Annotated in this window: 39 protein-coding genes, 1 tRNA gene and 1 pseudogene (1 of these 41 running past the window's edge); 27 read left to right on the top strand and 14 right to left on the bottom strand. The window is 37.8% G+C overall.

From position 1 onward, the window contains the following. The 13 genes and pseudogenes from EJF25_RS02300 to EJF25_RS02240 all read left to right on the top strand — a co-directional run. Positions 1 to 1,364 carry the 3' portion of a SusC/RagA family TonB-linked outer membrane protein gene (locus EJF25_RS02300; RefSeq protein ID WP_125039851.1) on the top strand. It extends 1,813 nt beyond the left edge of the window, so only the last 1,364 of its 3,177 coding nucleotides appear in the window; its start codon lies beyond the left edge, outside the window; the stop codon is at positions 1,362 to 1,364. Between the two features lie 12 nt (positions 1,365 to 1,376). Then, positions 1,377 to 3,140 (top strand): RagB/SusD family nutrient uptake outer membrane protein, encoded by a 1,764-nt coding sequence (locus EJF25_RS02295; RefSeq protein ID WP_125039850.1) that lies wholly within the window; start codon positions 1,377 to 1,379, stop codon positions 3,138 to 3,140. Between the two features lie 26 nt (positions 3,141 to 3,166). Further along, the gene (locus tag EJF25_RS02290) at positions 3,167 to 5,944 is read left to right on the top strand and encodes a SusC/RagA family TonB-linked outer membrane protein (protein WP_125039849.1); all 2,778 of its coding nucleotides are present in this window, start codon (positions 3,167 to 3,169) and stop codon (positions 5,942 to 5,944) included. Between the two features lie 22 nt (positions 5,945 to 5,966). Beyond that, on the top strand, positions 5,967 to 7,691 hold the full coding sequence (locus EJF25_RS02285; protein ID WP_125039848.1) for a RagB/SusD family nutrient uptake outer membrane protein: 1,725 nt from the start codon (positions 5,967 to 5,969) through the stop codon (positions 7,689 to 7,691). 31 nt (positions 7,692 to 7,722) lie between these two features. Then, entirely contained in the window at positions 7,723 to 9,207 is a 1,485-nt protein-coding gene (locus EJF25_RS02280; protein WP_125039847.1) for a BACON domain-containing protein, read from the top strand. Positions 9,208 to 9,234: 27 nt separating this feature from the next. Beyond that, positions 9,235 to 10,725, top strand: coding sequence for a BACON domain-containing protein (locus EJF25_RS02275; RefSeq protein WP_125039846.1), 1,491 nt, complete (start codon positions 9,235 to 9,237; stop codon positions 10,723 to 10,725). Between the two features lie 84 nt (positions 10,726 to 10,809). Further along, entirely contained in the window at positions 10,810 to 11,925 is a 1,116-nt protein-coding gene (locus tag EJF25_RS02270) for a DUF4971 domain-containing protein (protein WP_200832850.1), read from the top strand. 162 nt (positions 11,926 to 12,087) lie between these two features. After that, positions 12,088 to 13,827, top strand: coding sequence for an O-antigen ligase family protein (locus EJF25_RS02265; protein ID WP_125039845.1), 1,740 nt, complete (start codon positions 12,088 to 12,090; stop codon positions 13,825 to 13,827). 6 nt (positions 13,828 to 13,833) lie between these two features. After that, complete coding sequence (locus EJF25_RS02260; RefSeq protein WP_125039844.1) at positions 13,834 to 15,372, top strand: hypothetical protein; 1,539 nt, start codon at positions 13,834 to 13,836, stop codon at positions 15,370 to 15,372. Between the two features lie 22 nt (positions 15,373 to 15,394). Further along, complete coding sequence (locus EJF25_RS02255) at positions 15,395 to 15,946, top strand: DUF5043 domain-containing protein (protein ID WP_125039843.1); 552 nt, start codon at positions 15,395 to 15,397, stop codon at positions 15,944 to 15,946. 240 nt (positions 15,947 to 16,186) lie between these two features. Continuing rightward, positions 16,187 to 16,624 (top strand): annotated as a pseudogene (locus tag EJF25_RS02250) (DUF5043 domain-containing protein); the annotation flags it as partial. A gap of 24 nt (positions 16,625 to 16,648) precedes the next feature. Then, positions 16,649 to 18,646 carry a hypothetical protein gene (locus tag EJF25_RS02245; RefSeq protein WP_125039842.1) on the top strand — a complete coding sequence of 666 codons (1,998 nt, stop codon included), beginning with the start codon at positions 16,649 to 16,651 and terminating at the stop codon, positions 18,644 to 18,646. 41 nt (positions 18,647 to 18,687) lie between these two features. After that, positions 18,688 to 19,728: a glycosyl hydrolase family 18 protein gene (locus EJF25_RS02240; RefSeq protein ID WP_125039841.1), complete on the top strand. Its 1,041-nt coding sequence runs from the start codon at positions 18,688 to 18,690 to the stop codon at positions 19,726 to 19,728. A gap of 196 nt (positions 19,729 to 19,924) precedes the next feature. On the opposite strand, the gene EJF25_RS02235 is transcribed toward EJF25_RS02240, so the two are convergent. Next, a complete protein-coding gene (locus EJF25_RS02235) occupies positions 19,925 to 23,845 on the bottom strand; it encodes a hybrid sensor histidine kinase/response regulator transcription factor (protein WP_125039840.1) in 3,921 nt (1,306 codons plus the stop codon). A 250-nt stretch (positions 23,846 to 24,095) separates the two neighbouring features. Between EJF25_RS02235 and topA the strand changes: the two genes are divergently transcribed. From topA to EJF25_RS02225, 3 genes are all read left to right on the top strand, one after another. Then, on the top strand, positions 24,096 to 26,525 hold the full coding sequence (gene topA, locus EJF25_RS02230; RefSeq protein ID WP_125039839.1) for a type I DNA topoisomerase: 2,430 nt from the start codon (positions 24,096 to 24,098) through the stop codon (positions 26,523 to 26,525). Positions 26,526 to 26,729: 204 nt separating this feature from the next. Beyond that, the gene (locus EJF25_RS25350) at positions 26,730 to 27,377 is read left to right on the top strand and encodes a DUF8469 domain-containing protein (RefSeq protein WP_235016677.1); all 648 of its coding nucleotides are present in this window, start codon (positions 26,730 to 26,732) and stop codon (positions 27,375 to 27,377) included. Continuing rightward, the gene (locus EJF25_RS02225; RefSeq protein ID WP_235016676.1) at positions 27,350 to 28,768 is read left to right on the top strand and encodes an LruC domain-containing protein; all 1,419 of its coding nucleotides are present in this window, start codon (positions 27,350 to 27,352) and stop codon (positions 28,766 to 28,768) included. Before EJF25_RS25350 ends, EJF25_RS02225 begins: the two co-directional genes overlap by 28 nt. Before the next feature lie 80 nt (positions 28,769 to 28,848). On the opposite strand, the gene EJF25_RS02220 is transcribed toward EJF25_RS02225, so the two are convergent. From EJF25_RS02220 to EJF25_RS02210, 3 genes are all read right to left on the bottom strand, one after another. Continuing rightward, positions 28,849 to 30,039 carry a low temperature requirement protein A gene (locus EJF25_RS02220; RefSeq protein ID WP_125039838.1) on the bottom strand — a complete coding sequence of 397 codons (1,191 nt, stop codon included), beginning with the start codon at positions 30,037 to 30,039 and terminating at the stop codon, positions 28,849 to 28,851. Positions 30,040 to 30,106: 67 nt separating this feature from the next. After that, on the bottom strand, positions 30,107 to 31,900 hold the full coding sequence (gene argS, locus EJF25_RS02215) for an arginine--tRNA ligase (protein WP_125039837.1): 1,794 nt from the start codon (positions 31,898 to 31,900) through the stop codon (positions 30,107 to 30,109). 85 nt (positions 31,901 to 31,985) lie between these two features. Next, positions 31,986 to 32,258 (bottom strand): HU family DNA-binding protein, encoded by a 273-nt coding sequence (locus EJF25_RS02210; protein WP_125039836.1) that lies wholly within the window; start codon positions 32,256 to 32,258, stop codon positions 31,986 to 31,988. A 215-nt stretch (positions 32,259 to 32,473) separates the two neighbouring features. On the opposite strand from EJF25_RS02210, the gene EJF25_RS02205 reads away from it, so the two are divergent. The 5 genes from EJF25_RS02205 to secDF all read left to right on the top strand — a co-directional run bounded on the left by EJF25_RS02205 (position 32,474) and on the right by secDF (position 40,451). Beyond that, a complete protein-coding gene (locus EJF25_RS02205) occupies positions 32,474 to 33,175 on the top strand; it encodes a rhomboid family intramembrane serine protease (protein ID WP_125039918.1) in 702 nt (233 codons plus the stop codon). Next, positions 33,156 to 34,058: a rhomboid family protein gene (locus tag EJF25_RS02200; protein WP_125039835.1), complete on the top strand. Its 903-nt coding sequence runs from the start codon at positions 33,156 to 33,158 to the stop codon at positions 34,056 to 34,058. Before EJF25_RS02205 ends, EJF25_RS02200 begins: the two co-directional genes overlap by 20 nt. 4 nt (positions 34,059 to 34,062) lie before the next feature. Next, on the top strand, positions 34,063 to 35,145 hold the full coding sequence (locus EJF25_RS02195) for an endonuclease/exonuclease/phosphatase family protein (RefSeq protein ID WP_125039834.1): 1,083 nt from the start codon (positions 34,063 to 34,065) through the stop codon (positions 35,143 to 35,145). A gap of 30 nt (positions 35,146 to 35,175) precedes the next feature. Beyond that, a complete protein-coding gene (locus EJF25_RS02190; protein WP_125039833.1) occupies positions 35,176 to 37,260 on the top strand; it encodes a M3 family metallopeptidase in 2,085 nt (694 codons plus the stop codon). Between the two features lie 164 nt (positions 37,261 to 37,424). Next, the gene (gene secDF / locus EJF25_RS02185) at positions 37,425 to 40,451 is read left to right on the top strand and encodes a protein translocase subunit SecDF (protein ID WP_125039832.1); all 3,027 of its coding nucleotides are present in this window, start codon (positions 37,425 to 37,427) and stop codon (positions 40,449 to 40,451) included. Positions 40,452 to 40,578: 127 nt separating this feature from the next. Here the strand turns inward: secDF and EJF25_RS02180 are convergent, their stop codons facing one another. The 3 genes from EJF25_RS02180 to EJF25_RS02170 all read right to left on the bottom strand — a co-directional run bounded on the left by EJF25_RS02180 (position 40,579) and on the right by EJF25_RS02170 (position 41,947). Further along, positions 40,579 to 41,034 (bottom strand): hypothetical protein, encoded by a 456-nt coding sequence (locus EJF25_RS02180; protein WP_125039831.1) that lies wholly within the window; start codon positions 41,032 to 41,034, stop codon positions 40,579 to 40,581. 23 nt (positions 41,035 to 41,057) lie between these two features. Then, on the bottom strand, positions 41,058 to 41,468 hold the full coding sequence (locus tag EJF25_RS02175) for a hypothetical protein (RefSeq protein ID WP_125039830.1): 411 nt from the start codon (positions 41,466 to 41,468) through the stop codon (positions 41,058 to 41,060). Positions 41,469 to 41,875: 407 nt separating this feature from the next. Continuing rightward, positions 41,876 to 41,947: transfer RNA gene (locus EJF25_RS02170), tRNA-Arg, on the bottom strand. A gap of 203 nt (positions 41,948 to 42,150) precedes the next feature. Here EJF25_RS02170 and EJF25_RS02165 point away from each other — a divergent pair. Together EJF25_RS02165 and EJF25_RS02160 are read left to right on the top strand one after the other, a co-directional pair. Beyond that, positions 42,151 to 44,001, top strand: coding sequence for a 2-oxoacid:acceptor oxidoreductase subunit alpha (locus EJF25_RS02165; RefSeq protein ID WP_125039829.1), 1,851 nt, complete (start codon positions 42,151 to 42,153; stop codon positions 43,999 to 44,001). A gap of 3 nt (positions 44,002 to 44,004) precedes the next feature. After that, the gene (locus EJF25_RS02160; protein ID WP_125039828.1) at positions 44,005 to 45,015 is read left to right on the top strand and encodes a 2-oxoacid:ferredoxin oxidoreductase subunit beta; all 1,011 of its coding nucleotides are present in this window, start codon (positions 44,005 to 44,007) and stop codon (positions 45,013 to 45,015) included. A gap of 131 nt (positions 45,016 to 45,146) precedes the next feature. Here the strand turns inward: EJF25_RS02160 and EJF25_RS02155 are convergent, their stop codons facing one another. The 6 genes from EJF25_RS02155 to aroQ form a co-directional block, all read right to left on the bottom strand. Beyond that, positions 45,147 to 46,043, bottom strand: coding sequence for a CE1 family esterase (locus tag EJF25_RS02155; RefSeq protein WP_125039827.1), 897 nt, complete (start codon positions 46,041 to 46,043; stop codon positions 45,147 to 45,149). Between the two features lie 248 nt (positions 46,044 to 46,291). After that, a complete protein-coding gene (locus tag EJF25_RS02150; protein ID WP_125039826.1) occupies positions 46,292 to 47,518 on the bottom strand; it encodes an FtsX-like permease family protein in 1,227 nt (408 codons plus the stop codon). Beyond that, positions 47,515 to 47,847, bottom strand: coding sequence for a 30S ribosome-binding factor RbfA (gene rbfA / locus EJF25_RS02145; RefSeq protein WP_125039825.1), 333 nt, complete (start codon positions 47,845 to 47,847; stop codon positions 47,515 to 47,517). Before rbfA ends, EJF25_RS02150 begins: the two co-directional genes overlap by 4 nt. A 17-nt stretch (positions 47,848 to 47,864) precedes the next feature. Beyond that, on the bottom strand, positions 47,865 to 48,503 hold the full coding sequence (locus EJF25_RS02140) for an O-methyltransferase (protein WP_125039824.1): 639 nt from the start codon (positions 48,501 to 48,503) through the stop codon (positions 47,865 to 47,867). A gap of 11 nt (positions 48,504 to 48,514) precedes the next feature. Beyond that, positions 48,515 to 49,972, bottom strand: coding sequence for a pyruvate kinase (pyk, locus tag EJF25_RS02135; RefSeq protein WP_125039823.1), 1,458 nt, complete (start codon positions 49,970 to 49,972; stop codon positions 48,515 to 48,517). A 28-nt stretch (positions 49,973 to 50,000) separates the two neighbouring features. Next, positions 50,001 to 50,423, bottom strand: a complete 423-nt coding sequence (gene aroQ / locus EJF25_RS02130) for a type II 3-dehydroquinate dehydratase (RefSeq protein ID WP_125039917.1) — start codon at positions 50,421 to 50,423, stop codon at positions 50,001 to 50,003. A gap of 146 nt (positions 50,424 to 50,569) precedes the next feature. On the opposite strand from aroQ, the gene xerD reads away from it, so the two are divergent. From xerD to EJF25_RS02110, 4 genes are all read left to right on the top strand, one after another. Further along, positions 50,570 to 51,529, top strand: coding sequence for a site-specific tyrosine recombinase XerD (xerD, locus tag EJF25_RS02125; protein WP_125039822.1), 960 nt, complete (start codon positions 50,570 to 50,572; stop codon positions 51,527 to 51,529). A gap of 136 nt (positions 51,530 to 51,665) precedes the next feature. Next, complete coding sequence (locus EJF25_RS02120) at positions 51,666 to 53,360, top strand: tetratricopeptide repeat protein (protein ID WP_200832849.1); 1,695 nt, start codon at positions 51,666 to 51,668, stop codon at positions 53,358 to 53,360. Positions 53,361 to 53,471: 111 nt separating this feature from the next. Then, on the top strand, positions 53,472 to 54,539 hold the full coding sequence (locus EJF25_RS02115) for a TlpA disulfide reductase family protein (protein ID WP_125039821.1): 1,068 nt from the start codon (positions 53,472 to 53,474) through the stop codon (positions 54,537 to 54,539). A 12-nt stretch (positions 54,540 to 54,551) separates the two neighbouring features. After that, entirely contained in the window at positions 54,552 to 56,090 is a 1,539-nt protein-coding gene (locus tag EJF25_RS02110) for a YifB family Mg chelatase-like AAA ATPase (RefSeq protein ID WP_125039820.1), read from the top strand. A gap of 332 nt (positions 56,091 to 56,422) precedes the next feature. Here the strand turns inward: EJF25_RS02110 and EJF25_RS02105 are convergent, their stop codons facing one another. Beyond that, positions 56,423 to 57,394, bottom strand: coding sequence for a glycoside hydrolase family 43 protein (locus EJF25_RS02105; RefSeq protein WP_125039819.1), 972 nt, complete (start codon positions 57,392 to 57,394; stop codon positions 56,423 to 56,425). Between the last annotated feature and the right edge of the window lie 277 nt (positions 57,395 to 57,671).

The following is a 57,671-nucleotide window of genomic DNA, read 5'->3' as shown; positions in this document are numbered from 1 at the left end:
GTGCTACTTATGCTTATCAAAGTAAATACTTGCTTGACGTAAATGTTGGCTACAACGGTTCGGAAAACTTCGCTCCGGGCAGTACCCGTTTCGGTGTTTTCCCATCATTCTCCGCAGGCTGGATAGCAACTGCCGAGAAATTTATGGAGAACCAAAAGGTGATTGATTACTTAAAGCTCAGAGCTTCTTGGGGACGTGTCGGTAATGATAAAGGGGTAGATTCCCGCTTTATGTATATGCCTGCCGTATGGGGAGGATCAGGTAGCTACAGTTTCGGTGTAGATAATGCCTATTCACAATCAGCTTCCGGCATTTCCTCCATAGGTAATCCGGCAGTTACGTGGGAAACAGCCGAAAAGCAGAATTACGGTATCGACATCAAACTCTTAGACAGCCGTTTATCTGCTACATTCGATTACTTTATAGAGCACCGTACAGGTATTCTGATTTCTCCATTGTCCACTCCGGGTATTATTGCAACTTCTTTACCTAATCTGAATATTGGTCAGGTAAACAATCATGGTTATGAAATCTCTATTGGTTGGAATGATAGAATCGGAAAAGACTTCAGTTATTTCGCTAATGCAAACATGTCATTCGCACGTAACAAAATCATTAACATGGATGAAGTTCCCAAGCAATTCAGTTACATGAATCAAACGGGTGGTTCAACCGGACGACAGACTGACGTGTATAAATACTTGAGACTCTACCAGTATAGCGATTTCATCGAAGGTGCAAACGGAGAACTGACATTGAATCCCAATCTCCCCCAACCTTACCAAAAAGTGTATCCGGGTGATGCAATGTATGCCGACCTTAATGGAGACGGAATTGTAGATGGTAATGACAAATGTGTGTCGGGCTATGCTACCCGTCCGGAATATACATTTGGTATGAATATGGGATTCGACTGGAAAGGCTTCAGTTTATCCATGCAATGGGTTGGCTCAACAAATGTTAGCCGTATGTATGATATCGAATACCGGATTCCATTCACCAATGCCGGAAAACGTGGTTTGCTGACTTATTTCTATGATGGTTGCTGGACTCCGGAAAATCAACTGGGAGCTGTTTATCCGCGTCCGTCGGAAGAATCGGAAAGCTGGAACTCTGAACCTTCAACCTTATGGCTAGTAGATGCTTCTTACCTCCGTTTAAAGAGTTTGAACTTCGGATATACCATAACCGGAAAGAAATTCCTGAAAAAATTAGGAATTAGTTCACTTGGTCTGAATTTCAGTGGTTACAATTTACTAACCTTCTCACCACTTAAGTATCTTGATCCGGAAAGTAATCCTGACCGATTCGGAGATTATCCACTTATCAAGACTTATAGTTTCGGTTTAAATCTTAACTTCTAAAAAAGACAACTTATGAATAGCATAATAAAAGGACTTGGAATTGCGTTTAGTTATATACTGATAGCATCCTCTTGTTCTGAAATCAGCTTTGGGGATAATTTCCTAGGCAACCAACCTGAAAGCTCCGGAGCCACCACCGAAGAAATGTTTTCTTCGAAAATAAACGCTGAAAAAGTACTGACGAAAGCTTATGCCGGTGTACCATACGGATTGCCTACTGGTGGGGACTTCAAACTGGGAGGTAATATCCTCGAATCAATCACTGATTTGTGTCAGAGTTTTCGTGATAACATCAGCGATGGTCCCATGAAACTATATTATAACGGAGCACTGAGTGCAAATAATGTTCCTAAAAGTGCAGCCTATCTATATGCAGGAAAATCCGACTGGACCACCATCCGTTACGCATGGCTGTTTATTGAAAATGTAGCCAAAGTACCCGACATGACCGACGATGAAAAGAACGAACGCATCGCTGAGGCCAAAACATTGATCGCTCTTTCTTATTTCGAAATGATGAGATATATAGGTGGTGTACCCTGGTTGGACCATGCAATAGATGTAAATGAGAAAATGGAGTTTCCACGAATCACCTTCGAGCAAACGGTAAAAAATATCGTAGACTTACTCGATGAAGCTATTAATTCAAACCTAAAATGGAAACAAGATGACCAGAATGACGGTCGAATGACGAAAGCAGGAGCCATGGCATTAAAATTCAAGGTATTGCAATGGGCAGCAAGTCCGACATTCAATTCCAACACAAAATGGAATTCGAAAGCGGATGAATACACTTGTTACGGTAATTACAGCGACCAACGTTGGAAAGATGCAGCAGCGGCAGGCGAGGCCTTCTTCAATGAAATCAAAAAGCAGCATGGATACGAACTGATCCAGCCTACTGAAGATACTCATCGGGCAAGACGTTTGGCATACCGTAAGGCATATTACAACCGGGGCGGAACAGAAATTCTGATTTCTACACGCAAAGGTTATGATGTAAGTACCCATTCCGATTATATTAATCAACGTTACTATACCGGTCCTACTCTGAACTATGTAGATATGTTCCCGTGGGAAGACGGTTCTGATTTTCCAGAAGACTTCGACTGGACAAATCCGTCTAAACAGCCATTCTTTACTTATACAAATGAGGAGATGGTACCAACCCGTGACCCGCGTTTGTATGAAAACGTAGCCTGCCCGGGAGATAAATATTGTACCGGTACCACTGCTCCTGTTTATATCAACCATGAAGATTACAAAGACGGTAGCGGATTCCTGATCATGAAATATATCCTGCAGGAAAACAATGATCGCAATAGTCCGGTACAGTGGGCACATACCCGCCTGTCGGAAATCATGTTGGGATATGCGGAAGTACTGAATGAAGTGAATGGTCGTCCAAACGATGAAGCTTACAAAATGGTCAATGATGTACGGGCCAGAGTAGGACTTTCTGCACTCCCCAAAACAATGAACCATGACCAGTTCCTGGAAGCTGTCTTAAAAGAAAGAGCACTGGAATTAGGATTCGAAGAAGTGCGTTGGTTCGACCTTGTACGCAGAGACCGTCAAAGTGATTTCAAGAAAACATTGTATGGACTGAGAAGTAGAGGCAATGACCTGCATAATCCTACTGCATTCACTTTTGAAAAAGTAGTATTGGGAGATCGTTATTGGAAGACCAATTGGGATACCAAATGGTATCTGGCTCCAATTCCTCAGAATGAAATCAACAAGAAATATGGAATGACCCAAAATCCGGGTTGGTAAATATCTTAACTAATATCAATCGAACAATGAATAAATTAAATTATATATTAATTACCCTGCTTTTGGGAGGTTCGGTTTCCCTGAATGCACAGAAATCAAAAGCTGTTTCGGAAACGCAGCTTACTGATACACTGAGCGTCGGATATCAAATGAACGTATCTTCCCAGAATAGCAGTTATTCTATCAACGGAGTCAATGCTTCTGCATTTGAAAAGTCTCCGTATGTAGACATAAGCAAAGCATTGTATGGTAAAGTGGCAGGTCTGAATGTGTATCAAGGTATAGGTGCATCTCCTGACAACGTATCTACTCTCTCTCTGCACGGCAATGCTCCTCTGATACTGATTGACGGTTTTCCTCGTGATATTACCGATATCACTTCTATGGAAATTGAATCGTGCTATGTTCTGAAAGATGCCGCTGCAGCAGCGCTTTATGGAACACGCGGTGCAAACGGTGTCGTGCTTATCACTACTAAACGTGGTGCTAAAAGTGGACTGAAAGTGAATGTAGACTATAATTTCGGCGTTAATACCCAATTCCGTTCACCAGAATTTGCAGACGCATACACGTATGCTAACAGCCTCAATACGGCATTGAAGAGTGACGGGCTGGACACACGCTACAATTCACAAGAGTTGGATGCCTTCCGCACAGGAATCTACCCGTATGATTTTCCAAACGTAGACTGGTGGGATCAGACGATGAACAAAGCAGGTTTTACACACAATCTGAAAATGTCTTTCAATGGAGGTGGTGAAAAATTCCGTTACTTCACCGTGGTTGATTATTACCGTGACCGTTCCATGTTGAAGAAGAACACGGAAGATACACGTTATGATACGACTCCGACAGACACACGTCTTACTCTACGCACTAACATTGATGCGGATATTACTGAAAGCACTCATATGAAGGTAGGCTTAGTAGGAAAGTTACAGGAATATAGAGGTACCCGTTATGGACGCACTAATATCTTCCGCAATATCTATAATACACCATCGGCTGCATTCCCTATTCGCTACGAAAACGGCATTTATGGAGGTAGCTCTGTCTATGGAGCCAATAATCCGGTAGCCTTATTGAAAAACTATGGTCATACCAGAAATATGTACGGCACATTGCTGGCAGATTTGAGTTTACGTCAGGATTTAGATGTACTGACCAAAGGACTTGGTGCTGAAGTAGCAGTATCTTTTGACAATATAGGAGGAATGTACGAAACTTCCAGCAAAAGCTATCGCTATATGAATAACTCGGCAAGTATTGCTAGTGATGGTACGCTAGTGACCACTCCTATTATGTGGGGAACAGACTCTGAAACACTGGGACACAGCCAGCCTTTCGAAAGTTTGATCATGCGTAGCGATTTTCAGGCAAAGATAGATTATAACCGTAATTTTGGAAAGCACCAAGTGAGTGGAGCATTGATCTACGATATGCAATCTATCGTGGAGGATGGCAGAAACAACTCTCGGAAGAACCAATCCATATTATTGAACGCAACTTATACCTATGATAACCGTTACAGTATTAATGCCGTAATCAATCATTCTGGTTCCGCTTACTTACCGGATGGAGATAAATTTACAACTTATCCGGCAGTATCTGCTGCATGGATCGCATCCAACGAGGCATTCATGGAAAATATAACTCCGATCAATCTCTTCAAGATTCGTGCATCATACGGTTTGTCCGGATGGGACGGTAACCTAAGCCATGAGTTGTGGCGCCAATCTTACATTAGTAATACTGGTTATAACTTCGGAGTAAATGCCGGTGCTTTAGGAGGGGGAAGCGAAGGTGACCTTCCGGTCATAGGATTAGTAGCAGAGAAATCGACGAAAGCTACTTTCGGTTTTGATGTTGAAGCTTTTGACAATCGCTTGAGTGCAACCGTAGAAGGGTTCTACGAAAAGCGCTCGGATATGCTTGTTTCAGGAGCCAATTCTACTTCTGGCATCATCGGTATCACAGTGGGACAGGTGAATGAAGGAGTCTATAAATACAAAGGGCTGGATGCTTCCCTGAATTGGAATGATAAAATAGGTGACCTTCATTACGGTATAGGAGCCAGTATGTCTTACCTGAATTCAGAGGTAGTCAATGTAAATCAGGAATATCAGGAATACAATTATTTGTATACAAAAGGTAATCGTGTCGGACAGATGTATGGTCTGGAAGCTATCGGTTTCTTCAATAGTCAACAAGAAATTAACAATAGCCCTCAGCAAACCTTCTCTACCGTAGCTCCGGGTGATGTGAAATATAAAGACCAGAATGGAGACAATATTATTGACGAAAAAGACGTTGTCAAGATGTTCGGTTCATCCGTACCACGCTTCTACTTCGGATTTAACCTGAACCTCGCTTACAAGAAATTTGAGTTTTCTGCTGACTTCCAAGGTATGACCGGTGTTACAGTTTCTTTGCTCAACAGCCCGTTGTATCAGCCGCTTGTGAACAATGGAAATATCTCAAATACATTCTTGAACGAGGAAGTATATTGGTCTCCGGAAAACAAAGCGAACGCAACCATGCCAAGACTGACTACTCAGGAAAACCTGAACAACTATCGTGCCAGTTCATTGTGGTACCGCGACGGTTCATTCTTGAAATTGCGTAACCTGCTCGTATCTTATACTTTCTCAAAATCACAGACTCGCTTTGCTGATCTGAAAGTATTTGTACAGGGAACTAATCTGTTCTCATTAGACAACCTTCATTTTGCTGATCCGGAACAACTCGGTGTTGCTTATCCATCGACAAGAAGTTATTGGGCAGGTGTCAAACTTAATTTTTAATTCAAAGTAACAAATGAATATTATGAGAACTAAATACATAATCTTAACTCTTTTGTCTTCGTTGGTCTTTGCCTCCTGCAATTACCTGGATTTTGACGAGACGAATAATCTGAAGACAAAAGAAGACATGTACAAGTATTTCGATACGAGCAAATCAATGCTTACGTATGTATACTCATTCATGCCACAGGGATGCCAATGGTTTGCAGCATCCGGTAACTTTACTTCGGATGGACTTGCCATGCGTGATTGCGCCAGTGATGACGGTGAATTTGGAGCAGTAGCGGCCAATATCCAAAATACCAATAACGGTAACTGGTCTTCCATCAAGACATTTGATGACTCTTGGTCTCTTTACAAAGGTATACGTGCTGCCAATAGTTTTATTGCAGAAATTGCTCAAGTAGACTTCACACGTTATGAGCATAATGAACAATATACCAATTGGATGAAGCAACTAAAGTATTTCCCTTACGAAGCCAGAGTGTTACGGGCACACTATTTCTTTGAATTGGCACGCCGTTACGGTGACATTGCCATGCCATTAGAAGTACTGACTGAAGAAGAAGCTAATACCATTGGCAAGACATCTTTCAATGATGTTATTGATTTCATTGTCAGCGAATGTGATGAAGCCATTGCCGACAATCATCTGCCGGACAGTTATGTAAACGAGCCGAATGCGGAAATTGGTAGAGTTACCAAAGGATTTGCGATGGCAGTAAAGTCAAAAGCACTTTTATATGCTGCCAGCAAGTTACACAATCCTTCCATGAACACAGATTTATGGAAAAAGTCAGCAAAAGCAGCATTAGATATTATCAACACAGGGTTATATTCTCTGGACCCCAAAGAGAGTGCCAACAATCTCGAATCCAAAGAGACTATACTGATGAGAATTAACGATAATGACGCAAGTTTCGAGCTATTCAACTTCCCTATTCGCCTCACGGCAGGTAAGCGTAACTCAAGCCAGATTCCTTATAGTAACTTCCCCTCTCAGAACCTTGTAGACGCATTCGAAACAGTCAATGGTTACAAAGTGACCTTGGAAAACACAGGCTGGGTTTCAGAAGACCCGGAATTTGACCCGCAGTTACCTTATGACAAACGTGATAAACGTTTCTACCGCGCTATTTTAGCCAATGGTATGAAATTCCAAGAGAAGACGATTGAAACCTATAAGGGTGGTGTCGATGACGGAATCGTGTCAGAAGGTGGTTCACCTACCGGTTATTTCTTACGCAAATACATTCAGGAAGGAACTCTTTTCACCGACGGAGAAGAAACTACGAATAAGCATCATTGGGTAATTTATCGGTATGCTGAGACATTACTTACTTATGCAGAATCTATGGTAAATGCCTTCAACGATGTAAATTACACGGACGATACTTATAAATATTCTGCACTGTGGGCAATCAACGAGGTTAGAAAGAATGCTGGTATGCCGGCAATTCCTTCTTCCGGAAAAGATGAATTCTTAGAACGTCTATACAATGAATGGCGTGTAGAGTTTGCTTTTGAAGATCACCGTTTCTGGGATGTACGAAGATGGAAAATCGCAGACACAACTCAGCGTGAACTGTATGGAGTAAAAATCGAAAAACAACCTAACGGTACTTTTAACTTCTACAAAAATCTGTATGAGACTCGTAATTGGAGAGATGCAATGTATTTGTATCCTATTCCTCAAAGCGAATTGTACAAGAATGCAAACTTAAATCCTCAAAATACGGGATGGTAATTAATTGTCAAATCTAATATTTTAAAGAAATATGAAAAAGTTATATAGTAATACATTAATGCAACTGATTATTGCTCTGTGCACATTCAGTTTTGTAGCATGCCAAGAGTACAGCATCGACTCTCAGCCAGAAGGTCCGCTCAATATCCAAATCGACGCTCAGGATTCTTATACTGCCTTGGCAACATCTCCGAGCAATGTAGTTTTCAACATCAGTTCCAATACTCCTTGGACCATCGAAAGTGATGCACAATGGTGCGTACCGACTCCTTCGATGAGTGCAAGCAGTTCACTGGTTTCGGAGATTGTGGTGACGATGGAAAATAATACAGGAAAGCAATCACGTACAGCGAAACTGACTATCAAAGCAGAAGGTATTTCAAATACAAAGGTGGTTACGATCACACAGGCTTCGAAAGAAGATCTGGTGGTTATTCCCTATGATGAATTAGTAGCAACGGAAGGTGAAGATATTACTTTCACCATTGCTTCAAATAAACCATGGGAAATTATACCTTCAACTGCTTTCATTTCTAATATTGATAAGAAATCAGGTACAGGCAACGAAGATGCTTTTGAAGAAACGATTACAATCAAAGTTCCTGCCAATGCCGGTGCAAGAAGAGAAGGTACAATTACTGTAAAAACAGAATTTATGACATATACATTCACAATCACTCAAAATGGAGTTGTCATCGAACAGGAAGAAGATCCAGAAAGTACGACAATCAGTGTAGGTGGAACAAGTACAGGAGGTACTGTTAAAATTCGTGCAAATAAAGAATGGAAAGTTGAAGTTCCCAAAGAATATCAAAGTTGGTTAAAAGCTGAAGCACTTAGTGATACTGAATTAAAAATTACAACTACTGTGAATAATCAGTTATCCACTCGGGTAGGACATATTATTTTGAAAACAAAAGAAGTAGTAGATGGATTTGAAGGAATCACATTCGACATCAATCAGTCTCCTGCATTCTGGTTCAATGGCAGTAGCGAAAACCGTGTAATTGACGAAGCTACAGGAGATGTAAAAATAATGGCTGTTGCAGGGAATAATGTTATTGCAAACTATGCAATCAAAAAAGGACATCTAACATTTGAACTTGCTGATATAAATCTTAATGGAGAATCCTGTTTACATTTCAATTTATGGCCTAATGCAGGAAATGCTAATATTAAACTTTGGTTAAGATCAAATTCAGACTGTGATTTCCGATGTGCCGGTGGATTTGGATGGGGGCAGAAAATGTTCTCACTCACAACAGAAGAACTAAATGCTATTCGTACAATTGAATTTTTTGTAGAAGACGATCCTGATAATATAGGTAAGTTAAGAGTCAGATTATCGATCAACGGAGAAGAAATAGGAAATCTTGTAAATCAGACCAATATTTATGAAACAGATCCAAGCAACAATCCTGGACAAGTTATTAATCTCCAATTTGAAGGTGGATTAAATTATACAGAAGGTGATTATTATACAGTTAAAAGTATCACCTATGAGCCTGCAGAATAAAGTTCAAATGTATTAAAACATAAAACTATGAAATCTATTATACAAAGAATAGTATTTTGGAGCTTCCCACTCTTTACTTTTTTGGTAACATTTCCATTATTCCAAAGTTGTAAAGACGATGAAGCAGAGAAATGGGTTGATCTACGGTACAGAGTAGAACAAGATTCCTATACCATTAAAGCCGACGGAACAGAACAGGTTTCTTTCCAAGTTAAGTCCACAGATCCTTGGGAAGTATTCGGTTCAAATCACGAAAATTGGTATATCATCTCACCTGCTACAGGTGAAGCTGGTAAAACCTATGATATTACAATCACCTGTAAAGAAAATACCGAGTTGGACGATCGCACAGACGTAATTAACATAAAAAGTGATTACTGGACAGGAAAACAGTTCGTCATTACACAGAAAGGTACTGCCTATTTAAATGTGGAAGGTATTGAATTGATCAACCAAGAAGGAGATGCTGAGACATTCGATGTGCTTAGCAACCAAAAATGGACGGCTAAAGTAACGGATGGCAGTGTATGGTTATCTATAAAATCTGGAACATCAGGAGAGCTAAATGGACAAATTACCGTAGAAGCAACCCCGAATACAGGCGAGCAACGTAAAGGTGAAGTTACAATATATGATCGTCATGGTGAGATTGCTCAGATAGTGGAATGTACACAGGATGGAGTTGTCTTAAATCCGGAAACTCCTGAAAATGGAAAATGGTTCAAAATGTATGAACAGGCTCAAACATTAACTATTCATGTAGAATCTAATGCAGAATGGAATGTATCAAAAGAAAATGAAGCTGATGACGTTTGGTACAATTTTGAAAAGACTTCGTTCAATGGTAATGGTGACATCGTTATCAACGTAAACGAACATACAGGAACCAGTGTCCGTACAGGAATTATCTTACTGACAACTAAAGCCGATGAAGGTGCTACTCCATTAGTGAAAACTATAAAAATTAAACAAGCTAATCCACAAAGAGCAGAAGTTCATAATGTGGACCAAGTATTAACTGGCGCCTATTACGGTCCGAGTGACTTATCAGTAGGACATTATAATTTCTACTTTGAGCCATTTGGCAGTGCAAATCTCAACCTCTTTATAATGTGGAAAGGTCAAGCAGATGACGGAGGAAATGCAGAACTTCGTTTCCACATTGAAGGTCAAAAAACAGTATTAAGCACAAGGCCGTGGAATGGTGATGTATATAACGAAAATAGCGGTCACACTGTAGATACCAGTAAACCGAATGTATTATCATTTGAAATCCGAGAAGCAATAGATGCAACAGATCCAACAAAATCTTGGATTTATTCCGAATGGATATTAAATGATGTAATTATAGGTAAAGCTACAAGTGATGGTATAACAGACGCCAATGGTACAACTGATACTTATAAGGTTCCATTTGAACGAACCAAAGTAGGTACTTCTTTCGAAATGTCAGCTTCTAAGGGCAGTATCGAATTTACCAAGTGGGAATACATCGCCCCATTAGTATGGGGAGATTAATTCTCCAATAAAAGTGATTACCTGAACCCCCCAATCAGGTAATCGCTTCTAATAAACTCATAAATCAATAAAAAGAAAAAGAGTATGATAAAAAGAAAAATATTACTTTTAATGAGTATGGCACTTATGGGAATTTCCAGCATTGCCTGTTCAGATGATGAGACGGATGATATCACTCTACAGAGAAAATATCCGCTGACAGCCTTTTCCGTAGCAGTAAAAGGTACGCAGGCTGATAATATATCCTATTATCATGGGAAAATTGACCAAACAACTCACAAAGTAGAGATTGGAGTAATTGAGAATGCCAATATCATTACAGGTGTAGATTACACATTAATGACTGACGGAGCTACCATTTCACCGGATCCGGCAACATTTGTCGGCAAGTGGAACAAAGAACAAACAGTTACCGTCACAACTGAAGATCATAAAACAACAACCTATACTATTATCTTAACCAAATTCAAGGAACAAGATAGCAATGTACTCTTCTTTGATGACTTCAATGTGGACGGCAATCCGGATCCAGCAAAATGGGTATTGTGTAAAAAACAAGGTTCTGACTGGAACGAAGAAATGTCTGAAAGCTATGATCAAGCTTATGTAGAAGATGGCAAACTGATATTAAAAGCTGAAAAAATAAACGGTGAATACAAAGCCGGTGGTATTGAATCACAAGGTAAATTCGATTTCACATTCGGAAAAATAGAAGTGAAAGCAAGAATTACAAGTTATCCGGATGGTGCCTTCCCTGCTATCTGGATGATGCCAAAAACATCCGTTTATGGAGGGTGGCCTCAAAGTGGAGAGATTGACATCATGGAACACGTAAAACAAGAGTCTGTAATCCACCATACCATACATACCCACTACACTTATGATTTAGGTATAAAAGATCCGACAAATACTGCACAGGTAACCTGCGACTATCAAGATTGGAATATCTATACAGTAGAAAAGGATGAGAATAAGTTGACATTCTTTGTCAATGGACAAGAAACATTCTCATACTCGAACCTGAATCTGGGAAATGAGGCAGAAATGAAACAATGGCCTTTCACTAATGAAAATCCATTCTACATTATTCTGAACATGGGATTAGGAAGAGATGGCTCTTGGGCCGGTCTTATTGATGACGACAATCTACCTGCTATCATGGAAATTGACTATGTAAAAGTGTCCAAATTAGATAAATAGGTTTTAAGGTAAAAAACTATTGTTTTAGGAACTCTTAAGTAAAGAGGAATGGGGGCATGGAGATTCTCTCAATGACTTTCATTCCTCTATTTTTATAAATACAAAACTCACATTGAACTAAACCCTATTCTATTTTCATAAGAGAGCAAGATAGGAACATCGATGATAATAATCAGTAAAAACATACTATCTTTGTTCACCGGAGTTATTATATTGGGCTTGTTGTTCAATCCAGTGAAAGGAATACTTGATATCCCTCATCAATCATGCCTGTTTACATGTATATCACTATCGATACTAATCGGAATATCAACTTTTTTCTCTGAGAATCGGCTTATTCAGCAACTGACTGTTATCGATTTGTTATTCATTTTAATAGCTATAGGCAGTATATACTTTTATCCCCCACACTCCAGCCTTTACGGATTGGCCAATGCTGCTCTAGTCATTATATATTGGAGTATACGCCAAACAGGAGGATTAAATGCCACAATTCTTTATAGTGTAATTCTTACAGCAATTATTATCTTATCAGGCATCGGTTATTTGCAAATACTTCATATACTTCCTTCCCACCACCCCGATTTCGAAATAACAGGACCTTATGGCAATCCTACAATTTATGCCGGAGTGTTAGCTTTATTACTGACTGTCCCCACTATAACGCTATTATACTTCAAAAAGAGTATAATCCCTACACATCTATACTTTCTGAGTATTTTTATATGTGCTGTGGCTTTACCCGCATTATGGCTCACCAACTGTCGTTCTGCCTGGATAGCAATACTGGGTATTATTGGTTATGCCATTTATCGTCGTTTCTCATTCTCTCTCCGATGGGTATTGTTTGCTTTGTTATTAACCGGTGTCCTTTCATGTTGGCTATATCAGTTAAAACCAGCTTCCGTTAATGGAAGAGTATTGATCTGGAAAGTCACCGCGCAAATGATCAAAGAGAAACCTTTTAGTGGTTTCGGCCCTCATGGTTTTAACACCTACTATATGCATTTTCAAGGGGAGTATCTGCAAGAAAAAGGAACAATAGGCGACAAACAACTCGCAGACAACAACCATTACGTCTATAACGAACCATTACGCTGGATCGTAGAATATGGTATACTCGGATTACTGTTATACATCGGTATACTCTACATCATATTTTCCTATAAGGAAAGAGAAATACGTTCTTTATCTGCTAAAACCATATGTATAGCCGGACTTATCTGGGGATTTTTCTCTTATCCCGACCAAGCTTTTCCAATTTTGGTTATCATAGTAATAGCACTAGCTGAAATGTCCAACAGACAAAAGAAATATATAATAAAACAATTTTCTTACAACCCCATACTTCTAAAAGCAGTGATCCTCATTGCCATCGTAGGGGAAGGATTACTGTTGATAAAAATGCTTCGAAACCAACGAGAGTTATATCAAATATCCCAAAATACTATTAATAAAGCCTCAGAAAAGATGATCAAAGATCTATCTCACTTAGAATCAGCGATGAGAAATGAAACAGTATTTTGGATATATTATTGCCATACACTTGACAAATACCAAAAAGACACCGCATTACTGGAAAAAATAATCAATTGGGAAAGATTACATCCAAGTACGCACACTTATATCCTTAAAGGTGACGCCTTTCAGCGTACAGGAAAACTAAAAGATGCCGAAGTAGCTTATTGGACAGCACACAATATGGTTCCTTCCCGACAGAAAGCCCGTTATAAATTGGCTCTCCTATATCATCGTCAAGGACGCATCCCTGAGGCAGTGGAATTAGCAAACGAAATACTTACAGAAAAGGTAAAAGTATATGGTTTTGAGACCTATGAGATGCACCGGGAATTACAAAGGATTTTCGAAAATCAACTAAAAAAGTATTCACTAAAAGAGTAGAAAAACATGAAAAAAGAAAGAGTCAAATGTAGAATTTGCTACTTTGGTGGTTTTCTTGCCATTTGTCTGATTCTGTATTCTTGTTTAAAGGATGAATCAGATTGGGATTTGCAAAAGACATCAAATGGAGTTATTAAAGGTAAAAACAGGGAATTGAGTTTAGATGCCGCACTAAGTTGGTATGAGGCTAATCAGACCCCGGTAGTTGCTACACGTTCCGTTGATACCAAATTTGAATTATTGTCAAAACTACATTGGAAAAAAGGTCTCGAAAGTCGAAAGGAAAAATTTGAAGTCGTGGAAGTGCCTTTACTAAACAAAGGAGGTGCGGTTTTAATGGATAGCGAAACGATGGAGAAGTATAAAGAGACTGAACTTGGAAAGATTCGCAATATTTCACGAATGGTTATCATCAAGAATCTGGAAACAGGTGAAATTATCAACTTCGTAATGCATATCATAGGTACTTATGAGTATCTTATGACTGCTAAACATTTTGAGGAAAACAGCTATTTATATAGAGATCCTCATTTTAGTGGCAGTGTCTACTTCTATGAACCTGAAGGTAGTTTGGTAAATGGATGGAAATATGAAGATGGAAAAATTGTGGCTACCATCAAACAGGGAACTGAAGAGGGGTTACAGATGCAAACAGAAGCAGCTTCGCGAGGATTTACAGTACATGTTTGTCATTTTGAAAATATCCTAGTGGAATATAATGACTGTAATCCAACAGTTTATCAAGACCCTGAATATGGTCTTGAAATCGGAATTGAATGTCGTAAAAAAACAAAATGGGAAACTGTAGAAGTTTGTGAAGACATATACTATGACGAAAGTGGAAATAGTCAAACATGGTATCCTGAGGATAATAATAATCATAATGGTGGAGGTGGTGGAGGAAGTACTAATGGTGGTTACATACCCCAAACTCCCAAAGCTAAAGCAATATTCCGAAATTCTAAGATGACGGAAAATAATTGGTTAGCATTAGAAAAGATGCTGAATAAAATGACTGGAACATCAATCGGTAATGCTTTATATAATAAACTTGTAGAAACACTAAGTTCAAAAACTATTATTCTTGAGTTTGTTGAAAACAGTAATTCTCTATTCGATCCTAGTCTATCTACCATCAAATTAAGAACAGACGCCAGTAGTGGAGTTCTATTTCATGAAATGTTTCATCTTCTCCAATCATATACTGAACAACAAACATGGAACGGATCTGCATTAAATAGAGACGTTCAAGCACATCTTGCACAACAAATTTACATAAATAGCTTACCTGAAAGTGAACGAATTTGGTGGCGAAAGAAAAGTAAAAAAGATACTAGATGGATTGTAACTCGATCATTAGCAAAATGTATTGATGAGAATGGAGAATTGCGCCAAGGAATCGATGAAGGCGAATTGCAAGAAATATTAGAAAATAAAGTCATCAAAAGCTTTCGAAAAGTAGGGTATACTGAAAACAATTATCCTTGGCTCGATATCAGAAAAGGAACCAGTAACTTTAATACTATAAAAATATTATCAAAATAAAATTACAAAATAAATTATGTATATGAAAAAAGTACTTATATTAAATTGTTTGCTATTCAACATAATATTCGTTGCAGCCCAAACGAATTATTATGAAACGACTAAGACATTCCATGAAAAGGGATTTACATATCAATGCGATGTTACAACATACGGTGACATAACACTATACAACAGTCTAAATAAATGGACATATATAGATCAGATGAAGAAAGGGACAAACGTTCCATTTTATATTAAAATGGAAGACTATGATACTGATCCTTTAACTGTAGAAGATGAACATGACATTTATAACGACTCAATTTATAAAGTTATTGTCAATGACGCATTCGGAAGTTACAAAGGAAAAATGAAAGGATTTGAACTTTTTATAATACTCAGTATCAGTTCCGAAACAGGAGAAATCAGTGAACTTTATTTCAATTTTATGAAACATACCCCTTATGTTACTATTCCTGTTTCTGTTTATCGAGAAATAGAAACGAAACTGGTGGGATTGAAGTATACACTAACACCACTGGCTAAAACATTGAACTATGTATATCAATGGTGGGCAATAGAACCGAAATAGCTAATTCGAATTGAGCAAAAAGTTACAGTTAGAAGAGGTTAGACGTATTTTGACCTCTTCTAACATATCCTGAAATGTATAAACTGTCCAAAATATATTGTTGAACAAATCATGTAAATTGTATATCATAAGAATAACATATATCTTTATTATAACATATTTCAGCATATCAGGATCAATGCGCAAACAAATTATTATGCAATAACAAAAGCATTCTATGAAAAGTGATATACATATCAATGTGATGTGAGCAACTATGGGAAAGTGAAATTATACAATAGTACGAACAAATGGACATACGTAGTTCAAATGAAAAAAGGGACAAACACTCCATTTTATATTAAAGCGGAAGATTATGATATTGATCCTTTTACCGTAAAAGATGCACATTACGCATATATCGATTCAATTTACAAAGTCATTATAAATGACGCTTTCGGTAGTTACAAAGGAAAAATGAAAGGATACGAACTATTTATAATAATCAGTATCAATTCTGAAACGGGAAAAATTAGCGAACTTTATTTCGACTTTCCAAATCAAACTCCTTATACTACTGTCCCTGTCTCAGTTTATCGTGAAATAGAGACAAAACTGGTAGGGCTGAAATATACACTAACACCACTGGCTAAAACATTGAACTATGTATATCAATGGTGGGCAATAGAGCCGAAATAGAATCAATAAAAAACAGAATATGATATGATGAAAAAGAAATGGTTATTTTATATGTATGCCGCATGGGTACTCTTTTTAGTCGCTTCATGTACAAAAAGAAACAGTAAATTAGAGAGCGTTCTATCTTCAGCCAAAGAAAATCGCTCCGAGCTACAAAAAGTATTAGAATATTATAAGAATGATTCTTTAAAGCTTGAGGCCGCAAAGTATTTGATTTCTAACATGACTGGGGCATACGCAATCGATTCAAGTATGCAAAAAGCATACTCCGCATTTTATCAGATTTATTATAATGTCTGTGAAAAGTATAATAATGAGATAAATAAGAAATGCGGAGAAGAAATCGACAGTTTATGGCAGGTTTTCTGTTTTGTAAATTCAGAGGAGTTGATTGGAAAAAAGATGGATGATGCGAGATTTTTAAAAGCATCGACTCTTATTTCCGAGATAGAACTGGCATTTAAAGTTTGGAAGGAAAATATATACACCCGCACATGTTCTTTCAATGAATTCTGCGAATATATCCTACCTTATCGCAGAGAGAACGAATTAATTATCGACGACTCAAGGGAACTTTTCTATGATCGCCATCATAATGATTTCTATACCAGAGATGGGAAAAACTTCATAGAAGAGACTGATTCTTTATTATTTCTTTATAAAGATATGAAGCACTCACCGTATTATGTTCCCAAAATTCCATTATTAAACGTACCGGCCTTTGAAAAGGTGAAAACAGGTACGTGTGAACAACGTTGCTGGTTCAATTCCATCTTACTTTCTTCCTTGGGCATGGCTACTGCTATAGATTTTGTCCCTGCATGGGGTAACCGTAATGGAGGACATAGCTGGAACGTAATCATCGTCAATGGGGTATCGTATGCTTTCGAAGCATTCTGGGATAATGACCGTTGGAAGTACAAACGTATATACAACAACAAATCTTATGACAGCCTATGGGGTAAATTCAGACTAGCTAAAGTATACCGCAGGACATACACCAATTATATAGAGGGCCCCCTGGCAGATAGTAGAGTTGCACGTGAAGATATTCCTTTGCTGTTTAAAAATGAAAAGAAAAAGGATGTATCTTCCGAATATTTTGAGACTCAGGACGTAGAAGTCAAAATAAACATTGATTCTATGAAATCCATTCCTCATTATGCTTATTTATCTGTGTACAGCTTTCAAAACTGGACTCCGATTCAATGGGGTAAAGTTGAAGGTAATCTCGTGACCTTCGATAAAATGGGAAAAGATATTGTTTATCTCCCCACTTATTACACAAAAGGCATGAATATACCCGCAGGTGACCCTTTCCTATTAAAAACAGACGGTACCATACAATATTTGTCTCCAAGTACAGAAAAAGAACAAGTGGTTATTCGTAATTATGGTGGACAAGTACCTTTCAATGAGAACAGGAAGTATCTTACATCACTAATAGGAAGTGAACTCTGGGGAATAAAGAATGGGAAAAAAGATAAATTATTATGTATTATCAATGATACATTACAGATCGAACATCAGCTCTTCTATATAAAAGACACAACATCCTATCGATTTGTTAGACTTTACCTACCTTCTTCGAGCATTGCGTTAGGAGAACTTTCATTCTATGGCACAGACCAACAAATTACCCATATAAAAATCATCTCTGCTTTGTCGGGTAATAATAAGAATGAAAAGCCAGAAATGCTTATTGATGGATTTAGTGATACCACTTTTAGCGGAGAGACTCCGAAAAGATACATTGACTTCGATTTAAACAATGAATATAATCTATCTGCCATAGGAATAACCCCCTACATCAGATCATGGCTTGGCAAATCAAATATATATGAACTACACTATTGGGAAAACGGATGGCAACCCATAGAACGTAAAGAAGGAAACAGCAATTGCCTTCTCTTTGATCATGTTCCTAAAAATGCCTTATTAAGACTTATAAATCCCGGAAAAAGGATTCAGGAACATCATCGTATTTTTATTTATAAAAACGGGAAAGTTGTCTGGTTATAAAGAATCAAATAGAATAAATATTAACTTAACTCACATTTATTATGACACGTTTATTACAAACATTATCAATCGTAATCTGTATTTTTATTATGAGTTGTACATCTACCTCTTCCGGTGCCAACATTTTACCAATTCCAGAGATTCCGGAAACTCAACCGGAAAAAGTACAGCAAGTAGTCATTGGTTATCTGCCACTAGACGATGGGGAATTTAAGACTCAATTCTCTTCCATAGAATGGAAGTACCTGACACATATCAATATGAGCTTTGCCAGAGTAAAGGCTGACGGCACACTTAATGTTGAGTCAATTCGTGACAGGATTCAAGAGGTACGTGAAACAGCTCGTAAACATAATGTCAAGGTCCTGATTTCACTTGCCAAGAACGGCAAAGGTGAATTCACAGCTGCTATTAATGACCCGAAAGCAAGAAAAGAGTTGGTTAAGCAAATCGTTGCATTCACCAAAGAGTATGAATTGGATGGATTTGACATTGATTATGAAGAGTACGATAAGTGGGACGTCTATTTTCCCTCACTGTTGGTCTTCGCCAAAAGTTTATATGATGCAAAAGCCAAAGAGATGCTCATGACTTGTGCTGTAAATAGCCGATGGCTCAACTATGGGACTGAGTGGCAACAGTATTTCGATTATATAAATCTTATGAGTTACGATCGTGGAGCATTCACAGAGACCCCTACTCAACATGCCTCTTATGATGACTTTGTGAAAGATTTGGAATACTGGAATACAGTATGCATGGCATCTAAAGATAAAATCGTCGGCGGATTACCTTTCTATGGATATTCTTGGGATGAAAGTCTGAAAGATATAGTGGATAATGTCCGAGGAATACGTTATCACGCAATTCTAGAACGCCTTGGTACCAAAGCGGCAGAACTTGATGTGATAGATAAAACTTACTATAACGGGCAACCGACTATACGCAAGAAATGTAAATTCGTAAAAGAAAACGGATATGCAGGTGTAATGATCTGGCAGCTGTTTCAAGATGCTCACAATAATAATCAAAATCTAAAATTAATAAAAGCGGTAGGCGAAACAATTATACTTTCGCGCTAAACACGATACATAGCTGCTTATCTGAAAAAATAAATAAATTAAATGGCTTTAATACCATAAGATATTCTTATTTTTATCAATTTATTCTCAATGTGATGAGAAAAAATTCCCACCATATTGAGAATAAATACTCATTATTATGAGAAAGCATACTGATTGTAAACAAGGAATAAGAGATACATTATACATCTGTAATTTACTTATCCTGCTTTCTATATGCAGAAGGTATCTCTCCTTTTATAGCTTTGAACACTTTACTAAAATAACGCAAAGAAGAAAAGCCTACAACCTCCGAGATTTCAGTAATATTCATAGTAGTAGTAGTCAACAAGACAACAGATTTATCAATACGTAGTTTATTCACATAATCAATAATTCCCATTCCAGTAATCGCTTTTATCTTATTGAATAATAAAGAACGACTTATACACATATTTGTAGCCAAGAATGCCACACCTAACTCCGGATTGCTCATATTCTCTTCAATAATCGCATTCAATTTTAAAAGGAAAGCCTCATCCGCATTGCTAAAACTAATTTCTTTATGAGATAATAGTTTATCATCTATATATCTCTTCCGTATTTGTTCACGAAGTCTCAGTTGATTATATGCCAATGCCAATAAGCTATCTACCTCAAAAGGCTTAGGCAAAAAGATATCCGCTCCCGTTTTATATCCGGTATACATATTCTGCGAATTATGATAAGCAGTCAACAAAATAAAAGGAATGTGGCTGATATCCAGATTAGTTTTTACTTCTCTACAAAGCTCAAATCCATTCATGCGAGGCATCATCACATCACTTATAATTATGTCTGGCAAACGTTGTTTAATCAGTTCCAGTCCATCTTTCCCATCCTTAGCTACATACACCCGAGCAAAATAACTACCTAGTGTCTCCTTTAAATAATTTCGTAAATCAGCAGTATCCTCCACTACTATCACTGAATATTTCTGTAAGAATGTATAATCAATACTACCTGCCTCCCTAACCTCAACATCTTCTGGAACTTCCGCAGAAATAGGAGCTAGCTGACCATGTGCATTAGTAAAAAGCGGAAGCTCAAAATAAAAGACTGCTCCATGTCCTGACGCATTAGATGCCCCTACTTTCCCTTTATGATGATTAATCAGACTTTTTGCATAGGATAAACCAATACCACTTCCACCCTTTTCGTGAGATCCTTGATAAAAATTAGAAAATAGAGAATTCATATCTACTAACGTCAGTCCCATGCCTTCATCTTGTACAGACACTCTGATCCAATCTTTTTCTGGTGAAAGACTGGTAATAATAGTGGTAGTAGTACCTGATTCACTGAATTTCAATGCATTCATCAAGAAATTAGAAAGAACAAATTCACATTTACTCTTGTCAAAAGGAACTTCCTTAATCTTTTCATCCAACTTATATTCTATTTTAATTCCTTTAGACTCAAACTCAAAGGTAAATTTATCTCCCACAGAACGTACCCACTCATTCAAAGAATGTGGTAGAATATGTAACATTTCTTTCCCCTCCTCCAACTTTCTCACATCTAGTACCATATCAATTATACCTTTCATCTGATGTGCTTGTTTATAAATCGAAACCAACAACCTATTCACATCACTTTCTTCAGTTTCATGATTAAGTATACGTTTTAATGGTGCACAAATCAGTGTCAATGGGGTACGAAGTTCGTGACTGATATTGGTCAGAAAATTAATCTTTTCTTCATACATCTTGTTTTTCAATCGCATGATTTCACGTTTTTGTTTGATTTTCTTTTTACGATAAAAAGAATACATAACTCCATAAGCTAACAAACAAAACAATATGCTTAAACCCATGTAGAACCAATCCGTTTTCCACCAAGGTGGGGTAACAATTAGATGAAGAATTTGCTGTTTAGGCCCCCACTCTCCTTTACGGGTATAATAAGAGGCTGTTATTGTATATTCCCCAATAGGAAGATAATTTATAATCAAAGAATTAGAATTTGACTGTGTCAATTCTTGTTCATACCCCTCGATATGAAAACGAAATCTATTTTTACGAAATACATCATTTTCATTTAGCAATACTTTTAATTGAAGAGAAGAAAAATTCCATGGAACTTTAATTGATTCAGTAGTGACATTTTGTTTTTCTTCCAACGAAACAGGTAAACCGTTTAATAACACATCCAATAGTTCTATAGTATAATTTACATTCGCTTCAAAATGGATGGCAGGATCTATCAAAGTCATCCCTTCAGTTCCTCCCATCAATATATCTCCATTTTTCGCGAGAAGGGCAGCATTAAAAAGATATTCATTAGGTAAAACACCATCTACCTCATCCAAAATAACAAAATTCTGAGTCAATGAAGAATATACATATAGATGGCGCCGCGTACCGATCCAAATACGTCCTTGATTATCCGATATAACAGAAGTCGCTTCCTGAAATAAACCAGTTTCTACAAAGCCACTTTTTCCCGTTCGAGGATCATAGTGCAGTACCCCACCGACAGTAGCTAACCAGAAAGTACCATTCTGGTCCATACAAGCATCATTTATTACATACTCTCCCTGATAAAGTGTTTTAAAAGTTTCTTCAGAAGCATCATACACACAAATATTTTTCAAATCCGTAAGATATGTTTTATTTCCCACCGTAGTAATTATTCCCGGAGAAGTGCGCTCATATTCCTTTCCCATCGTTGCTACAATTGTAAATTTCCGAGTATGGATATCATAAACAAATACATGTTGTGCACTAAAAAGAATCTTATTTTCCGATATTCGCTGGATGTAGACTGAAAAACCATTAATACAAGTCTGAGCATTCATTTCCTTGTTCATAAGTACAAAAGGATGATGCTGTCCTGTATGCTTATTAAAGAGATAAAGTCCTTTATTAAAGGAGGAAAACAACAACTCGTCCGAATTATATTCAACAATGGAAACAATTTTTTCATACTTAGTGAAAGGGTAATGTTTAAAAGTGGATGTTACTGCGTCAAAACGATTGATACCACCACCATCTGTTCCTATCCAAATAATCCCATCGCTATCCTGAAAAAAACAATTTATTGTCCGATTACTCAATCCATGCAAATTACCGAATGGTACATATTCATAAGATCGGGCATATACATTTTTAATACCAATCAAACCATTTCGTATACTTCCTGCCCACATATTGTCTACTGGGTCTACATACAAACGATAAATTGTATTAGCAGGAAATGAATGGATATCCCCCTCAGTTTGTTGTATGTTAGAGAATGAAAAATCATTCAAATTAATCATATTAATTCCACCCCCGTCAGTCGCCACCCAAAGCTGGTCATCTCTTTCTGTGATATCATGAATTACATCATACGTCAAAGGAGAATTGAGTGTCGTAAAATGTTTAAGTAGTTCTTCATTTTGATAACAATACAAACCATTACCATATGCGCTAAGCCATAAGCGTTTATGAGAATCTAAGTAAATGCTGGTATAGTTCTTCTGATTAAATGCTGTGACTTTATTAAATTCACGAGTTGCTATGTTGAATGAATAAATTCCATGCCAACGAGAATTTAGCAGGATATTATCTTCATCATAACGTACCATCTCCCAAAAAGGATTATATAAAGCGGGATCTTGGGCATAATACATTGGCTCTAACTGTTTGGTCTCATATACATATTTATAAATAGCTCCTGATCCTCCGAATATGATCCCTCCCTCAACCAACAGATAAGAAGCAATATATATGGGATTGCCATCTTTCATCAAAGTCGTAAAATTATCATTTTCTCTGTTATACAGACAAATACCATCAGTAGTGCCCACCCAAAGATTACAAATGGAATCTTCGGCTATAAAAATAATATTACTAGAAACTAGTGTCTTATTATCGCCCGGTTGATGTAAATACTGTTTTAAATGATCACGATCATAACAATTCAATCCCGATTCTGTACCAATCCATAAATACCCCCTGTAATCATTCAAAATACACTGTACTCTTGATTGAGAGAGTCCTTCTTTTATTCCCAACTGTTTATAATAATAGGAAGTAGTCTGAGCTTCAACAATTTGAATACAACTAACAAGTAGTAAAAAACAAACGTATATTTTAAATAGTATTTTCATCATAAGTGAATAATATCATATTTGAGATGTAAATATAAAGAATTCTCTTTAAATAAAAATGTATTATATTAAAATCTATTCTCAAATCGTCGAAATTTCCTATTTCTCTTTCACTAATCAACAATATTTCTTATTACTCCCTCCTTTTTTCTAAAAAAATAATAGTTTCTCCTTATAATATAAGGTAAGGAAAATCTTTTTTTTTACTTTTGCTCCGAATATTATGGTACAAGCCATTATAAAAGAAATAATTATGCAAAAAAACCTTGTCATTGTCGAGTCTCCGGCAAAAGCTAAAACAATTGAGAAGTTTCTTGGGAAAGATTTTAAAGTCCTTTCAAGTTACGGACATATACGCGATCTGAAGAAAAAAGAGTTCAGTATTGACGTAGAAAAGAACTTCAATCCTGATTACGAAATTCCGGCAGACAAAAAGACTCTGGTTAATACGCTGAAAGCAGAGGCAGCAAATGCAACAACAGTATGGCTCGCATCCGATGAGGACCGCGAGGGAGAAGCTATTGCATGGCATCTGTATGAAGTCTTAAAATTAAAACCGGAAAACACTAAACGAATCGTCTTCCATGAAATTACGAAGACGGCTATTTTAAAAGCAATTGAACAACCACGTGATATTGACCTGAACCTCGTGAATGCCCAACAGGCACGAAGGATCTTAGACCGAATTGTAGGTTTCGAATTATCTCCTGTACTTTGGAGAAAAGTAAAACCTGCTTTATCCGCTGGGCGTGTACAATCTGTAGCTGTCCGCCTGATTGTAGAACGCGAACGAGAAATTCATGCTTTCAAAACAGAAGCGTCTTATCGTGTTACTGCTATTTTTTTGGTTCCGGATACGGATGGGAAACTGGTTGAGATGAAAGCCGAGTTAGCCCGTCGCATCAAAACGAAGGAAGAAGCAAAAGCTTTTCTCAACGTTTGTCAAGGGGCAACTTTCACTATTGATGACATTAGCACACGTCCAATAAAGAAAACACCTCCTGCTCCATTCACTACTTCTACGCTGCAACAGGAAGCTGCACGCAAGTTAGGTTATACAGTAGCGCAAACGATGATGATCGCACAACGCCTATATGAATCAGGACTTATCACTTATATGCGTACCGACTCTGTGAATCTATCGGAATATGCAACTACAAGTAGCAAGGAAGCTATTATTCAAATGATGGGTGAACGTTATGTACACCCCCGCCATTTTGAAACAAAGACCAAAGGAGCTCAGGAGGCACACGAAGCAATTCGTCCTACCTATATGGAACACCAATCTATTGAAGGTAGTTCACAAGAGAAAAAACTATACAGCTTAATCTGGAAGCGTACTATTGCTTCACAAATGGCCGATGCTGAACTTGAAAAAACGACAGCTAATATTTCAATCACTAATAGCAGTGACTTTTTTACTGCAACTGGTGAGGTAATCAAATTTGACGGTTTTTTGCGTGTATATCGCGAATCTTATGATGATGATAATGAACAAGAAGATGAAAGTCATTTATTGCCCCCTTTAACCAAAGGCCAGAAATTGGAACAAGGTCCTATCATGGCAACAGAACGTTTCACTCAACGTCCACCTCGCTATACTGAAGCAAGCCTTGTGCGTAAGCTGGAAGAGTTAGGTATCGGACGTCCTTCTACTTATGCTCCTACCATTTCTACCATTCAACAGCGCGAATATGTAGAAAAAGGTAATAAAGAAGGCGAAAAACGTACCTTCAATGTACTGACTTTAAAAAACAATCAAATTCACGATGAGACCAACTCTGAAATTACCGGTACAGAAAAGGCCAAGCTTTTCCCAACAGATACGGGAACAGTAGTAAACGATTTCCTTACTGAATATTTTCCGGATATCCTAGATTACAACTTTACTGCAAACGTAGAAAAAGAATTCGACGAAATAGCAGAAGGAGATGTACAGTGGACTTCTATTATGAAAAACTTCTATGAACAATTTCATCCATCTGTAGAAAAAACGTTGTCTATTAAAACAGAACACAAAGTCGGAGAACGTATTTTGGGAGAAGAACCGGGAACGGGAAAAACTGTTTCTGTAAAAATAGGCCGTTTCGGACCTGTAGTACAGATAGGAACAGTGGATGACGAAGAAAAACCACGTTTCGCTGCAATGAAGAAGGGACAATCCTTAGAGACGATCACATTGGAGGAGGCACTCGATTTATTTAAATTACCACGTACTATTGGTGAATATGAAGGAGTAACAGTTTCTGTTGGTGCAGGTCGTTTTGGCCCTTATATACAACATAATAAGGTATATGTATCACTTCCGAAAACACTTGATCCGATGAAAATCACACTTGAAGAGGCAGAGCAACTGATCTTAGAGAAACGTATGAAAGAAGCTGAACGCCATATCAAGAAGTTTGAAGAAGAAACTGAGCTCGAGATTCTGAACGGGCGTTATGGACCTTACATTACTTATAAAGGTAAAAACTATAAGATTCCTAAAGACATTGTTCCACAAGATCTGAATTTAGAAAGTTGTATGGGGCTTATTAAAATACAGGAAGAGAAAGAAGCTGAGACACTTGCTAATCCAAAGGTAAAACCTAATGCAAAGGTAAAAGAGAACCCCAAAGATGAACCTAAAGCAAAGGCAAAGTCCCAAACGAAGGCTAAAGCTACCACCGCCAAAAAGAAATAAAATTTGAAATAGTATGCTTATAAAAAGGTCGGTAAACTTAGAGATGTCCAGTTTACCGACCTTTTTTCTTTCTACCGATCTATAATACTAAATTTTAGCATTTTACATATAATATATTTTGTTTATTTACACTATTATTCGTATATTTGTAAGCTAAGAAGTGGGAACATTAAATATACAAGTTTAACAAACAAACAAACGATTATGCTAACAAAAAAAATCACAGCAGTAATTTACGGAATTATATGCTTAATTCCATTATCCAGTTGCATCGAGAAGGATTTGTATCAAGCACCGGAAACTAAATCAGTTGATACATACTTCGGATATACAACATCCTCTAATTGCAATGTAGATTTATCCTATGATTTTAAAAACTATCAAGTAGTTTTTGAGTTATATGCTAAAAATCCACTTTCAGAAGACGAAAACGGTAATCTCATAAAAACAGAAGAAGAACCGGTTTATCGCGGAAGTACTGACAAAAATGGCGCTTTCAATGGTGACATATCCATCCCGTCTTTTCTTACGGAATTATATCTTTATTCAGACTTCATTGGAACAATCAGTCCAATCAAAATACCAATTGTGAATGGCAAGATTTCCTTTGATCAAGATACTTTCAAGCAGAACCTGAAAAGTACAAACAATAAAATCAGAAGCATAACGGAAAGTAATTACGAATATCCTGATAAATACAAAATTTTAGGTGACTGGACCAAAATAGGATGCCCAACTTATCTTTCTCCTGTAACAACAGAAATTGAGAACCAACTTTTGTATGACATCCGCGAAGTGTTCATCAAACCAGGAGGAAGTGCAAAATGGAAAATATTTATCCACAATATGTAGGAGATGATGTAAATATAGAAATCAATATTGTCAAGCCTACCAAAATAGGGTTGGTTATGCTTACCAGCACAGCTACAAAACAGAATACTGTGGGATACTTTACTTATCCTACTAATCAAAAGCCGACTGATGCTTCTAATATCACCCCAATTATTGCCTATCCACGTATATCAACTACAGTATGTAATTCGAGTAGTACTGCTGGTAGCATGTACACAGGTGATAGAGTAGAATTGAAATACTGGAACGGAACAGAATTTGTAGATGAATTTCCTGCAGGAGTAAGTATCGCATGGTTTATGTTGGACTCTTCCTTTGACCGGAATAATTCCAAGATACTCAACAATAAACGTACGTTCTATTCTATTCGTGAACTGAACAATAGTGGCGAACACCGCACTATAGCTCTAAAAGACAAGTCGGGACAGGTGGTCGTTTTTGGAATGGAAGACGCTACTAACTTCGCACCTACTGATAATACCAAACAAGGAAATTTCGGCGATGCTGTCTTTTATCTTGATTTTTCTGATGGAAAGTCCATTGAAACTGATGGTGTAGAAGATCTGCCTGATGCACCACTTGGAGATCTATATACTTCTTCCAGAGGTATATTGTCATTCGAAGACTACTGGCCAGCCAAAGGCGACTACGACATGAATGATATGATTATAGAATATAAACGTGATATTTATAAAAATGTCTTGACTGGAAAAGTACAAAAGATAGTAGATACATTCGTTCCTAAACATAACGGTGCGACAACGCAAAATGGATTCGGATACCAACTCACTGGCATTTCCAATAGCGATATAGTCAAAATTACCATTGAATCCGAAGGAATTACCTCTAAATTCATGGAAGGACAAAAATTGGAACCCGGACAAGATTATCCAACCATCATCCTATTTGATGATATAAAAACTGCTTTGAATAAGACTTTTACAGTCACAATGGATATTGTAAAGGAGAAATTACCGGAACAAGCCTTTACACCTTTCTTTAATAGTGAACATTGGGAAAAGATTTACAGCAAATTCAACTTAAATCCTTTTATTATCATTTCCAGCAATATAGAGCGTGGCAAAGAAGCACATATCGTAAAATTCCCTCCAACTCAGAAGATGGATCGTTCATATTTCAATGATAAATTTGATAAATCTAATCCAGAAATAGGACTATATTATGTAAATGATGAGAATTTGCCAACAGGACTTCAACTTAGTGGTGTTAGTATAGGAACTACAAAAGGAAAAGATTTCCTTATTCCAATTGAAAAAACAAGCATTAAAGAAGCATATCCAAAGTTTGAAGCTTGGGCATCCAGTTTTGGAGCCAAGGAGAGTACTTGGTGGCAGTCTCCTAACATGTCAAAGGTTATAACAGCAAAATAGAGAATATTCACAATATAAAAGTAGACTGTCTCAAAATAGAGCTCACAAAAAATTGGACTTTATTTTGAGACAGTCTATTTTTAACACCAATTTTTCTTTTCATTTATCTTACCACCTATATTTGGACATAATACATCACAAACAATCATAAAGATAAAAACTGACGTTATTATTATATTTATCAACAACAAAGAAAGATGATAAGCACCCAAAAACAATAAGATCAAGACTCCAATAGCAATTATATGAGACAATGGTATGATACGACAAGTAACATATTTATAAGCACTATTTGCTAAAATATAGATTATCGGCCCAATAATCAGTACAAAAACAACTTCTGTATCCATTTCTTGCTCTGGATGCGCCACAATCAATTCATCGCCTACCGCACAGATTATTAATGCACCTACTAACACAATATGTATAGCATTATAGATTAATCCCAATTTACCCGGATCTTTTACCTCTTGTATTTTTCGACTACCAGCTTCACTACTTACATCAAAATAAACCCACCACATGGCCAAACTTCCAACAAAAGAAATGATCGCAGAGATAATTATTATAGGAGTCCATTCTTCAACTTCACTCAAAGAAGTGCCGGTCATCAATAGTGTTTCACCAAAAGCTATAATTACAAACAATTGACACCGCTCTAATAAATGATGTCCCTCAATTGTCCACTCCTTTCTACTATCAGAACGTCCCAAATATGGCAATGCAAATCCAAACATTGGAGATGTATAATCACAAATAGCTGCTATTATCCACAAAAAGATCTGCCAATCCCCTCCAAGTATAGCTCCTGTAATCCAAAAGAAAGCTGATATACAAAACCACCCCATAATTCGTCTAAAATTTGCCGTAAGATGATGCTTGCCTAATACATAGATAACATAAAATGTTCGTCCCACTTGTATGAAGACATAACAAATAGCAAAAATAAGTCCTCGATAAGTAAAGGCATATGGAATAGTAGCAGCCATCAACAAGCCAATCAACATACTAACAAAAAGAAGAATACGAATTTGACGATTATCCGGATCAAACCAATTTGTAACCCAGATGGTATGCTGCCATAGCATCCAAACAGCAAACCATAACACAGTTTCTTGTAACAGACCAATCCAAGTCAGATGGTGTAATAAATAATGAGAAAGTTGTGTGACAGAAAACACATAAATCAAGTCAAACAACAATTCAGAATAAGAAACTGAAGCAGTTTTTACTTTTCTATTCCGAAGTAAAGGATGAGAGGAATAAAACATACGGGATTCCTTTAATAAATATTATTAAAGAAACCCCGTAAAAGTATCTTTTGTTCAGAGAACTGACCTACATTCTAGAAGGAACCTCAATTCCCAACAAACCCATTCCTAGACGAACAACCTTAGCAACATTTACAGAAAGAGCAATACGGAAGATTTTCAACGCTTCATTTTCTTCACGCAAAATACTAAAATCATGATAAAACTGATTATACTCTTTTACCAAGTCATATGTATAATTTGCAATGATAGAAGGACTATAATCTTCACCAGCTTGTTTCACAGTAGCAGCAAAATCTGCAACCATTTGAATCAATCCTTCTTCCTTTTCACTCAATTCAATACCTGCAGGAATTTCTTTCGGAATCACAATTCCCGACTCTTCTGCTTTACGAAGTACAGATTGAATACGAGCATAAGTATATTGAATAAAAGGCCCGGTATTGCCATTAAAGTCAATTGATTCCTTCGGATTGAAAGTCATATTCTTGCGAGCATCTACCTTAAGAATAAAATATTTCAAAGCTCCCAAACCTACGATACGAGCAATATCGTCTGCTTCTTCTTTTGTCAGCCCATCTAATTTACCAAGTTCTTCTGATGTTTCTTTTGCTGTAGCAATCATTTCTTCCATTAAATCGTCTGCATCCACTACAGTTCCTTCACGAGATTTCATCTTACCTTCTGGTAACTCTACCATTCCATAAGAAAAGTGTACCAAACCCTTCCCCCATTCAAAACCTAATTTATCAAGTAAGATAGAAAGTACCTGAAAATGATAATTCTGCTCATTACCTACAACATAAATCATTTTATCAATCGGATAATCCGCAAAACGAAGTTTAGCAGTACCAATATCCTGAGTCATATATACAGATGTTCCGTCGCCACGAAGAAGAAGTTTATGATCCAATCCTTCTGCTGTCAAGTCAGCCCAGACAGAACCATCTTCTTTTTTAAAGAAAAAACCTTTCTCCAGACCTTCCATTACTTTCTCTTTCCCTTCAAGATATGTATTGGATTCATAATATATTTTATCAAAGCTAACGCCCATCTTTTTGTAGGTTTCATCAAATCCGGCATATACCCAATTATTCATCATTGTCCACAAAGCACGAACTTCCGGATCGGCAGCCTCCCACTTAACAAGCATCTCACGAGCCTCTTGCATTAATGGAGAAGCAGCTTCCGCCTCTTCTTTCGTCATGCCTTTTGCCATTAACTCCGCAATTTCTGCCTTATAGTGTTTATCGAAAGAAACATAATAATCACCAACCAGATGATCTCCTTTTTTGCCGGAATTTTCGGGATTCTCGCCATTTCCATATTTTTTCCATGCCAACATAGATTTACAAATATGGATTCCACGATCGTTCACAATATTTGTTTTGATAACTTTATTACCATTCGCAGCAACAATATTGGCCAATGCATTTCCCAAAAGATTATTACGTACATGCCCCAAGTGTAGCGGTTTGTTCGTATTCGGAGAAGAATACTCAATCATTACTAACGGAGAGTTTTCTGTAGCCTTTACCAAACCATATTGTTCGTCAGCTTGAATTCCATTAAGCAATTCAATCCAAGTAGCTGAAGCAATAGTCAGGTTCAGAAAACCTTTTATTACATTAAAAGCTGCTACAGCCGGTTCATTTGCCTTTAAATATTCACCTATTTCCTGAGCTGTCTGCTCCGGTCCTTTTCTTGACATTTTCAAGAATGGGAATACGACTAATGTCAGATGTCCCTCAAATTCTTTCTTGGTCTTTTGCAACTGTACCATCTTCCCAGGCACTTCCTGACCGTAAAGTGCTTTCAGTCCGTTGATAACGGACGCTACAAGTTTATCTTCTATCTTCATAATCAAGTTGTTTCTTGTGCGCAAAGATACAAAAAAAAGGAGACGTAATGCGCCTCCTCTTTTTAATTTCTTTCAACTATATATCTCATTCAACAGCTGCAGACAGTTCAGCACCCGGTTTAAATTTAGCTACTTTCTTAGCAGGAATAGTAATACTTGCCTTTGTAGAAGGATTAATACCGGTTCTTGCAGCTCTTTCACTAACAGCGAAAGTTCCAAAACCAACCAAAGATACTTTGTCACCAGCTTTCATAGCATTAGTAACTGAAGTGATGAAAGCCTCAAGAGCTCTCTTTGCATCGGCTTTACTCATTTGAGCTTCAGCAGCCATTGCACTAATAAGTTCAGACTTATTCATGATACGTAAAATGATTAATTAATATATATGTTACACAAAAGATTTCTCACAAGTACCTTACAAATATAGACGAACAAAACAACATATCAAATAAAAACATCAAAAAAACGCAGCAATTTATTGAAAAAGAGCTAATAGGATATCATTTTCATGCTTTAAAACAGAATTTATTCGTACTTTTGCATTTAAACTATAAATAATCAGAAATCAAAATGATGCCAACTGTAACTAAAAACCTGATAATTATCAATATACTTATATTTTTTGGAACGATTGTTGCCCAACGCTACGGCATCGATTTAACTAATTATCTAGGATTACATTTTTTCCTCGCAAGCGATTTCAATCCGGCACAACTTATAACTTATATGTTTATGCATGCTGGATTCCTCCACATCTTTTTTAATATGTTCGCCTTATTTATGTTCGGCCCGATTCTCGAACAAACTTGGGGACCTAAACGTTTTTTGTTTTATTATATCGCTTGTGGTATTGGTGCAGGGCTTATTCAGGAAGGCGTTCAATTTGCTACTTATGCAGCCGGTGATCTTTCACAGTTACAGCTATCAGACATGATTCCTGTAAGAAATCTAGTAGGAGGTATTACCAATATGACTGTACAGAGTTACCTCAACAATTGGACTACTGTAGGTGCTTCGGGAGCCGTATATGCCATCTTGCTTGCATTTGGTATGTTGTATCCCAATAATAGATTGTTTATTTTCCCGTTGCCCTTTCCTATCAAAGCAAAGTTTTTTGTTATCGGATATGCTGCAATTGAATTATGGTCAGGGCTATCCAATAGCGCAGGAGATAATGTCGCCCATTTCGCCCATTTGGGTGGAATGTTATTCGGGCTTATCTTAATTTTATATTGGAGAAAAAAAAGTAGAGGTAATGGGACATATTATAGCTGATCTAAAAGAAACATTCAGAAGAGGAAATATCTTCATCCAACTGATTTTTATCAATGTAGCTATCTTTGTTATTGGTACATTAATAAGTGTATCCTTGCAGTTGTTCAACCAAAGTGCCACAGGAATATTTGATCTATTTGCATTACCGGCTTCCCTTCCCCGGTTTATTTTTCAGCCATGGTCACTTTTCACTTATATGTTTATGCACGCAGGTTTTATGCATATCCTGTTCAATATGCTTTGGTTATATTGGTTTGGAAACTTATTCCTCTATTTCTTTTCTGCAAAACATTTACGTGGTCTATATATACTAGGAGGAGTTTGTGGTGGTTTACTTTATATGGCTGCTTACAATATATTCCCTTATTTCAGCCAAGCTCTTTCAGGCTCCACGTTAGTAGGTGCTTCCGCATCTGTATTGGCCATCGTAGCAGCTACCGCTTACAGGGAACCCAATTATAGAGTACAACTTTTCCTTTTTGGCGCAGTACGCCTGAAATACCTGGCATTAATTGTGATAGGAACTGACTTGTTATTTATTACTTCAAGCAATGCAGGAGGACATATTGCCCACTTGGGAGGTGCTCTTGCCGGACTTTGGTTCGCCGCGTGTCTAAGCAAAGGAAAAGATATAACCAGATGGATCAATGGATTGCTGGACAGTTTCATGTCTTTATTCAAAAAAAAGACATGGAAGCGTAAACCAAAAATGAAAGTGCATTATGGCGGCCAAACTTCGCGTGATAAGGACTATGATTACAATGCCCGCAAAAAGGCACAATCAGAAGAAGTAGACCGTATACTGGAAAAACTAAAAAAATCCGGTTACGAAAGTCTGACAACAGAAGAAAAGAAAAGCTTGTTTGATGCAAGCAAAAGATAGAAACATGAAACATTTTGGCAAAATTGTCTCATATTTAATTTTAGCAATCAACGCATTCTTTGTAGGAATGTTGATCTTGACTGCTTATAGTCCGTACCTTCATCCGAAAATACATCCACTTGCTTCATGCTTGGGACTAACATTTCCTATTTTTCTAATTATAAATATCGGCTTTGTTATTTTTTGGTTAATCATTAATTACCGTTACACTATTCTGACAATTATCGGTTTTCTGATCTGCTATTCGCAGATACGAACTTATATACCTATTAACTTTACCGACAAATCCATACCGGAGAATAGTATTAAACTTCTCTCCTACAATGTAATGGGATTTAACAATCTGGAAAAGAAGGACGGACAAAGTCCAATACTGTCCTACCTGTCTGAGAGTGGTGCAGATATCATTTGTTTACAGGAATACAACGCTTCTGGAAATCAAAAGTATGTGACAGAAAAAGATATAAAAAAAGCCTTAAAAGCATACCCCTATTATTCTATTCGCCGACCTGGAACGGGTGATTCTCAACTTGCTTGTTTTTCAAAATTCCCTATACTCACAGCAAGTCCTATCAACTATGAAAGTTCCTACAATGGCTCCATACAATACACATTAAAAGTGAATAAGGACACCATCACTCTAATCAACAATCACCTGGAATCAAACAAACTCACCAAGGAAGACAGAGGAATATATGAAGACATGATTAATGACCCAAATGCTAAAAAGGTGAAAACTGGACTCCGCCAACTCGTCAAGAAACTAGCAGAAGCTTCATCTATCCGCTCCGCACAAGTTGATTCTGTTGCCAACGCTATCACTGAAAGCAAATATCCTACTATTATTGCTTGTGGCGATTTCAACGATGTCTCCATCTCTTACACACATCGGATACTCACACAACATTTGAATGATGCCTTTACGCAATCCGGCAAAGGATTAGGTATCTCCTACAATCAAAATAAATTTTATTTCCGAATAGATAATATCCTTGTTAGTCCGAATCTGAAAACCTATAACTGTACGGTAGACCGTTCTATCAAAGATTCAGACCATTATCCTATCTGGTGCTATATAACCAAATGATAAATACTGATTTTTAATATATCCCCTATTATGATAAAAAAAACACTAACCATTTTAGCAATAAGTTGTATGATCTACTCTTGTTCTACAAAAACAGAAAGCAATCCCTTTCTCACAGAGTTTCAAACAGAAAATGGAGTTCCTCCATTCGATAAAATAAAATTAGAACATTACGAACCTGCTTTTTTCAAAGGTATTGAAGAACAAAATCATCGTATCGAGGCAATCATCGAAAATACGGAAGCGCCCAATTTCGAAAATACCATAGTAGCATTAGATAATAGTGCTCCTATACTCAATCGTGTCAGTGCTATCTTCTTTAACATGACAGATGCTGAAACCACCGATCAACTAACTGAACTTTCAATCAAACTAGCTCCGATACTCTCTGAACACGAAGACAATATTTCATTAAACAAAGAGTTGTTTAAACGTGTAAACGCTGTGTATCAACAAAAAGAATCCCTTAATCTCACGTCCGAACAGAAACGTTTGTTAGAAAAAACATATAAAGGATTTATACGCTCCGGAGCCAACCTCAATACTGATAAACAAGCCCGACTTCGTGACATCAACAAAGAACTTTCTACATTCGGTATCACTTTCAGTAACAATATACTGAATGAAAATAATGCCTTCCAACTCTTTGTGGATAAAGAAGAAGATTTAGCCGGACTACCTGATTGGTTCCGCCAGAGTGCCGCTGAAGAAGCTAAAGCTGCTGGACAAGCCAATAGATGGCTATTCACATTGCACAATGCCAGTCGTCTGCCTTTCTTGCAATATTCAGAGAATCGCCCTCTCCGGGAGAAGATATATAAGGCCTACATTAATAGGGGAAACAATAACGATTCTAATGACAACAAAGAAATAATCCGGAAAATTGTTTCTCTTCGTCTGGAGAAAGCAAATCTATTAGGATTTGACTGCTACGCCAATTTTGTTTTGGATGAAACAATGGCAAAAAATGCCGATAACGTCATGAATCTTTTGAACAATCTATGGAGTTACGCACTGCCAAAAGCAAAAGCTGAAGCCATCGATCTCCAAAAAATAATGGACAAAGAAGGTAAAGGAGAAAAATTGGAAGCATGGGATTGGTGGTATTACACAGAGAAACTGCGGAAAGAAAAATACGATTTATCCGAAGAAGAGACTAAACCCTATTTTAAGCTGGAGAACGTAAGAGAAGGTGCTTTCACAGTAGCAAACAAGCTCTATGGGATTACACTAAACAAATTGAAAGGTATTCCAACTTATCATCCGGACGTAGAAGTCTTCGAAGTAAAAGATACAGACGGATCTCAACTTGGTATTTTCTATGTAGACTATTTTCCTCGTCCGGGAAAAAGTGGCGGTGCATGGATGAGTAATTACCGTGAACAGCAAGGATCAATCCGTCCATTAGTATGTAACGTAGCCAGTTTTACAAAACCCATAGGTAATACTCCATCTTTACTAACGATGGATGAGGTAGAAACACTGTTCCACGAATTCGGACATGGATTGCACGGTTTATTGACTAAATGCGAATATAAAGGTACTTCAGGCACTAATGTTGTACGTGATTTCGTAGAACTTCCTTCGCAAATCAACGAACATTGGGCAACCGAACCGGAAGTATTGAAAATGTATGCAAAACATTACCAGACCGGTGAAATAATCCCCGATGAAATAATTGAAAAAATTCAAGAACAAAAAACATTCAATCAGGGATTCATGACTACTGAATTACTTGCAGCCGCCATCCTCGACATGAACTTACACACCTTGACAGATGTAAATAATCTGGATATACTTTCTTATGAAAAAGAAGCAATGGATAAGCTCGGTTTAATCCCCGAAATCGCACCGCGTTACCGCACGACTTACTTCAACCATATCATTGGCGGATATGCAGCCGGATATTATAGCTATCTCTGGGCTAATGTATTGGATAATGATGCTTTTGAAGCTTTCAAAGAACATGGTATTTTTGATAAAAGTACCGCAGACCTGTTCCGCCACAACGTATTGGAAAAAGGAGATAGTGAAAATCCAATGGTGCTTTACAAAAGTTTTCGTGGGACAGAGCCCAGTCTGGAGCCGCTATTAAAAAACAGAGGAATGAAATAATTCGGCAAAAAAGCCCTTAAACATCAAATATTTGAGAGCTTATAACACATGAATGTGAAAAAAAAACTATATTTGCAGCCTTGTATACGGCAAAATAAACTTGTATACGACAGAATTAAACGAAAATTAAATTAAAAAAGTAATCATCATAAATTAAAAGTAAAATGCAAAACAAAGGATTTGTAAAGGTTTTTGCGGTATTACTCACGCTGGTATGCGTGTTCTACCTCTCCTTCTCCTTCGTGACTCGCCATTATGCAAATAAGGCGAAAGAAATTGCGAAAGGTGACGCTCAAGTAGAACAAGACTACCTCGATTCTCTCGCAAATGAGAAGGTATGGCTGGGTAACTGGACGCTGAAACAATGTCGTGAGATGGAGATTGGTTTAGGTTTGGACCTAAAAGGTGGTATGAACGTTATCCTTGAAGTTTCTGTACCGGATGTTATCAGAGCATTAGCTGACAATAAGCCGGATGAAGTTTTCAACAAAGCATTGGCTGAAGCCGCTAAACAAGCTATCAATAGCCAAGACGATATCATCACTCTATTCGTCAGAGAATACCATAAAGCCGCTCCGGATGCAAAATTATCCGAACTATTCGCAACTCAACAGCTGAAAGACAAAATCAATCAGAAATCTTCAAATGCAGAAGTTGAAAAAGTATTGAGAGAAGAAGTTAAAGCTGCCGTTGAAAACTCATACAACGTACTCCGTACTCGTATCGACCGTTTCGGTGTTGTTCAGCCAAATATCCAAAGTTTGGAAGACAAGATGGGACGTATCATGGTGGAACTTCCAGGTATCAAAGAACCTGAACGTGTGAGAAAACTTCTCCAAGGTTCTGCCAATCTGGAATTCTGGGAAACTTATATAGCAAAGGATTTACTTCCGGCCATGCAATCAGCCGATGCTAAACTTCGTACTATTCTGACCCAGAAAAATACAACGGACTCTGTAACTGCAAACACTGCTGATACAATTCCCGCTACTGAACTTACAGCAGCCACTCCGAGCACCAAAGCGGTCAGCGCTGCCGACAGCCTTGCAGCTGCACTGAAAGGAGATAAAACAGAAAAGGCTACTGCTGCAAATATAGAAGAAGTTAAAAAGCAATATCCATTGTTGGCTATTCTTCAATTGAACACCAGCGGCCAAGGTCCGGTAATTGGCTATGCAAACTATAAGGACACTGCTGAGATCAATAAATATCTGGCTATGCCGGAAGTGAAAGCACAACTCCCGAAAGACCTTAGCCTGAAATGGGGTGTAGCTGCCGCTGATTTTGACAAGAAAAAGCAGACATTTGAATTATATGGTATCAGATTAACCGAACGTAACGGTAAAGCTCCATTAGAGGGTGATGTTATCGTTGATGCCAAAGACGAATTCAGCCAGTATGGTAAACCAATTGTTACCATGACAATGAATAACGATGGTGCTCGCCGTTGGGCACAGCTAACTAAAAAAGTAGCAAACCCTACCGAAAAAGGACACATCGCTATCGTACTTGATAACTATGTATATTCTGCACCGGGTGTAGATAAGGAAATCACAGGTGGACGTTCTGAAATCTCCGGAAGTTTTACCCCGGAACAGACAAAAGACTTAGCAAACGTATTGAAATCTGGTAAGATGCCAGCTCCAGCTCACATCGTACAGGAAGATATTGTTGGTCCGTCATTGGGTCAGGAATCTATCAACGCAGGTATTTTCTCATTTGTTGTGGCTCTGATCCTGTTGATGATTTATATGTGTTCCATGTATGGCTTTATCCCAGGTATGGTTGCTAATGGAGCATTAATCCTCAACTTTTTCTTCACATTGGGTATCCTTTCTTCCTTCCAAGCGGCATTGACAATGTCAGGTATTGCCGGTATGGTGTTGGCTTTGGGTATGGCAGTGGATGCGAACGTGCTTATCTACGAACGTACAAAAGAAGAGTTACGAGCTGGTAAAGGAGTTAAGAAAGCACTTGCTGACGGTTACTCTAACGCCTTCTCTGCAATCTTCGACTCTAACTTGACATCCATTATTACGGGTATCATCCTGTTCAACTTCGGTACAGGTCCGATTCGTGGTTTTGCTACAACTTTGATTATCGGTATTTTGATTTCCTTCTTTACAGCTGTGTTCATGACTCGTTTGGTTTACGAACACTTCATGAGTAAAGACAAGTGGTTGAATTTGACATTTACTTCTAAGATTTCTAAAAACTTGCTGGTAAATACTCACTTCGACTTCATGGGAACCAACAAGAAAGCGTTGATCATTGTAAGTATAATCATCCTTGCTTGTATTACTTCATTCGCACACCGTGGCTTAAGCCAAAGTATTGACTTTACCGGTGGACGTAACTTTAAAGTACAGTTCGAAAACCCGGTAGAACCGGAACAAGTTCGCGAACTGATTTCAAGTAAGTTCGGTGAAGCTAACGTAAGTGTTATCGCTATCGGTACAGATAAGAAGACAGTACGTATTAGTACCAACTACCGTATTGATGATGAAGGAAATAACGTCGATTCTGAAATCGAAAGTTTCTTGTATGAAACACTGAAACCATTGCTGACTCAGAATATTAACTTAGCTACTTTTATCGATCGTGATAATCATACAGGTGGTAGTATCGTTAGTTCTCAGAAAGTTGGTCCAAGTATCGCAGATGACATAAAAACAGGTGCTATCTGGTCAGTTGTTCTGGCATTGTTCGCAATCGGCCTTTACATCCTGATTCGTTTCCGCAACATTGCTTATAGTATAGGTTCTATTGTCGCATTGACTTGTGATACTATTATGATTATCGGTGCTTACTCACTGTTGTGGGGCTTCGTGCCGTTCTCATTGGAGATCGACCAAACATTCATCGGTGCTATCCTGACGGCTATCGGTTACTCTATCAATGACAAAGTGGTAATTTTCGACCGTGTACGTGAGTTCTTCGGTTTGTATCCGAAACGTGATAAACGTCAGTTATTCAATGATTCTTTGAATACTACGTTGGCGCGTACTATTAATACTTCATTGAGTACATTGATCGTATTGTTGTGTATCTTCATCCTTGGTGGTGACTCAATCCGCAGCTTTGCATTTGCAATGATCCTCGGTGTAGTAATCGGTACATTATCTTCATTGTTCATTGCTTCTCCGATCGCATACAATATGATGAAAGGTAAGAAAGTTACAGAAGATTAATAATCATATATAGCAAAGAGAGTATCAATGGAAATACTCATTGATGCATCTCTTAAAAAATCCCCTTATTTTATCCTTTTTCATTTGAGAAATTGGATAAAAATAAGGGGATTTTTACAATTGAAATCTATTCTAACAAAGAATCTAAATATGCCTTATTAACAGATAATGCAACCACATTTTTTCCTTCCGACTTAGCCTTTTTATAAGAAGCATTCATATCATTCATATTATTCAATAAAGCCGTATATACGGTTGAAGAAACATTTATCTCATTAGCAGAAGACAAATCACAGACATATCCTTCCTCTTCCAATTTCACATGGCTGTAAAAACGATATAAAGCTGCTTTCATTCGAGCCATATCATCCCCCTTAGCACCACTTCGAGTAGCATTCGTAGCAATTGTCGCATGCAGTGAATTTACGTCAAGATCAATATAAGTATTATCCTCTACATATTCCTTTGCAGATTTATTACCAACATTTTCTACTTCAGCTTTCGATGAAGTTTTTTCACTTGATTGACAACCAGCCAACCCATAAGCAAAGACAACTAATGCAATAACAATTATTTTTTTCATAAGCTTTATATTTTAGTAATCACTTAGTCATCTGATTCAAACGGATCCCAACGAGCAATAGCTGTAATAAATGCCGCATCAGAGATTGTAGACAATGTAAAACCCCAGCCTATCGGTGTATATCCAAATATACAATATTTGCCACCATCAGCCTCAAACATAGGAAGAATTATATATGAACAAGTACGCTGAGAATCTTTTTCTAAAAAATTAAGACATTCTACCGTCAAAGTAACACCCAAAATATTCTCATTTCTATAAAACATCCAAATACATTGACCACCTTTAAATACCCATTTAATTTTACCATCACTGGAATGAGATGGAAAAATAAAGGTCTTTGAAGCTGAACACTCATCCTTCTTAATTCTTGTTTGTCCAGTAACATCTAATATTACCAACAATACTACAGATAAAATAAATACTTTCTGCATTTCATTTTTTAATGTAAATACTACGAATTAGTTATTTAGCTAAACAACTATACAAATTTAAGGAACAAAAACACATTATGCAAATATTATTAACTGTTTAGCAACATAAACCCTTTTTTTCCAGATAGTTAGATTACCTTTATCAAAAAAACAAATTTCAACAAATAGAATACACAAAATCATTTTACAATAAAACAAGTTGATTAACATTCACGTTATATATTAAAGAATAAAAAAGGATTCTATTCGCAAATTGAATTTAAAAAGAGTATCTTTACAGCGAAAAGATGTTCACAAAATAGTTGTAATAGTAATAAATTAGACCTTAAAGAGACATGGACAACAGAAAAATACTTAAATTAAAGAGAAGATGTGACAGCACATCAAGCAAATCACATAACAAAGGGTAGCCTCGAGGGGAATCGAACCCCTATCTAAAGTTTAGGAAACTTCTATTCTATCCGTTGAACTACAAGGCCGTTTCTATTTTGGTTGCAAAGATAAAGGTTTCTGTTGATTTAACAAGAATAAAAATACAGGTTCCTTTCAGTTATTTCAAATCTTTAGCGTCAATAGGACAATAAAGTTCGATTTATTTTGATAATTCGATTAACTTTCCGACCTTTGCGCTCACAAATTGAAAGCAAAATCAATTTTTAAATTAAATATAGTAATTAAAGTTATGGCAGACGAAATGATGGTTAAAGAATTGGAGGAAGTAGTAGTACGTTTCTCCGGCGACTCCGGCGACGGTATGCAGCTAGCCGGTAACATCTTCTCGAACGTGTCGGCAACAGTAGGTAATGATATCTGTACATTCCCCGACTATCCGGCAGACATCCGTGCCCCACAAGGTTCGCTGACCGGCGTTTCCGGTTTCCAAATCCATGTAGGTGCCGGACAAGTATATACTCCAGGAGACCGTTGTCACGTATTAGTAGCAATGAATCCGTCAGCACTGAAAACTCAAATCAAATTCTGTAAACCACAAGGATTGATCATTACTGACTCCGATTCATTTGAAGCCAGAGATCTGGAAAAAGCCAAATTCACGACTAACAACCCTTTTGAAGAATTAGGCATCAAACAAGAAGTACTTGAAGTTCCTATCTCTTCCATGTGTAAAGAGAGCCTGAAAGACTCTGGACTAGACAACAAAACAATCCTCCGTTGTAAAAACATGTTCGCACTCGGATTAGTTTGCTGGCTGTTCAATCGTAACCTGTCAGCAGCAGAAAAGATGTTGCGTGAGAAGTTCGCAAAAAAGCCTGAGATTGCAGAAGCTAATATTAAGGTATTAAACAATGGTTACAACTACGGAGCTAATACACACGCTTCTACTTCTACTTATAAGATAGAAAGTAAGGCTCCAAAGTCAAAGGGACTTTATACGGATATTAATGGTAATAAAGCGACATCATATGGATTGATTGCAGCTGCTGAAAAGGCTGGTTTGGAACTTTATCTAGGTTCCTATCCTATTACTCCGGCAACTGACATTCTGCACGAATTATCTAAACATAAATCTCTGGGAATAAAAACCGTACAATGCGAAGATGAGATCGCAGGTTGTGCTTCGGCTGTTGGTGCGGCTTTTGCAGGTGCTTTAGCAGTTACAACAACATCCGGTCCGGGTATCTGCCTAAAAAGTGAGGCAATGAACCTTGCTGTGATTGGAGAACTTCCATTGGTTATTGTAAATGTACAACGTGGTGGTCCATCTACCGGTCTGCCAACTAAGTCTGAACAAACTGACTTGTTACAAGCACTTTACGGACGTAATGGTGAAAGCCCGATGCCTGTCATCGCCGCAACTTCTCCAACTAACTGTTTCGAATCTGCATATATGGCTGCCAAAATAGCATTGGAACACATGACTCCGGTGGTATTGCTGACTGACGCTTTCATCGCTAACGGTTCTGCTGCCTGGAAGCTTCCAAATTTGGATGAATATCCATCCATCAATCCTCCATACGTTACTCCGGATATGGCTGGTAAATGGACTCCATACCAACGTAACGAGAAAACAGGAGTACGTTATTGGGCTGTTCCGGGAACAGAAGGTTTTATGCACCGCATCGGTGGTCTTGAAAAAAGCAACGAAACAGGTGCGATCTCCACTGAACCGGAAAACCATGACAAGATGGTACGCCTTCGTCAAGCGAAAGTAGATAAGATCGCAGATTCTATCCCAGAATTGAACGTATTAGGTGACGAGGATGCAGATTTACTGATCGTTGGTTGGGGAGGAACTTACGGACATCTCCGTCTGGCTATGGACTTTATGCGTGATCATGGAAAGAAAGTGGCTTTTGCTCACTTCCAATACATCAATCCGCTTCCAAAGAATACAACCGACGTACTACGTAAATACAAAAAAATCATCGTGGCAGAACAGAACTTGGGACAGTTTGCCGGTTATCTGCGTATGAAGATACCCGGATTAAACATCAGCCAGTTCAATCAAGTGAAAGGACAACCTTTCGTTACAAGAGAATTGATAGATGCATTCACTAAATTATTGGAGGAATAAGAGATGAGCGAAACAGTATATACCATGCAAGATTATAAATCAGGCCAACCTCGCTGGTGTCCGGGATGTGGTGACCACGCTTTCCTGAACTCACTGCATAAAGCTATGGCCGAACTGGGAGTAGCTCCGCACAACATTGCCGTGATCTCCGGTATCGGTTGCTCTTCCCGTCTACCTTACTATGTGAATACTTATGGATTCCATACTATTCACGGACGTGCTGCGGCCATTGCAACTGGTGCAAAAGTGGCCAATCCGGATTTGACTATCTGGCAAATTTCCGGAGATGGTGACGGTCTGGCAATTGGTGGAAACCACTTTATCCACGCTATTCGCCGTAACATCGACTTAAATATGATTATGTTGAACAATCGTATTTATGGTCTAACAAAAGGACAATACTCACCGACTTCAGCTCGTGGATTTGTCAGTAAATCTTCTCCTTATGGCACCGTAGAAGATCCGTTCCGTCCGGCAGAACTCACATTCGGGGCTCGTGGACGTTTCTTTGCACGCTGTGTAGCTGTAGATGCTGCTGCGACTGTAGAAGTGTTGAAAAAAGCAGCTCATCATAAAGGCGCTTCAGTAGTTGAAATTCTTCAGAACTGTGTTATTTTCAACGATGGCACACACGCTTCCGTAGCAACGAAAGAAGGACGTGCCAAGAATGCAATTTACCTGGAACATGGCAAACCGATGTTGTTTGGTGAAAACAAAGAGTTCGGATTGATGCAGGAAGGTTTCGGTCTGAAAGTAGTAAAGCTTGGTGAGAATGGTGTAACAGAAAAAGATATTTTGGTACATGACGCTCATTGCCAAGATAACACATTGCAATTAAAACTCGCATTGATGGAAGGTCCTGACTTCCCGATTGCACTGGGTGTGATTCGTGACATAGAAGCCCCAACATACAACGATGCAATAGCTGAACAGATCGAGGAAGTTAAAAGCAAAAAGAAATATCACAATTTCCAGGAACTGTTAATGACCAATGATACCTGGGAAGTAAAATAACTTCCATCCATAATATAAAATTAGAAGGCGTAGATTAGAGAATAACATCTCAACTACGCCTTTCTATTTATTAAATCAATTAAACTCTAATATCATACCATCAAAAATATTCTTTCAATATCAAACTTAGACTATTTCATACATCTCTCAAAAAAGCTCCAGATCTCTTCAAATGTATTTAAATCTTGCAAGGCCCATCCATGTTTACCATTCACGACCTCATACAGCCAAACCTCATTTTCATTGTCACCTCCCATATATTTATGGGTAATAACATAGTGATCATTTTTGTTTTTTTTGACCAGAAGCGTATCTGTGACTTCATAAGTACAATGATTTTGTGCAACCCAGTAACCCACCGCTAAAGGTACAGCCATATAAGCCCCCCAACCACCTTTATTAGTTGGATCGCCCCACCATTCTGAAGTCCTGTCTTCCGTCCCATGTACTTCAAACAATGAAATCGGTTTTCTACATTTGAGTGTTTTATTCATCCAGACCAGAGTTAATCCAGCTATGGGAGCCACAGCAGAAAAAACATCAGGTTTTTCATACGCCAACAAATAACACATCTCTCCACCGTTCGAAAGCCCGGTACAAAACGTATTTACTTTACTCAGCTGATACTTTTTCTGTAAATGTCGTGCCAGTTTACATAAAAAATCCACATCATCGACAGTCATATCTTCTTGGAACGGATAGCCAACATTCCAACAAGTCTTTCCTCTGCCGTCTTTTATCCCCTGCGGATAACAAACAGCAAACCCTTTCCGGTCGGCTAAAGAATCTAGAATAGCATGTTCACGAAATCGCGCATTACCGCCATATCCATGCAGTACAAAAACGAGTGCTGCATCTTTTACCAAATCAATAGGCTTGTGAAGGTAGTAAGTGCGTTCCAGACCGCCTGCCTTGAATGTATATATGGCATCACTTATTTGGGCAGACGTTTGTCCAGATACGAAGATAAGCGAAAACAAGAGACATATCTGCCATATTGTTTTTCTTTTCATTGCAGATTGATTCATAAAAGTATCTTTTATATTAACTTGTACCTAAATATTTCCAGAATTCTAATTAGTTTGCTATATGCAGATGATCTTCAGTAGTATTAATTAATTATGATATACTACTTATTAGCCATTAAATGACACTACTCAGTTCCAAAAATAAAGAAATAATCTTTAATACAGATGACTTTTTTCTAATATCTGATGCAAGTATCAAGAAATCAGATACGAACTTTTTTATTTAAAGCCAAAAGAAAAGAAAAATATTATAAAAGGCGCTTACTTAAGTAACGTACAGGATACCATACAGAAAGGAATCCGACCGCCAACACTGTCACAAAAACAAGTACAATATCCCAGACATGAACACTCACAGGATAAGCATCTACCACAAAAGTGCCATTTCCACCACCAAGGGTAATGATACCAAACTTATCTTGGATGAAACATAAAATCAATCCCAAAATAATACCAGAAAGAGCACCGAAAAGAGAGATAAGACGTCCTTCAAACAAGAATATCCGAGAAATCATTTTATCACTTACCCCAAGACTACGCAATGTGATAACATCATCTTTCTTATCCAATATCAACATAGAAAGTGAACCTATCACATTAAAACAAGCGATCATTAAAATAAATGTCATAAGCAGATAAGAGACTAATTTCTCAATCTCCATAATACGAAATACATCTTCTTGTTGTTGATAACGGTTTTGCACTACAAAATCACTTCCCAATATTTTCTCTATATTAGCTTGTACGGAAGTGAGATTCACGTTTGGTTTCAATTTCAGTTCAATGGCAGAAACTTCTGTTGTATAATCCAATAGATGACGCAGGAAATCAAGAGAAGTAAGAATATATTTAGCATCATATTGCTGCTGATTTACAGAAAAAACAATGCCCGGAGAATAAAGGTAATCATGATTGAAAGAAGCTCCCGGATTCGCCATATTTACTTTCACATTCCTTTTAGGAAGATATACCTGCAAAGGATCAACAAATTGCAATCCTGTACCCAGTGTTGCCACTAACTCCACCCCCATAATCCCATAATCCACAATAGAATCATGGAGTAAAAATTCTCCAGCTCCATAAAGGAGGCTATCAATTTCAGTCAGCTGGTTAAAGTTATCTTCCACTCCTTTGAGAACTACCATAGCCTGACGATCTTTATACTGCACCATTGCATTCTCTTCAAGTGATTCTGAAAAGACATCTATTTCGGGCAATACAGAAATCGCGCGAATCCGTTCATCCTGTCCATCAAACACTTTACCTTCACGAACAGTAATCTTCAGTTCCGGATCGAATGCTGTGAAAAAGCTAGCTACCATATCTTGAAATCCGTTGAAAACAGAAAGGGTACAGACCAAAGCCAGCGTAGCAAGGGCTACTCCACACACAGAAATGCCGGAAATGACATTAATAGCATTATGTTTCTTTTTAGAGAGAAGATAACGCTTGGCTATGTAGAAAGGAAAATTCACTTCAGCAATGAATCAATCTTTTCGATATAATCCAGAGAATCATCCACAAAGAACTTTAGTTCTGGGATGATACGCAACTGATGACGTACACGAGTCCCAAGCTCATAACGGATGGACCTCATATTTTCATTAATATTTTTCACCATTTCTTCTGCTTTCTCAGAGGGAAATACACTGAGGTAAACACGAGCAATGCTCATATCCGGACTGATACGTACTGCACTTACCGATACCAATGTTCCATGCATTGCCTTGGTTTGTAACAGGAATATCTCGCTCAGTTCTTTTTGCAACAGGCGAGAAATCTTATTCTGTCTGGTTGTTTCCATAAATTTACTCCTTAATTTTACTTTTTTCTTATAATTGTCAATCCGTCACGCAAAGGTAAAATGACTTTCTCCACCCGTTCATCACCGGCAAGCAGGTCATTGAATGCTTTTATACCAATAGTCTGCGCATCCGTATTACGGGGTTGTTCAAGTACATGACCGTCCCATAACGTATTGTCAGCAATGATATAACCACCGTCGGAGAGATGTGCCAATGTCATCTCATAATATTCTATATATTTGCGTTTATCTCCATCGATAAAAGCCAGATCAAACGTGATACCCAAATCGGGAACAAGTTCCAAAGCATCACCTATGTAGAAACGGATTTTATCTGTAAACGGAGAATTTTCTAACCACGGACGAGTAAAGTCTTCTTGTTCATCATTGATTTCGAACGTATGCAACATCCCGCCCGCCTGCAAACCTTCTGCCAGACAAAGAGCGGAATACCCGCTATACGTTCCGATCTCCAAAATCTGCCGAGGCCGAATCATCTCAACAAACATTTTCAACATCCTTCCCTGTAAATGCCCGGAAGCCATACGGGGACGAAGTAGTTTCACATGCGTATCCCGGTAGAGCGCTTTCAGATAATCGCTTTCCGCATCGATATGCTGCAAAATATATTCGTCAATAGATTCAGTCTCTTGCATAAAACTATTCCTTACAAATAACGGTTATTGTTAGGTAACACAGTATCTTCTGCATGCTTCAACGCATCTTCCACGACATTGATTTCGAGGAAGGAAGTCTGCGTACCTTCTTTTCCACTGCTTAGATAGCCTACCATGTCGGCGGGTTGTAAACGCTCTTCCTTCAGCAAACGGCGCAAAGCAGCAAAATAATATTCTTGTCCATTGGCAAGTTCCGGCATATAGATAGCTTCCACACCATAAGAAAGAGCCAGATGACGCATTGTCTTTTCCTTATAGCAGATAGCCAACACAGGATATTTACCACGAAAAGCTGCTAAGTTACGGGCAGTACGCCCACTATAACTATCTGTAATGATGGCGCGAATTTTCAACTTAGAAGTAGCCTTCACAGCCTGTTTAGCAAGGAATGCAGTAACATCATTGCTGTTTTCGTCCAATGGAATACGGATATCATTTTCTTCCAATTTATCTTTTTCTGCTTGAGCAGCGATCTTGGTCATAGTCTTCACCGCTTCAATCGGATACTTACCATAAGCCGTTTCACCACTTAGCATTAAAGCATCTGTACGATAATAAATAGCATTAGCAATATCGGTCACCTCAGCACGAGTTGGACGTGGATTATTAATCATCGTATGCAACATCTGAGTAGCAACGATTACAGGTTTTTTTGCCAATATACATTTGCGGATCAATACACGTTGAATTCCCGGGATACGTTCTTGCGGAACTTCGATACCTAAGTCACCACGAGCAACCATCACACCATCAGCCACTTCAAGAATTTCGTCGATATTATCCACACCCTCCTGATTTTCAATCTTGGCAATGATCTTGATATCACTGTTATGAGCATCCAATATTGCGCGAATATCAAGCACATCCTGACGATTACGCACAAAAGAGTGCGCTATAAAGTCAATATCCTTTTCAATAGCATACAAAATATTGTTACGATCTTTTTCCGTCAATGAAGGAAGATTAATACGAACGCCCGGCACATTTACACTCTTACGACTTCCCAGAGTCGCTTCGTTTTTCACTTCACAAAGGAGATAATCGGCCGTTTTATCAATAACTTCCAATTCCAAATCACCGTCATCAATCAAAATGGTACCACCAATATTCAGGTCGTGCACAAAGTTCGGATACGAAACGGCAATACACTCGCGGGTAGTCTCCAAATCCGGATTACCTACAATTTTAACTTTCTCACCTATTTTATATAGAATCGGCTCAGCATTGGCAGTTGTACGCACTTCAGGGCCTTTTGTATCCATTAATATCGCAATACGGTTAGATACCGCCCGCACATTTGCAATTAAAGCTTCAAAACCTTCACGACTGGCATGAGCCGTATTCATACGTACCACATTCATCCCTGCATCAAACAATTGTTTGATAAAATCCACATCACAACGCCTGTCCGAAATAGAAGCAACAATTTTAGTCTGTTTCAGTAACATAGTCTTTTTACCTATTTATATTATTATCTTATTTATTTTCTAACAAAGCTTCCAAAGCCAAATGATAAGAGTTCAGCCCGAAACCACAGATCACCCCTTTGCAAGCACAAGCAATCATGGATACATGCCGGAAGGATTCGCGGTTATGCACATTAGAAATATGCACCTCTATCACAGGAGAAGTCACAGAACGAATGGCATCCTGCAATGCAATGGATGTATGCGTATATGCACCTGCATTCAGAATAATCCCATCAACGTCAAATCCGACTTGCTGAATGCAGTCAATCATTTCTCCCTCAATGTTCGATTGAAAATAGTCGATCTCCACGTCAGCATACTTTTTACGAAGTTCAGCCAGATAGTCTTCAAATGTAACACTTCCGTATATGGAAGGTTCACGTTTACCCAACAGATTAATGTTCGGGCCGTTAATAATTTGTATCTTCATCACGTAATCCTGTTTTTTTAATACCTTTGCATCCAAAGAACAATATTTCAAGGTGCAAAGATAGTGCAAACCGAATGCAGAAACAAATTTATTTGTATTCTGCTGAGTTGCAGCCTATTTTCGCGGAGCAAAGGTAGAAAAAAGAAATGGAAATCAACGAAAAAATGCAAAAGAAGGAACAACAAGCGCTGATAATCAGAAAGTATCAACAATACTTGAAACTGGAAAAGTCTTTATCTCCCAACACGTTGGACGCCTATCTTACCGACTTGGATAAACTCATGAGTTTCTTGACCCTTGAAGGTATCAATGTTTTAGAAGTAAGCCTGACAGATCTTCAACATTTCACAGCCGGATTACATGACATCGGTATTCATCCCCGTTCCCAGGCACGCATTCTATCAGGTATCAAGTCTTTTTTCCGATTTCTAATTCTATCTGATTATCTGCAAGCTGATCCCAGTGAACTACTCGAAGGCCCCAAGATAGGCTTCAAGATCCCCGAAGTATTAACTGTCGAAGAAATTGACACCATCATTTCCACTGTAGATCGCAGCAAAACAGAAGGACAACGAAACAGGGCTATCCTGGAGACACTATATAGTTGCGGACTGCGTGTATCCGAACTCGTCAATCTCAAACTTTCTGACCTTTATTTTGATGAAGGTTTTATTAAAGTGGAAGGAAAAGGTAACAAGCAACGTCTCGTCCCCATCTCTCCCCGGGCAATTAACGAAATAAAACTTTATTTTATTGACCGAAACCAAATAGAAGTTAAGCAAGGTTACGAAGATTTTGTCTTCGTCAGTCAACGAAGAGGCAAATCTCTATCACGTATCATGGTTTTTCATATGATAAAAGAATTATCACAAGAAGCGGGTATTACCAAGAACATTAGTCCCCATACTTTCCGTCACTCTTTTGCCACTCATTTGCTAGAAGGCGGCGCCAATTTACGAGCTATTCAATGCATGCTCGGACACGAATCCATAGCAACCACAGAAATCTATACACACATCGACCGCAATATGCTCCGTAGTGAGATAATTGAGCATCATCCCCGAAATATTAAGTATCGGCAAGAAAAAGGAGGAAGTTTTTATTAAATTATGATAAAATCATAACCTTATCTATATAATTATATTAAGAATTAATATCTTTGCCCTACTTTTTCTACCTTAGGCAGAAAAAGTGATCAAATAGGCGAAATTTCAATTACAAACATTTAATTTTATACCTAAAATGACTAAGAAGTTGTACTTGCCTTTACTCATGGCAATGGTTGTTGCATTATTCTCTTCTTGCAGCAAAAAAATGGGTGAATTGTCAGCAGATTACTTCACTGTAACTCCGCAAGTGCTGGAGGCTATTGGTGGCAAAGTTCCTGCAACCATTAATGGTAAATTCCCTGAAAAGTATTTCAACAAGAAAGCGGTAGTAGAAGTTACTCCGGTTTTGAGATGGAACGGTGGCGAAGCTAAAGGTCAGCCAGCTACATTCCAGGGTGAAAAAGTTGAAGGTAACGACCAGACTATCTCTTATAAGATGGGTGGTAGCTATACCATGAAAACCTCTTTTGACTATGTACCTGCAATGGCTAAGTCAGAATTGTACCTTGAGTTCAAGGCTACTATCGGCAAGAAAGTGGTTACTATTCCTGCTGTTAAAATCGCTGATGGTGTGATTTCGACTTCTGAATTGGTAAACAATACTTTGGCTAACGCTAACCCAGCTTTGGGTGAAGACGCTTTCCAACGTATCATCAAAGAAAAACATGAATCTAACATCATGTTCCTTATCCAACAAGCTAACATCCGTTCAAGCGAGTTGAAGAAAGCTAAAGAATTCAACAAAGAAGTTGCTAACGTAAATGCTGCTGAAAACAAAAAAATCAGCAACATCGAAGTTTCTGCCTATGCTTCTCCTGATGGTGGTGTAAGTTTAAATACTACTCTTGCTGAAAATCGTGAAGGAAATACAACTAAGTTGTTGAACAAAGATTTGAAGAAAGACAAAATCGACGTTCCTATGGATGCTAAATATACTGCTCAGGACTGGGAAGGATTCCAGGAACTGGTTTCTAAATCTAACATCCAAGATAAAGAATTGATCCTTCGTGTAATCTCTATGTATCAGGATCCTGCTCAAAGAGAAAGCGAAATCAAGAACATCTCTGCTGTATACAAAGAATTGGCTAACACTATTCTGCCTCAATTGCGTCGTTCTCGTTTGACTTTGAACTATGAGATCATTGGCAAATCTGACGAAGAAATCACTAAATTGGCTTCGTCTAAACCTTCTGAACTGAATATCGAAGAATTACTGTATGCTGCTACATTGACTAACGATCCTTCTCAACAAGAAGCTATCTATACTCAGGCTACTAAACAATTCCCAAGCGATTACCGTGCATTCAACAATCTTGGTAAATTGGCTTATCAGGCAGGTAACATTGACAAAGCTGAAACTTTCTTCAAGAAAGCTGCTAGCGTAAATGCATCTCCTGAAGTTAATATGAACTTAGGTTTGATCTCTTTGATGAAGGGTGACAAGGGTGCTGCTGAAGCATACTTCGGTAAAGCTGCTGGTACTAAAGAACTTGGCGAATCAATGGGTAACCTGTACATCGCTCAAGGTCAATACGAAAGAGCAGTAAACTCATTCGGTGACTCTAAGACTAATAGTGCTGCTTTGGCTCAGATCTTGGCTAAAGACTACAACAAAGCTAAAAACACTTTGGCTAACGTTCAAAGACCGGACGCTTACACAGACTACTTGATGGCTGTTCTGGGTGCTAGAACTAACAATGCTTCTATGGTAATTAGCAGCTTGAAGAGCGCTGTTGCTAAAGAACCTGCATTGGCTAAGAAAGCTGCAACTGACTTAGAATTTGCTAAGTTCTTCACTAACGCAGATTTCATGAGCATTGCTAAATAAGAGATTTATCACTTATTTTAAATATTAAGAATTGCCTGTCATGACAAATGACGGGCAATTCTTTTTTTTATCTGTAAAAAACCGTACTTTCGCAGAAAAGTAATCAAAGCAATGAAAAAGAGCAGTATTTTAATCCTCATAATCATCTGTTTAGTCGGTTGCAAAAAGACTTCGGATAAAGTCAGTATCACTGGAGAGATCAAGGGACTGGAAACAGATACAATTTACTTATATGGCATGGACGAATCGTATGACCAGATAGATACGATTTATGCTAAGGATAACAAATTCTCCTTTACAACCAAAGTAGATACAGTCATTTCTGCTTATTTATTATTCAACCGCCAAATAGAATACCCTATTTTCTTTGATAAAGGTAATAAAATCACTATAAAAGGAGATATAGCTAATCCGGATATTCTGTTTATTGACGGAAATATATATAATGAAGAGCTTTCTAAATTCCAAAAGGAAGTAGGAGAATTGGAAAATCCTTCTGCAGAAGTTCTGGAACAGAAAGCCGAAGAGTTTATACAGCAACATCACTCCTCATACGTAAGTCTCTATTTATTGGACAAATACTTTGTTCAAAAAGACGCACCTGATTTCAATAAGATTAAAAAATTAATTGAAGTCATGACAGGAGTATTGCAAGATAAATCATATATCGAACGTCTGAATGAAACAATGACTCAGACTGAGAAGACAGAAATAGGTAAATATGCTCCATTCTTCACCCTCCCTAATGAGAAAGGGGAAAAAATCACCCGCTCATCAGAAGGATTCAAAGACAAGAATATATTAATCAACTTTTGGGCTTCATGGGGAGATAGCATTTCTAACAAGCAGAACAATAAGGAGTTAAAAGCACTCTATCAAACATATAAGAAGAGCAAATACCTAAATCTTCTGGGTATTTCTCTCGATATTGACAAGCAACAATGGAAAAATGCTATCAAACGGGATAGTTTAAGTTGGGAACAAGTATGTGACTTCAACGGACTGAATTCAGATATTGCCAAACAATATTCTATCAAACATTTACCTTCAAATGTATTACTCTCACCAGAAGGAAAAATTGTTGCTAAGAATCTGCATGGACAAGAGTTGAGAAAGAAATTGGAAGAGGTAGTTACCAAAGCAGAAGAAAAAGAAAAGAATAGTAAGAAGAAGAAATAATCGCTAGTCATCGTGTTAATCAAAGTTTTCGGAGCGGCTGTTCAAGGAATTGATGCAACACTCATCACAATTGAAGTAAACAGCTCTCGTGGCTGCATGTTTTATCTCGTCGGCCTTCCGGATTCTGCGGTAAAGGAAAGTCATCAACGTATTATCTCTGCACTGCAAGTCAATGGCTATAAAATGCCTACCAGCAATTTAGTAGTCAATATGGCCCCTGCTGACATTCGTAAAGAAGGTTCTGCTTATGATTTACCACTTGCAATCGGTCTTTTAGGTGCCAGTGAGACGATATCCTCTGAAAAGTTTTCACGCTACTTATTAATGGGTGAACTCAGTCTGGACGGTAGCATTCAGCCCATCACAGGAGCTTTACCCATTGCGATCAAAGCACGTGAGGATGGATTCGAGGGATTAATTATTCCACAACAAAATGCGAGAGAAGCAGCTGTTGTTAATCAACTAAAAGTTTATGGAGTAAGTAATATTAAAGAAGTTATCGAGTTTTTCAATAATGAACGGGAACTAGAGCCGACAATTGTCAATACACGGGAAGAATTTTATGCCCAACAAAGTAACTTTGAATTTGATTTTGCAGACGTCAAAGGCCAAGAGAATGTAAAACGAGCCTTAGAAGTAGCTGCTTCCGGAGGACACAACCTAATTATGGTAGGTGCACCAGGAAGTGGTAAATCAATGATGGCTAAACGCTTACCTTCTATCTTGCCTCCACTATCTCTAAGCGAAAGTTTGGAAACAACAAAAATACATTCTGTGGCAGGAAAATTGGGCCGTAACTCCTCACTGATTACACAACGCCCATTCCGCGCACCACATCACACAATCTCACAAGTAGCAATGGTAGGAGGAGGTAGTTTTCCACAACCCGGAGAAATCAGTTTGGCTCACAATGGGGTTTTATTTCTAGACGAACTTCCTGAATTTTCAAGGAGTGTATTGGAAGTATTACGCCAGCCGTTGGAGGACAGATGCATTACCATTTCTCGCGTCAAAAGCAGTATAAATTATCCGGCCAGTCTAATGCTGATCGCATCCATGAATCCTTGCCCTTGCGGATATTACAATCATCCGACAAAGCCCTGTGTTTGCAACCCGGGACAAGTGCAAAAATACTTAAATAAAATCTCTGGTCCACTACTCGACCGGATTGACATTCAGATAGAAATTGTTCCTGTTCCTTTCGACAAAATTTCCGACCAGCGACGGGGAGAAGCAAGTACTATAATCCGAGAACGGGTGATGAAAGCACGACAAATACAAGAGAAACGTTATAAGGATTTTCCCGGAGTACATTGTAACGCTCAAATGAATAGCCAATTATTAGCCACTTATGCGCATCCTGATGAAAAGGGACTTCAATTATTAAGAACTGCTATGGACCGGCTCAATTTATCAGCCAGAGCTTATGACCGTATATTGAAAGTAGCACGTACCATTGCCGATCTGGAAGGTTGCGAACAGATACTTTCTAATCACTTGGCAGAAGCAATCGGTTATCGCAATCTGGACAGAGAAAATTGGGCAGGATAAGAATAGCATAAATAAAACAGGAAGATAAAAAAAAGTGTATGGGTTACTTTCCTACAGATGCGGCAATTAACCACAGATTACGAAATGGATGACAATCCGATTATCGCTTATATGCAAACTTTATTGGAAGGTATTATGGTAAAGGCCACAAGGGTGTATTAACAGCTAATTAATCTATTATTATTCGTATTGACTTCTTAGAAAATTACCATTGCCAATATTCACATGAAACAATAAAAAGAACAGAGTCTTTTTAAGTATGCTTAAAGTACCTGTTCTCTTTACTATCTTATGATATGTTTCAACTCAATATATCATTCAAAACAATTTTCTTATTTCACCACTACGGGTCTAATTACATCACCACCAATAGTTATCACACCATCATCAGAGAAAGTAAGATTCTTAAAATAAGAGGTACGTGGTTGTATTTTTTCTTGGCTCCAATGAGCATGGAAAATGTATTTATAACTCCCATCTTTACACATAAAAGGAGCACCATGTCCCGTACCAACTAATTTCATAGCAAGGTCTTTATCTTTGTGCAATATTGGATTTCCATCATACTTTTTCCAAGGTCCGAATGGAGAAGAGGCAGTAGCATAACCTACCGCATAATCCTTACTTTTATAATCATTGGCAGAATAAAGTAGATAGTACAAACCGTTCTTTTTCAAAACGGAAGGCCCTTCTGCCACATTAGCTTGTACACGCTCCCATGGAGTCTCTGCTTTCACACACTCTGTCAGAGTTTCTTCTTTAATACTTTTCAAATCTGCATTCATTTCAGCCACCCAAATAACATTGCCATTGGTAACACGCACAAAGTAGAGGTAAGGAGTACCGTCATCATCAATGAATAGATTGGTATCAATACTTTTCTCCTTCCAGATAGGCTCTTTCTTATCCTGTACAAAAGGTCCTGTAGGACTATCCGAAGTAGCTACACAGATATGCTCATTTACAGAGTAAAACATATAAAATTTATTTTTAGACTTTATGTAATATACTTCAGGAGCCCAATACCATGTAGTTCCCCAGGAATCTTTCGGTGATAATGCCAGTTTATTCTCCCGCCTCCAATGTTTCAAATCCTCTGAAATATAAACTTCAAAACCTTCGACATTTGTACCATAGGCATAGTATTTATCATTATAAAACAACACATAGGGATCAGCGATAGGCAAACGATCTTCTATAATATCATCAGATTTATTAATCAGAAATGAGCTATCCCGATTTTCGGCACCACATATTACTATAAGGCAATAGCAAAACAATAAAAAACCAAATAATCTCTTCATATTATAAGTTTGTTTTAATTTTATCATCCAAAAATAGAGTATTTCTTCTTCACCAAGAAAATAATCATGTATTCAACAGGTTTGAAAGAGCACAACAGCAAGTTATGAAACCATACTTAAATTTACAAAAAGGGAACAAATTACGACTTATCGTTCCACACGACAAATGTACAGAAATTCAGTAAGATACAAAAGACTCTTATACAGCAATAATATAAAAACATCCGCATAATACCAATTATAGAAAACACTAACATATCACCTCTTGCATAACAGT

The sequence above is a fragment of the Bacteroides faecalis genome, assembly GCF_003865075.1.
Taxonomy (GTDB): domain Bacteria; phylum Bacteroidota; class Bacteroidia; order Bacteroidales; family Bacteroidaceae; genus Bacteroides; species Bacteroides faecalis.
The sequence above is the reverse complement of the archived record's forward strand: the minus strand, read 5'-3'. Positions and strand labels throughout refer to the sequence as shown.

Coding starts and splice junctions, on each gene's coding strand:
- EJF25_RS02270 (WP_200832850.1), top strand. CDS start 10,810: ATGATAAAAAGAAAAATATTACTTTTAATGAGTATGGCACTTATGGGA.
- EJF25_RS02160 (WP_125039828.1), top strand. CDS start 44,005: ATGAGCGAAACAGTATATACCATGCAAGATTATAAATCAGGCCAACCT.
- EJF25_RS02200 (WP_125039835.1), top strand. CDS start 33,156: ATGGGACATATTATAGCTGATCTAAAAGAAACATTCAGAAGAGGAAAT.
- pyk (WP_125039823.1), bottom strand. CDS start 49,972: ATGTTACTGAAACAGACTAAAATTGTTGCTTCTATTTCGGACAGGCGT.
- EJF25_RS02180 (WP_125039831.1), bottom strand. CDS start 41,034: ATGAAAAAAATAATTGTTATTGCATTAGTTGTCTTTGCTTATGGGTTG.
- EJF25_RS02290 (WP_125039849.1), top strand. CDS start 3,167: ATGAATAAATTAAATTATATATTAATTACCCTGCTTTTGGGAGGTTCG.
- xerD (WP_125039822.1), top strand. CDS start 50,570: ATGGAAATCAACGAAAAAATGCAAAAGAAGGAACAACAAGCGCTGATA.
- EJF25_RS02155 (WP_125039827.1), bottom strand. CDS start 46,043: ATGAATCAATCTGCAATGAAAAGAAAAACAATATGGCAGATATGTCTC.
- EJF25_RS02190 (WP_125039833.1), top strand. CDS start 35,176: ATGATAAAAAAAACACTAACCATTTTAGCAATAAGTTGTATGATCTAC.
- EJF25_RS02280 (WP_125039847.1), top strand. CDS start 7,723: ATGAAAAAGTTATATAGTAATACATTAATGCAACTGATTATTGCTCTG.
- EJF25_RS02195 (WP_125039834.1), top strand. CDS start 34,063: ATGAAACATTTTGGCAAAATTGTCTCATATTTAATTTTAGCAATCAAC.
- EJF25_RS02225 (WP_235016676.1), top strand. CDS start 27,350: ATGGAAAATATTTATCCACAATATGTAGGAGATGATGTAAATATAGAA.
- topA (WP_125039839.1), top strand. CDS start 24,096: ATGCAAAAAAACCTTGTCATTGTCGAGTCTCCGGCAAAAGCTAAAACA.
- EJF25_RS02210 (WP_125039836.1), bottom strand. CDS start 32,258: ATGAATAAGTCTGAACTTATTAGTGCAATGGCTGCTGAAGCTCAAATG.
- EJF25_RS02175 (WP_125039830.1), bottom strand. CDS start 41,468: ATGCAGAAAGTATTTATTTTATCTGTAGTATTGTTGGTAATATTAGAT.
- secDF (WP_125039832.1), top strand. CDS start 37,425: ATGCAAAACAAAGGATTTGTAAAGGTTTTTGCGGTATTACTCACGCTG.
- EJF25_RS25350 (WP_235016677.1), top strand. CDS start 26,730: ATGCTAACAAAAAAAATCACAGCAGTAATTTACGGAATTATATGCTTA.
- EJF25_RS02205 (WP_125039918.1), top strand. CDS start 32,474: ATGCCAACTGTAACTAAAAACCTGATAATTATCAATATACTTATATTT.
- EJF25_RS02295 (WP_125039850.1), top strand. CDS start 1,377: ATGAATAGCATAATAAAAGGACTTGGAATTGCGTTTAGTTATATACTG.
- EJF25_RS02220 (WP_125039838.1), bottom strand. CDS start 30,039: ATGTTTTATTCCTCTCATCCTTTACTTCGGAATAGAAAAGTAAAAACT.
- EJF25_RS02165 (WP_125039829.1), top strand. CDS start 42,151: ATGGCAGACGAAATGATGGTTAAAGAATTGGAGGAAGTAGTAGTACGT.
- EJF25_RS02260 (WP_125039844.1), top strand. CDS start 13,834: ATGAAAAAAGAAAGAGTCAAATGTAGAATTTGCTACTTTGGTGGTTTT.
- argS (WP_125039837.1), bottom strand. CDS start 31,900: ATGAAGATAGAAGATAAACTTGTAGCGTCCGTTATCAACGGACTGAAA.
- EJF25_RS02235 (WP_125039840.1), bottom strand. CDS start 23,845: ATGATGAAAATACTATTTAAAATATACGTTTGTTTTTTACTACTTGTT.
- EJF25_RS02255 (WP_125039843.1), top strand. CDS start 15,395: ATGAAAAAAGTACTTATATTAAATTGTTTGCTATTCAACATAATATTC.
- EJF25_RS02120 (WP_200832849.1), top strand. CDS start 51,666: ATGACTAAGAAGTTGTACTTGCCTTTACTCATGGCAATGGTTGTTGCA.
- EJF25_RS02285 (WP_125039848.1), top strand. CDS start 5,967: ATGAGAACTAAATACATAATCTTAACTCTTTTGTCTTCGTTGGTCTTT.
- EJF25_RS02265 (WP_125039845.1), top strand. CDS start 12,088: ATGATAATAATCAGTAAAAACATACTATCTTTGTTCACCGGAGTTATT.
- rbfA (WP_125039825.1), bottom strand. CDS start 47,847: ATGGAAACAACCAGACAGAATAAGATTTCTCGCCTGTTGCAAAAAGAA.
- aroQ (WP_125039917.1), bottom strand. CDS start 50,423: ATGAAGATACAAATTATTAACGGCCCGAACATTAATCTGTTGGGTAAA.
- EJF25_RS02245 (WP_125039842.1), top strand. CDS start 16,649: ATGATGAAAAAGAAATGGTTATTTTATATGTATGCCGCATGGGTACTC.
- EJF25_RS02140 (WP_125039824.1), bottom strand. CDS start 48,503: ATGCAAGAGACTGAATCTATTGACGAATATATTTTGCAGCATATCGAT.
- EJF25_RS02105 (WP_125039819.1), bottom strand. CDS start 57,394: ATGAAGAGATTATTTGGTTTTTTATTGTTTTGCTATTGCCTTATAGTA.
- EJF25_RS02115 (WP_125039821.1), top strand. CDS start 53,472: ATGAAAAAGAGCAGTATTTTAATCCTCATAATCATCTGTTTAGTCGGT.
- EJF25_RS02240 (WP_125039841.1), top strand. CDS start 18,688: ATGACACGTTTATTACAAACATTATCAATCGTAATCTGTATTTTTATT.
- EJF25_RS02275 (WP_125039846.1), top strand. CDS start 9,235: ATGAAATCTATTATACAAAGAATAGTATTTTGGAGCTTCCCACTCTTT.